The following is a 57,671-nucleotide window of genomic DNA, read 5'->3' on the forward strand; positions in this document are numbered from 1 at the left end:
GAACAGAGGGGTTCTTGGCTACCCTGCCCCCCCCCCCCCCCCCCGACCCCCCCCCCCCCCCCCCCCCCCCCCTGCCCCCCCCCGCCGCACGCGTCCGATCGGCGCCGTACCGGCCGCGATCGGCGCCGTACCGGCCGCGCGAACCGAAGGAGTGAGAACCATGACCGCCTCCGTCCTGGAAAGCGAGATCCCCGGCGCCTCCAGCGCGGGCTCCCTGCCCAGTCTCGCGACCGGCATCTGCACGACACCACTGCTCGACGAGACCATCGGCGCGAACTTCGACCGGGCCGTGGCGGCCCACGGCGACCGCGACGCGCTGGTCGACCGGCCGACCGGCCGCCGCTGGAGCTACGCGGCCCTGGCCGAGGAGGTCGACGCGCTCGCCCTCGGCCTCCTCGGCCTCGGCCTGGTCAAGGGCGACCGCATCGGCATCTGGGCGCCGAACTGCGCCGAATGGACGATGACCCAGTTCGCCGCCGCCAAGATCGGCCTGATCCTGGTCAACGTGAACCCGGCCTACCGCGCCCACGAGGTCGAGTACGTGCTCCAACAGGCCGGGGTACGCGCCCTGGTGGCCGCGGAGCGGTTCAAGACCTCCGACTACGCCGGCATGATCGCCGAGGTGCGGCCGCGCTGCCCGGAGCTGGAGCACGTCGTGCTGATCGGCCGGGACGGCTGGCGGTCGCTCATGGCGGCGGGCCGGCGGGGCGACCGGCGGGCGCTCGCGGAGGCCGCGGCGGCGCTCACGCCCGACGACCCCATCAACATCCAGTACACCTCGGGCACGACCGGCTTCCCGAAGGGCGCGACGCTGTCGCACCGCAACATCCTCAACAACGGCTTCTTCGTCGGCGAGCTGTGCCGCTACACCGACGCCGACCGCGTGTGCGTGCCGGTGCCGTTCTACCACTGCTTCGGCATGACGATGGGGACGCTCGCGGCGATCAGCCACGGCGCCTGCGTCGTCATCCCCTCACCCGTCTTCGACGCCCGTGCCACGCTGGAGGCCGTGCGGGACGAGCGCTGCACGTCGCTGTACGGCGTCCCGACGATGTTCATCTCCGAGCTGGCCGACCCCGACTTCGCGTCCTTCGACCTGTCGTCGCTGCGCACCGGCATCATGTCCGGCTCGCCGTGCCCAGTGGAGATCATGCGGCAGGTCGTCGAGCGCATGGGCATGGCCGAGGTCACCATCTGCTACGGGATGACCGAGACCTCCCCGGTGGCCACCCAGACCCGTCCGGACGACTCACTCGAACGCCGCGTGTCCACCGTCGGCCGGGTCGGCCCGCACCTGGAGGTCAAGGTCGCCGACCCCGAGACGGGCGCGCTCGTCGCGCGCGGCGTCCCCGGCGAGGTGTGCACCCGCGGGTACTCGGTGATGCTCGGCTACTGGCGGCAGCCGGACAAGACGGCCGAGGCCGTCGACGCCGAGGGCTGGATGCACACCGGGGACATCGGGATCATGGACGAGGACGGCTACCTCAGCATCACCGGGCGGATCAAGGACATGGTGATCAGGGGCGGGGAGAACGTCTACCCCCGCGAGGTGGAGGAGTTCCTGTACACCCACCCCGACATCCTGGACGCCCAGGTCATCGGGGTGCCGGACGAGCGGTACGGCGAGGAGCTGATGGCGTGCCTGCGCATGCGGCCGGGCGCCGAGCCGCTGACCGCCGAGTCGGTGCGGGCGTTCTGCGCCGGCAAGCTGGCCCATTTCAAGATCCCCCGCTACGTGCAGGTCGTGGACTCCTACCCGATGACGATCAGCGGCAAGGTGCGCAAGGTCGAGATGCGCGAACGCGCCATCGACATGCTCGGCCTACGCCACCTCCTCACCACCGAACACGCCTGACCCCTCCCCCGGACTGCGGCTATCGCCCGGCCGGTGAGCGGTGTGCGGAGAAGTAGTGGTGGAGGTGGCTGGAGCCTTCCAGCATGGCCGCCGCGCGCCGGGTCAGTTCCTCGTCGCGCCGGGCGACGGCCGCGCGGAGCGCGTCGATGCTGCCCGTGCGGCGCAGGCCGTCGATGATCTCTTTGATCTGGGGCAGCGGATAGCGGCCCTGCCGCAGCAGGTGGACCATGCGCGCGTCCCTGAGGTCGGCCGGGCCGAAAGTGCGATACCGGTTGCCGGGCCGGCGCGCCGGGGTCAGCAGGCCGGCCGACTCCCACAGGCGCAGCGCGGAGGTGCGCACGCCCAGGAGCGCGGCCACCTCGCCGACGCGCATGCCCGTCCGCGACCGCCCGGACGTCTCCGGAACCTGACGCGGGTGCTGGTCGGGGGTCTGGTCCGGGGGCTGTCCGGCGACCGCTTCCAGGGCCTGCGCCGTCGCGCGCAGTGAGAGGCGCTGTTCGTACAGGGCCGCGTGGCAGGCGTCCACGAGCGCGAGCGCACCGGCGCGGTCCCCGGCGTGCTCGGCCTGCATGATCTCCCGCGCGGAATTCCAGCCGTACCCGGGGGCCAGCGCCCGGTAGGTGAGCAGGGCCGCCCGATGCTCCTCGCCGAACCTGCGATAGCCGGCGGGCGAGCGCGGCGCAGGCGGCAGGATGCCGTGGTCGGCGTAGTTGCGCACCTGCTGGGGGGAGATGCCCGCCAGCCGTGCGAGGTCGACGGGCCGCAGCCCCGCCTCTCTCGCTCCGCCCACCGGTCGTCCTTCCTCGACAGGGTTCACCGTGGAGTTGAAGGTTATCCGCCCTGACTCCCAGCAAGTCCGCCGAGGCCTGCGGCAAAGTCTCAAGAGGGTACTTCAATGAGAAAATTGAAGGTATGAATCCGGGTGACAACGACGAAGAAAGGCCGGAAGAGCCGGCGATAGAGACGCGTGATCTCAGGATGCGGTACGGCTCCACCGACGTGCTGCGCGGGGTGGATCTGCGTGTGCGGCGCGGCGAGGTCGTGGCCCTGCTCGGGCCGAACGGCGCCGGGAAGACGACGACCATCGAGATCCTGGAAGGGTTCCGCCGGCGGTCCGCGGGCGAGGTGCGCGTCCTCGGCACCGATCCAGGCGACGGGGACGAGGCGTGGCGGGCGCGGCTCGGCATCGTGCTGCAGTCCTGGCGCGACCACGGCCGGTGGCGGGTGCGCGAGCTGCTCGACCAGCTCGGCCGCTACTACGTCCCCTACGGCACGGCGGAGCGCCGGCGGCCGTACGACCCGGACGAGCTGATCGGCCTGGTGGGGCTGGCAGGGCAGGCGGACGCGGCCGTCGGCCGGCTCTCCGGCGGGCAGCGGCGCAGGCTCGACGTGGCGATCGGCCTGGTCGGACGGCCGGAGCTGCTGTTCCTCGACGAGCCCACCGTCGGCTTCGACCCGCAGGCGCGGCAGGACTTCCACGAGCTGGTGCGGCGGCTGGCCGACCTGGAGGACACGACGATCCTGCTCACGACACACGACCTGGACGAGGCCGAGAGGCTCGCCGACCGCATTCTGATCCTCGTGGGCGGCGTGATCATCGCCGACGGCGGCCCCGCCGAGCTGTCCCGGCGCGTCTCCGGCAGGGCCGAGGTGCGCTACAGCCTGGACGGCGAGTGGCACACGACCTCGGCAGAGGACGCCGCGGGGTGCGTGCGCGGGCTGTTCGAACGGCACGGCGACGCGATCGTCGATCTGGAGGTGCGCAGGACGCGCCTGGAGGAGGTGTACCTGGCGATGGTGCGCGACTTCGAGTCCGCCGGTCACGCCGAGGTGCCGGACCGGCTGGCGGAGGTGCCCGCGTGACCACTCCTGACTCCTCCCGCGACGCCACTCCCCCGGCCTCCGCCACCACCCCCGATCCCACGGCCCCGCCGGCGTCCTCCCGCCCGGAACCCGGCCGCGCCGCTTCCCCGCCTTCCGCCTCCGCTGCCACCGCCTCCCCTGCCTCGTCTCCTCCGGAGCCGGGTCGCGACGGCCGCTCGCCCGGCGGCCGTGGCGGCGCGCGGATGGCCGCGTTCCGAGCCGGCCTGCACCGTGCCCGCGTCGAGTTCCGGCAGAGCGCGACGAGCGCGCAGGACGTGTGGGGGGCGCTGTTCCTGCCCGCCATCGCCCTGGTCGTGATGTACCTGCTGCGGCACAGCACGGTGCCCGGCACCGGCTTCTCCCTCGGATCGCAGTCCATCCCCGGCGTCCTCGGCCTGAACGTCGTGCTCAACGGGATGATGGCGCTGGCCATGACGCTCACCATGGACCGCGAGGACGGCACCCTGCTGCGCGCGAAGGCCACGCCGAACGGCATGATCGGCTACCTGACCGGCAAGGTGCTCAGCCGGGCCGGCATGGCGGTGGCGGGCGCGCTCGTCCCGCTGGTCCCCGCGGCGTTCCTGTTCGACGGGCTGCGGCTGGGCGACGCGTCGTCCTGGCTGACGCTGACCTGGGTGCTGGCGATCGGCCTGGTGGCGGTGCTGCCGATCGGCGCGGTGCTCGGCTCGCTGTTCGAGAGCGCGCAGGCCATGGGCGTCATCACGCTTCCGCTGATGGCGCTGATGGCGGTCTCGGGGGTGTTCTACCCGCTCACCGCGTTGCCCGGGTGGCTGCAACTGGTGGCCCAGGTCTTCCCCGTCTACTGGCTCGGGCTCGGCCTGCGCTCGGCGCTGCTGCCGGACGCGCTGGCCGCCGCCGAGGTGGGCGAGTCCTGGCGGCACCTGGAGACGGCGGGCGTCCTCGGCGCCTGGGCGCTGCTCGGTTTCGTCGTCGCGCCGGCGGTGCTGCGCCGGATGGCCCGCCGCGAGTCCGGGTCGGCGGTCGCCGCCCGCCGCGCCAAGGCCATGCAACGCCCCCTGTGACCACGTCCCCCTTCGCGCTCCGTACGTTGTACGCTATTAACTGTCCCGTCCCGTCGTGCCTCTCCGTCCGTCCGGGGACCGGCGGGACGAGCGGACCGGTTCTGTCGGTCCCCATCCCCATCCTCGGCCCCCTCCCTCCCTCACCTCTCCGTCGACCATGGAAGGTCCCGTTGATCTCCAGCCAGCAGGCAGACCACGTCCGGAACGACGAACCGCTCCGCGAAGGCGACCACGCCGCGGCGGACGGTCACGACCTCATCCAGGTGCGCGGCGCCCGCGAGAACAACCTCAAGGGCGTCTCCCTCGACATCCCCAAGCGGCGGCTCACCGTCTTCACCGGAGTCTCCGGCTCCGGCAAGTCCTCACTGGTGTTCGACACCATCGCCGCCGAGTCCCGGCGGCTGATCGACGAGACCTACACGGCGTTCGTGCAGAACTTCATGCCGAGCCGCGCCCGTCCGGACGTCGACGCGCTGCGCAACCTGAGCGCGTCGATCATCGTCGACCAGGAGCGCATGGGCGGCAACGCCCGCTCGACGGTGGGCACGGCCACCGACGCCCACACCATGCTGCGCGTCCTGTTCAGCCGCCTGGGCACCCCGCACGTCGGCCCGCCGTCGGCGTTCAGCTTCAACCGCGCCGAGGGCATGTGCCCCGAGTGCGAGGGCCTCGGCAAGGTGTCCGACATCGACGTCGCCGAACTGGTGGACGTCGAGCTGTCGCTGGACGACGGCGCGGTGAAGGTGCCCGGCTTCGGGGTGGGCACCTGGTACTGGCAGCTCATGGCCCAGTCCGGCCTGTTCGACCCGGCCGTCAGGCTGAAGGACTACACCTCCGCCCAGTGGGAGGACTTCCTGCACAAGCCCGCCACCAAGGTGAAGATGGGCACGCACAACGTCACCTTCGAGGGCCTGATCCCCAAGGTCAGGCGGCTCTATCTGTCGAAGGACCGCGAGTCGATGCAGGCGCAGGCGCGCGCGTTCGCCGACCGCGCGGTCAAGCTGGTCGGCTGCCCGGCCTGCGGCGGCGCCCGGCTGAACGAGGCCGCCCGCTCGGCGGTCGTCGACGGCCGCACCATCACCGAGTGCTCGGCGATGCAGATCAGCGACCTGGCCGAGTTCGTGCGGGCCATCGGCGACCGGTCGGTGGGCCCAATGCTCGACACCCTCGCCGAGACCCTCGACTCCCTGGTCGAGATCGGCCTGGGGTATCTCAGCCTCGACCGCGAGTCCTCCACCCTGTCCGGCGGCGAGGCCCAGCGGGTGAAGATGGTGCGCCATCTGAGCTCCAGCCTGAGCGACGTCACCTACGTCTTCGACGAGCCGACGGCGGGGCTGCACCCGCACGACATCCAGCGGATGAACGACCTGCTGGTGCGGCTGCGCGACAAGGGCAACACCGTGCTGGTGGTCGAGCACAAGCCCGAGACCATCGCGGTCGCCGACCACGTGGTCGACCTCGGGCCCGGGGCCGGGTCGGCGGGCGGCGAGGTGTGCTACGCGGGCGACCTGCCCGGGCTGCGCGCGTCCGGCACGCTCACCGGCCGCTACCTCGACCACAAGGTCGAGCTGCGCGAGAAGGTCCGCACCCCCGCCGGGTGGCTGCCGGTCAGCGGCGCCCGCCTGCACAACCTGCGCGACGTCAGCGTCGACATCCCCCTCGGCGTGCTCACCGTCGTCACCGGCGTCGCCGGGTCGGGCAAGAGCTCGCTCATCCACGGGTACGTCGCCGGGCGCGAGGGCGTCGTGGTCGCCGACCAGTCGCCGATCCGCGGCTCGCGCCGCAGCAACCCGGCCACCTACACCGGGGTGCTCGACCCGATCAGGACGGCGTTCGCCAAGGCCAACGGCGTCAAGCCCGGCCTGTTCAGCGCCAACTCCGAGGGCGCCTGCCCGGCGTGCAAGGGCATCGGCCTGATCTACACCGACCTGATGATGATGGCCGAGGTCGCCTCGGTGTGCGAGCGGTGCGAGGGCAAGCGCTTCACCCCCGAGGTGCTGTCGTACCACCTGCGCGGCAAGGACATCAGCGAGGTCCTGGCCATGACGGTCGCCGAGGCCCGCGAGTTCTTCCCCTCCGGGCAGGCGCGGGTGGTGCTCGACCGCCTGGCGGCCGTGGGCCTCGGCTACCTCGGCCTCGGCCAGCCGCTCACCACCCTGTCCGGCGGCGAGCGCCAGCGGCTCAAACTCGCCATCCACATGGCGAAGAACGGCACGACCTACGTCCTGGACGAACCCACCACCGGCCTGCACCTGGCCGACGTCGACCAGCTCCTCGCCCTGCTCGACCGCCTGGTCGACGACGGCAACACCGTCATCGTCATCGAGCACCACCAGGCCGTCATGGCCCACGCCGACTGGATCATCGACCTCGGCCCCGGCGCCGGCCACGACGGCGGCCAGGTCGTCTTCTCCGGCCCGCCCGCCGACCTGCTGGCCAAGGCCCACACCCTCACCGCCGTCCACCTCCGCGAGTACACCGGCGACCGGCCATAGACCCCCGGCCCAGCCGGCACGCCCACCACGTGGGTCGGGGCGGCCAGGTCCGGAACGCGGCAGACGCGGGACCGGCCTGGTCACAGGCGATCTGTCGACGGACGTTACGGTAATATCGGCTCTCCGATCCGCTCCCCCAGAGGCCGCGTTCGCTGGACGGGATCCCGAGAGCAAGCGACCATAGCTGTAGATGCCGGAAAACCAGCCAGTGAGAGAACTATTCGGACGAGAGTCCGAACAGCGGCGTCTCGGCGAGTTCGTGGCGGGCGTCCGCGGGGGCGGCGGGGCGATGCTGGTCCGCGGCGAGGCGGGCATCGGGAAGTCCGCCCTGTTGCTGGACACGGCGGCGGTCGCGGCCGCCCGAGGCATGCGCGTCCTGCGGACCGCCGGTGTGGAGTCAGAGACGCACATGCCCTTCGCCGGTCTGCATCAGGTGCTGCTTCCGCTTCGTGCCGAGATCGGGGAACTGCCCGCCCCGCAGCGCGACGCGCTGGGAGCGGCGTTCGGCCTGACCGACGCCCGGGTGCCCGACCCGTTCCTCATCGCCCTGGCGGCGCTGAACCTGCTGGGCGAAGCCGCGGCCCGCTCCCCCGTCCTGCTCCTGCTCGAGGACGCCCACTGGCTGGACCGCGCCAGCGCCGACGTGCTCGCGTTCGTCGCGCGGCGGCTGGACTTCGAGCCGATCGTGCTGCTGGCCGCGCTGCGCGACGGTTTCCCGAGTCCCCTCGACGGAGCCGGGCTGCAGGAGTTGCTCCTCGATCGGCTCGACGACACCGCCGCGACCGCCCTGCTGGACGCCTGCAGCCCCGCCCTGACGCCGGCGGTGCGCACACGGTTGCTGCGGGAGGCCGCGGGAAACCCCCTGGCCCTCGTGGAGCTGCCGATCGCCACGGACACCCGGGAGGGGAAGGGGCCCCTGCCACCGGGGTGGCTCCCGCTGACCACCCGGCTGGAACAGACCTTCACCGCCCGCATCTCGGGGCTGCCGTCGGCCCTCCGCACCACGCTGCTGGTGGCCGCGCTCAACGACAGCACCGACCTTGCCGAGATCCTCGAAGCCACCGCGCTGATCACCGGTGTACCGGTCACGGCGGACGATCTGGCGCCCGCCGTCACCGTACGGCTGGTCGACGTGCGCGAGGCCGGAGTGTCGTTCCGGCACCCGCTCATGCGCTCGGCGATCTACCAGGGGGCCAGCATCTCCCAGAGGCACGCGGTGCACGCCGCCCTGGCCGACGTCCTCACCGGCCGGCCGGACCGCCGCCTCTGGCACCGCGCGGCGGCCACCTCCAGGCCGGACGAGGGCATCGCCGCCGAGCTGGAGGCCACGGCCCAGAGCGCGCGGCGCCGGGGCGACCTGCTGTCGGCCGTCGCGGCGCTGGAGCACGCGGTCAGGCTCAGCGAGAACCCCGTCCACCGGTGTGAGCGGCTGGTGCGGGCCGCCGAGTACGCGGCCGAGATGGGACGGCGCGACATCGTCGTCCGGCTGCTGGGCGAAGGCGAGCGGCTGCGGCTGTCGGCCAGCCAGCGGGCCCGCATCGTGTGGATCCGCGAGAACTTCGAGGACGGCATCCGGGACGACAGCGCGGCGGCGCACTCACTGGCCGATCTCGCCGAGAGCATGGCGGCGCAGGGGGACGTCGACCTCGCGCTGAAACTGCTGTCCAGCGCGTCCTTGCGCTGTTTCTGGGCTCATGCCGACGAACGGTCGCGGCAGCGCGTCGTCGCCGTGGCCGAGGGCCTGCCCGTCGACGACCTGGACGGGCGGCTGCTGACGATCCTGGCGTTCGCGGCTCCGATCGAGCGCGGCAAGGTCGTGATCGAGCGGTTGCGCCATCTGGCCGCCCACCCGGCCGGCGGCGGGGTGGCGGCTCGCCTGCTCGGCAGTTCGGCGTTGATGGTGGGGGCGTTCGACCTGGCGGCGGAATTCTGCGCCGCGTCCCTGCCCGCCCTGCGCGCGCAGGGCAGGCTCAGCCTCCTGGCGCGGGACCTCGGGGCACAGGCGTGGAGCGCGGCCCGGCTGGCGGACCTGAGCGTGGCCATCCCCGCGGCGGAGGAGGCCGTTCGTCTGGCGCACGAGACATCCCAGCCGCTGATGCACGCCATCGGCCAGGCGTCGGGCGCGGTGCTCGCCGCGCTCCGCGGCGAACAGGACCGTGTGGAGGTCCTCGCCGTGGCGGCCGAGCAGGTGGCCCTGCCCATCGGGGGCCGCCCCGTGCTGGCCACGGTGCAGCTCGCGCGTGGGCTGGCCGCGCTGGGCGAGGGACGTTACGCCGACGCCTTCGACCATCTGCGGCGCATGCACGACCCCGCCGATCCGGCCTTCCACCTGGCGTTGCGCTGCTTCTCCATCGCCGAACTCGCGGACGCCGCGGCGCACAGCGGGCAGAGCCGCGCGATCGCCGGCATCGTCGGGGAACTGGAGGCGGTGGCGCTCATCACGCCGTCGCCGTCCTTGCACGCCGACCTGCGCTACGCCCGTGCCGTCCTGGCCGACGGGGCGGCGGCGGAGCCGCTCTTCGATGCCGCGCTCCAGGCCGACCTGCGGCGGTGGCCCTTCGTCCGGGCTCGGGCGCAGCTCGCGTACGGTGAATGGCTGCGCCGCCAGCGGCGTACGGCCGAGTCGAGGGCGCCGCTGCGCATGGCACGGGAGACGTTCGACGCCCTGGGGGCGATCCCCTGGAGCGAGCGAGCGCGCCAGGAGCTGCGGGCCTCCGGCGAGAGCAGCTCCATGCGCAGCAGTGAGGCACGCGACGTGCTGACCGCGCAGGAACTCCAGATCGCCCAGATGGCGGCCGACGGCCTGACGAACCGGGAGATCGGCGAGAAGCTCTATCTGTCTCACCGGACCGTCAGCTCCCACCTCTACCGGATCTTCCCCAAGCTGGGCATCACCTCGCGCTCGGCGTTGAGCGCGGCCCTGCGCGTGTCAGCCTGACTCGACCGCGTCGCCCGGGTGACGCTCGGTGACACAGTCATGTGACGCTCGCGGGGCACGCGGAAGGCGTCCTACGGTCAGGCCATGACCACAGCAAGCTCCTTCAAGAACGGCAGCACGCCGACGGTAGTGCTGGTCCACGGCGCCTTCGCGGACGCGTCGAGCTGGGCGGGCGTGATCGCCGAGCTGCAGGATTTCGGGATCCCCGTGATCGCGGTGGCCAACCCGCTGCGCGGACCGGCCGTCGACGCCGCCTATCTCGCCGGCGTCGTCGCCGCGATCGACGGTCCGGTCCTGCTGGTGGGCCACTCCTACGGCGGCGTGGTCATCACCCGGGCCGCGGACCAGCCGGGCAACGTGGTCGGGCTGGTCTACGTGACCGCTTTCGCCCTGGAGGCCGGGGAGAGCGTGCTGGACATCACGACCCGCTTCTCCGACAGCCTGCTGGGCCCGGCGCTGCGGCCGGCCGTCTTCCGCACAGGCGACGGACAGGAGGCCGTGGAGCTGTACCTCAAGGACGACCGGTTCCCCGCCGTGTTCGCCGCCGACCTGCCCAGGCGCGTCACCTCGGTGGCGGCCGTCGCGCAGCGCCCCATCGCGGCGGTGGCGTTCGAGGAGACCTCTCCCACCGCGAGCTGGAGGACGCTGCCGTCCTGGTACGTCGTGGCGACCGCCGACCGGGCGATCGATCCCGCCGCACAGCGCTTCATGGCCCAGCGCGCCGGGGCCGACACCATCGAGGTCGACGCCTCCCACGCGATCGCGCTGTCGCAGCCGGCGGCCGTGGCCGCCCACATCCGCACCGCCGCCGCCGCGACCCAGGCGGTCAAGCACACCCTTTCGCAATGACAGCCGTGTTCCCAAGGAGCGACCGATGACCCCACCGCCCATTCCCGTCATCTTCATCCACGGCCTGTGGCTGCACGCCACTTCTTGGTCCTCCTGGACCGAGCTGTTCACGGCCGCCGGCTACGAGGCGACGGCCCCCGGCTGGCCGGGCGACAGCGAGAGCGTCGAACTGTCCAGGCAGAACCCCGACAGCATCGCCGACCACGGCATCGACGACGTCGTCGCCCACTACACGAAGATCATCGAGGCTCTGGAGGTCAAGCCGATCCTGATCGGCCACTCCTTCGGCGGCATGATCGCCGAGAAGCTGCTCGGGCAGGACCTGGCCAGGGCCGCCATCGCGATCGACGCCGCACAGATCAAGGGGGTGCTGCCGCTGCCGCTGTCGGCGCTGCGCACGGCCCTGCCGGTGTTCAGGAACCCGGCCAACAAGCACCGGGCCGTCTCCCTCACCCTCGACCAGTTCACCTACTCGTTCGGCAACGCCATCCCGGCTGAGGAGGCCGCCGAACTGTACGAACGCTGGACCATCCCCGGGCCGGGCAAGCCGTTGTTCGAGGCCGCCGCCGCCAACTTCTCCCCCCACTCGCCCGCCAAGGTCGACACCGGCAACAACGCCCGGGGACCGCTGCTCCTCATCGCCGGCGGCAAGGATCACACCGTCCCCGAGACCGTCACCAAGGCGACCCTCAAGCAGTACCGGGGCTCCACCGCGATCACCGACTTCCAGGAGTTCCCCGACCGCGGCCACTCCCTGACCATCGATCACGGCTGGCGTGAGGTCGCCGACGCCTGCCTGGCCTGGCTCGCCAAGAACGACCTTCAGACGAACTGAGAGCCGTCCGCGGCGTCGACCGCCCACCGGTCAACGCCGCGGACCGTGCCGCAGAAAGGGATGCCATGGACTTGGGACTGCAGGGCAAGGTCGCGGTGGTGACCGGCGCCAGCAAGGGAATCGGACTGGCCATCACCCGGGCCCTGGTCGAGGAGGGAGCCCACGTCGTCGCCGGATCACGCCGAAGCACCCCCGAGCTGAAAGAACTGGGTGGAAAGGGAAGCGTGCGGGCGGTCGAGGTCGATCTCGCCACCGCCGCGGGCCCGGCCCGCCTCATCACCACCGCGCTGGAGCACGGACGCCTCGACATCCTGGTCAACAACGTCGGCGCGGTCGCACCGCGCCTTACCGGGTTCCTCGACATCACCGACGAGCAGTGGCTGCACAGCCTGACGCTCAACCTGATGGCGGCGATCCGCACCACCCGCGCGGCGCTGCCGGCCATGATCGCGGCCGGGCACGGCAACATCGTCACGATCAGTTCCGTCAACGCCTTCCTGCCCGACCATACCGTGATCGACTACAGCGCCGCCAAAGCCGCTCTCACCAACTTCTCCAAAGCCCTGTCGAAGGAGGTCGGGGCGCACGGCATCCGGGTCAACACCGTCAGCCCCGGCCCGGTCACCACAGACCTGTGGCTGGGAGACGAAGGCGTCGCCGCGACCGTCGCCCGCGCGAACGGGACCGACCCGCAAGCGGTGGCCGAGCAGGCCGCCGCCCAGGCCGAGACGGGCAGGTTCACCCATCCGCACGAGATCGCCGACCTGGTACTGCTTCTGTCCAGCGACCGGGCGGGCAACGTCACCGGCACCGACTTCGTCATCGACGGAGGACTCACCAAAACCCTCTGAACCTCCCGCCCTCGGCGCCGGCTGGGACGCTCGGGTGGAATGACATAAGGGCCGGGGGTGCGCCCGGCCCTTATGTCACTGCTGATGAACTGAATACAGCAGCCCCCGTCCATGTGATCGCAGGTTCTCCGTTGAACCAGTTGGATGGATTCTGCGGGCTGTAGTCCACCGACTACAAAGTGGGCGAGTCGGCGGCGGCCTCCTGGCCACGTCCACACGTAATCAGCGCGCCCCCTTGATGGCGCTGACACGTGTTCCAGGCCTCGAAGCTGTAGTAGTTCCAGGTGGACCGATCCGTTTATTCGCGTGTGCCCCCTTCGTCAGGTCGTCAGCGATCTTCTCGCCTACTACGCTCGGCGGGGACCGCTTGGTGCCGATGTCGCGTCGATTGACGCAGAGGCGCTGGGCCGGTGCGGCTCGGCCGAATGCCGGTCTGAGCGTTTTCGCTGGTGAGAGCTTTGGCACAGGTTTTTCGGACCGGTTCGGTCCGAAAGGCGGGGCCTATGTTCGGGGGCGAGGATGGGTGAGGCGGAGCTGACGCCGAGGCGGTTGTTCGCCGTGCGGCTGACCGAGCTGCTGGAGTTGACCGCCGATGTGCCGGTGAAGAGCCTGGTCGGTGAGGTGAACCGGCGGCGGCCCGCCGGGCGGGGACGGCCGGTGAGCGGGCCGCGCATCAGCGACTGGAAACGCGGTCGCCATCTGCCTGAGTCGGAGGCGGCGTTCCTGGTGATGGTCCGGGTGCTCGTGGAGCACTGCCGGGGCCGGCGGGTGCCGCCTGGGCAGGTGAGCGCGGGGCTGCTCGACGAGGAGCAGTGGCGGCGGTGGCTGCGCGAGGCCCGGTCGTCCCCGCCTGATCCGGTGGCGGTCGTATCGGCCGGGGCGAAGGGGGCCGCCGCTGAGCCCGCTGAGGTGATCGAGGCCGTCGCCGAGGCCGACCGGGAAGCCGCTGAGGCCGCCGAGGCGGTCCACCAGTGGGCCGGGGGGTGTCCTTACCCGGGGCTGGCGGCGTTCGAGCAGGATCAGGCGCAGGTGTTCTTCGGGCGAGAGAGGCTGACCGCGCAGCTCGTCGACGCGCTGGCCGCCCGGCTGGACCGCCCGGGGATCCTCGTGGTGGCCGGAGCGTCGGGGGCGGGCAAGTCCTCGCTGGTACACGCGGGGCTGTTACCGGCCCTGGCCGGCGGGGAGCTGAGCGCCGAGTCGGCCGGGTGGCCGGTGGCGGTGGTGCATCCGACCGCGACGCCGTGTGACGAGCTGGCGCGGGTGCTGGCCGCCCTGGCCGGCACCGACCCGGCCGCGATCCGCCAGGAGCTGCGGACCGCGCCGCAGCAGGCGCACACCGTGGTGCGTGATGTGGTGGTCACCCGTGCCCGGGCCTCGGCGGGTGTGCCGGCCACCAGCAGTGGCGACCGGCTGGTGCTGGTGGTGGACCCGTTCGAGCGTGTCTTCACCCTGCCCGAGGAGGCCGAGGCCGGCGGCGCGGGCTGGGCCGAGGGGCAGCGGGCGGATTTCATCGCGGCGCTGCACGCGGCGGCGACGCGGCCGTGCGGGCCGGACGGCGAGCCGGCCGCCTTGGTGATCGTGGTGGTGCGCAGCGACTTCTTGGCCGAGTGCGCGAGCTACCCGCAGCTCGCCGACGCGGTGCGGGACGGGTTGTTCCTGGTCGGCCCGATGAGCGAACCGGAGCTGCGCCTGGCTCTCACCGGTCCCGCCGAGCGGGCGGGGGTGCTGATCTCCCCGGCGCTGGTGGACACCATCCTGGGGGATCTGCCGGCCTGCTCGGCCGAGGGCCGATACGAGGTGGGCGCGCTGCCGTTGCTTTCGGAGGCGATGCGGGTCACCTGGAAGCATCGCGAAGGGGACAAGCTGACCAGCCGCAGCTACGGGCTGTCGGGCGGGGTCGCACACGCCGTCCAGACCAGTGCGGAGACCGTCTACGCCGCGCTGCCCGCCCGCCTGCAGCCCGTCGCCCGGCAGGTGTTCCACCGGCTGACCAAGCTCACCGCCGACGGACGGGCCGTCCGCCGTCCCATGCCCTACCAGCGTCAGCCCGCCACCCATCCTGGGGCCCTTCCGCCGGCCGCCGCCGGTCGCCCGGCCGAGCGGCACGGTGGCGTCGACCCGGCGGACATCGAGCAGGTGGTGGAGGCGTTCGCCGCGCAACGCCTCATCGTGGTGGGCGAACAGACCGCTGAGATCACCCATGACTCCCTGCTGCACGCCTGGCCGCGGCTGCAAGGGTGGCTCCAGCAGGACCCCGCCGACCAGGCCCTGTACCACCGGTTGCTGGAGGACGCCGATGACTGGGCGCGCAACCAGCGCCGCGCGTCGTTCCTGTACCGCGGTGAGCGTCTGACCGCGGTCCTGGACGCCCGGCCGCATTGGCAGGCCAACCCCGACCGCTACCCCGGCCTGCCGGACAGCGTGCGAGGGTTCCTCGACGCCGCCGTCACCGCGAGCAGGCGCGCCACCGTGCTGCGCCGCACCGTGACGGCCGCCCTGGCCGTGCTGCTCGTCATAGCGCTGACCGCGGCGGGCATCGCCATCAAGGCTCAGCGCGACATCAGCGCCCAGCGCGATGTGGCGCTGTCGCGCCGGCTGGCCGCCCGAAGCGAACTGCTCACCGGCGGCGACCCGGCACTGCCCGCGCTGATGGCGGCGACGGCCTGGCGGATCAGCCCCACGCCCGAGGCCCGCGCCGCCATGCTCAACGTCCTCAGCCGCCCGCAACGCGCCGTGCTCGCCGCCCCGTCCGGCCCGATCACCGCGGTGGCCTACGGCCCCGACGGGCGGACCCTGGCCACCATCGGCGACGGCCTGGCGCGACTGTGGGACACCAAGACGCGACGGCCGATCGACACCCCTCTCCCCGGCTACACCGGCTGGGTCTCCTCGGCCGCCTTCAGCCCCGACCGGCGCACGCTGGCCATCGGAGACGACCGCACCGTCCGGCTGTGGGACGTCACCACGCGCGCTCCCCTCAGCGGCCCGCTCACCGCTCACCAGAGTGCCGTCACCGCCCTCGCCTTCAGCCCCGACGGACGGATCTTGGCCACCGCCGGCCACGACGGCACCGTGCGGTTATGGAACGCCGCGACACGCACTCCCCTCGGTGACCCGCTCACCGCGCACCGAAACGCCGTCACGGCCCTCGCCTTCAGCCCCGACGGACGGACCCTGACCACCGGCGGCCACGACGGCGCCGTGCGGTTGTGGGACATCGCGGCGCGGACTCCCCTCGGCGCTCCGCTCACCGGTCACACCAAGGCCGTCTCCGGTCTGTCCTACAGCCCTGACGGGCAGATGCTGGCCGCCGGCGGCCCGGACGGTGTGGTGCGATTGTGGCACGTCGCGACTCGCGCGCCGATCGAGATCGCTCTCCCCGACCATCCCGGTGGCGATCTCTCAGCCGTCTTCAGCCCCAAAGGGCCGGCGATCCTCGCCATCGGGGGCGGCGACGGCACCGTGCGGTTATGGGACGCGGCGACCCGCACACTCATGGGCACGCCACTCTCCCGCCACACCTCCCCGATCACCTCGGTGGCCTTCAGCCCCGACGGACAGGCCCTGGCCACCACCGACGCGGACGACACCGTGCGGTTGTGGGACATCAGACTCCGCACCTCCGTCGGGACCGCCGGCGCCGGCCACCCCGGCCGGGTCACCTCTGCCGGGTTCAGCCCCGACGGACAGATCCTGGCCACCGGTGACCTGAACGGCGTCGTGCGGTTGTGGGACGCGGTGACCCGCGCACCCATCGGTACGCCGCTCACCGGCCACACCGACCAGATCACCTCGACCGTCTTCAGTCCCGACGGCCGGACCCTGGCCACCAGCAGTGCCGATGGCACGGCACGACTATGGGTCACAAGGACCGGCGAGCTCATCGGCGCGCCACTCAGCGGGCACACCTTCCTGGCCACCTCGGTCGCCTTCAGCTCCGACGGGCGGATCGTGGCCACCGGCGGCAAGGACGGCAGCGCACAGTGGTGGGACACCCGGACCGCCGAACCCCTCGGCGCCCCGCTCGTCGACCTCCACGAACGGAACAACTGGGCCGTCCTGAGTTTGGACGGCCGGATCCTGGCCAGCGTCAGCAAGGCGGGCACTGTGCGGCTATGGCGGGTCAAGGCTCGCACGCCCATCGGCGCCCCGTTCGCGGGCCGCACCGGCCGGATCATCTCCGTCGCCTTCCACCCTGACGGACGGACCTTGGCCACCGGCAGCGACGACGGCACCGTGCGGTTATGGAGCATCGAGCAGCACGCCGTCATCGGCGCGCCTTTCGTCGGCCACACCGACGCGATCACCTCACTCGTCTTCAGCCGCGACGGACGGACCCTCGCCACCAGCGGCGACGACGGCACTGTGCGCCTGTGGGACACCGTGACCAGCGCCCCCATCGGCGTCCCCCTTCCCGGCCACGCCGACACGATGGCCTCGCTCGCCTTCAGCCCGGACGGACAGCTGCTCGCCAGCAGCGGCGAAGACGGCACGGCACGACTGTGGGAGGTCGGCATGCCCGACGACCTGTTCGCAGCCGTGTGCGCGATTCCCGCCCGCTCCTTCACCCGCGCCGAATGGTCCCAGTACGTATCAGAAGCGGAGTACCGACCGGTGTGCCCCTGACGCCGTGAACAGGCGGAGCACGTCGCCGGCCCGGCCGTTCTGAGGCCGTGCCAACCCGGTTCGCGGACCGGTTCATCGTCGCGGGCCGCCGGCGCGGCTAGGGCTGCGTCCGGCCGGCGGTCAGAGGGAGACCGGCCGGGCGTGAAGGCGGGCCGTTCATGACAACCGCTGCTGAAGGCGCTCGGCCTCCGGATACCGCCCCTGCGTTCGATAGCGCCGCTGTGCCTGATCCCACGCGGCGACGGCCTGTCGCTCGTCGCCGAGCGCCGCGTGGGCGTCGCCCAGATGTTCCAGAATGCCCGCCTCGTCGTTGACGTTGCCGATCTCGCGCATCAGCGTCAGAGCCTCGTGGTAATAGCTCAGGGCTTCACCGTGACGACCGGTGCTGTGCGCGATGTAGCCCAGACTGTCGAGCGTGTTGGCCTCCGCCTCGTGATGCCCTTGACCGCGGAAGATGGCGAGCGCGGCCTCGCAGTGGCGGCGTGCCTCCTCGAACTGGCCGTCCAGGGCCGCGTACCAGCCGACGTCGTTCAGCGCGTCGGCCGTCCTCAGCGGGTCATCGAGGGTCTCGTAGTGGCGCAGTGCGTGCGTCGCGTGCTCCAGAGCTTTGCGGTGTTCCCGCTGCCGTGCCCAGAGCAGTGCCAGGTTCTGGTCGATGAAGGCCTGGGCGTCCAGGTCTTCGGCGGTCTCCGCGAGGTGAAGCGCGCGATGGAGGTGGTCCAGGGCCTCCTCCGTCCGGCCCATGCGGTCCTGGGCCTGCCCGATGATGCGATGGGCCATCACTTCGACCCCCGGGTCACCGAGACGGCGGGCGGCGTCGAACCCCAGCGTCCAGACGGCGATCTGATCGTGAAACGCACCCCCGCGGAAGTGGAACGTGTCCAGGCTCCATGCCATCCGCCACACCATGTCGTGCCAGCCGTACTCGGCCGCGAGACGCTGCGCGGCGAGAAGACAGCCGTGCTCCGCGGTGAACCACTGCCTGGCCGAGCTCTGCTCGATCTCGCCGGACCGCCGCTCGTCGCAGGGGGCGTCGCCGAGTGCGATCGGCGCGCGGTGCGGCGCCAGGCATCGTTCCCCTTCGTAGGCGGAGCGCAGATAGCAGCCGGCCAGTCGCCGGAGCGCCGTTTCGCGGCGGGACGCGGCGATGTCGCGCCGGGCTCGTTCTGCTGCGTGCAGACGGACCAGGTCGTGCATCCGCCAGCGGCCGGGAGCGTGCTGGTGGACCAGGAACGACTCCTCGAGCCTGCGCAGCAGTCCGCGGACCTTCGGCGGCGGTGCGGCCACGAGGGCGGCCGCGGCCTCGAGCCCGATGTCCGGTCCCGGCGCCAGGGCCATCAGCGACAGCGTCTCGGCCACCTCGGCGGTGAGAGCCCGGAAGGAGGTGGCGAAGACGGTGCGCACGCTGGCGGACAGCTCTCCGGCGTCCAGCATGTCCAGCCGGACGGTGACGTCGTGCAACTCGGCGGTCAGCGCGGTCAGCGACAACTGCGGGTTGAGCCTGGCCCGGGCGGCGAGGATGGCCAGCGCCAGAGGCATGCCTCCGCAGTAGGCCACCATGTCGGGGACCGTCTCGGGTTCGGCGTCCAGCCGGGCGGTGCCGAGGTGGCGGGCCAGGAGCCGGCGCGCCTCGTCGTCGTCCAGCGCGTCGAGGCCGACGGGCACGGCTCCGTGGTTGGCCGCCATGCTGACGAGTGTCCGGCGACTGGTCAGCACCACGGTGCACGTGGGGCTCCCGGGGAGCAACGGCTCGGCCTGCGAGGCGTCGCGGACGTCGTCCAGGACGACCAGGATCCGTCGCCCGGCCAGCAGGCTGCGGTACAGGCCGACCTGCGCGTCGGGGTCGGCGGGCATGTCGTCGGAGGCGACGCCGAGCGCGTTCAGGAAGCCCGTCACCACGGTGAAGGGTGAGACCGGCGGTTCGGCCGGATCGAAACCCCGCATGTTCGCGAACAGCTGCCCGTCGGGGTAACGGTCGATGTTCTGGTGCGCCCACTGCAGGGCCAGCCATGTCTTTCCTATGCCGCCGTAACCGCCGATCGTGACGACCGGCATGTCGCCGACCGCCCCGCTGGGTTCGTGCGCGGCTCTCGTGAGCTGCGCGAGCTGCGCCGTACGGCCGGTGAAACGTGAGGGAGGCGACGGGAGCTGACGGGGAACCGGGACAGCCGGGCCGGCGGCCGGCCGGGAAGCGGGGGGTGGCGTCACCGAGGGATGACCGGTGAGCATGCGGTGGTGCAGTTCCCGCAATGGCCGACCCGGGTCGGTGCCGAGTTCCTCGGTGAGGCGGCGCCGGACCCGCTGATAGTGCTCCAGGGCATCCGCCTGGCGCCCGCTGCGGTACAGGGCGAGCATCAACTGGGCGGCCAGGCGTTCGTCGAGGGGATGCCGCTCGGCGCGTGCCGTCAGGGCCGCGACCGACTCGACATGGCGGCCGGAGCGTAATCGGAGGTCGAAGAGCTCGGACTCGGCGGCGTGCCGCTGCTGCTCCAGTTGCTGGCGCTGGGCGTTGAACCAGGGCGTGTCGAGACCGGCGAAGGGGTCTCCCCGCCACAGGTCGAGTGCCTGCTCGAGCAATCTCTGAGCAGCGGCGTCCTCTGCCGCCCGGGCTTCGGCGACCCACTGCCGGAACCGGTGGAGATCGACCGTCGAAGGGTCGACCTCGATGGCGTACCCGCTGGATCGGCGCACGATCTGGGCGCCTGCCCCGTTCGCCAGAACCTTCCGGAGCCGGGAGAGATAGCTGTAGAGCGTCTCACGACCCCGTTCGGGCGAGCGACCCGCCCATACGCGGTCCATCAACTCGTCGGGGGGGACGTACCGCCCGGCCTCGGCCAGCAGCGCGGCCAGCACAGAACTCTGACGCGCGTGCCCGATCTCGACGGCGCGGCCGTCGAGGAGCACCCGGACGTCACCCAGCAGCCCGAACTCCGCCAGCATGGCATATCCCCGTTGATCGTGATCGTTTCCTGTTGTCTAAACGACCTGGCGTGCGGATTCAAGGGATCTCGCAAGGATCACGCATGGTCGGTCACGAATCATCGGCTGTCACAAGGTCCGCACCCGACGAGACCGGCATCATGGGGACAGGCAGCATGGAGTTCACCGTTCTCGGCCCGCTGGACGTGCGGCCAGGCGGGGCGAGCATCGGCACGGGCCCGCACGAACAGCGCTCGCTCCTCGCCATGCCGTTGTGCCAGGCGAACACGGCGGTGTCCACGACCACGCCGGCGGCCGATCTCTGGGACGAGCCGCCCGCCCATGCCCGCAAGACATCCAGACCTACGTCTCCATGCTCAGGAAAGCGGCCAGGGAGTCCGAGCGCATCGAGCGGAGGTTCCTGGCGACCACGCCCACAACCGCCGCTTTTCGGAACGGATCGGTCCGAAAAGCCTCCGCGCCGTCCTCACCAGTGGAAACGTGCCGAGCGACGCTCAAACAGGTTGCGTCGCCACAGCCACCATGCGTCAATCGGCGCGACATCGACACCGACACCGACACCGACACCGACTCGTCGTCGCCCGGCGTGGCAGGCGAGACCATCGCCGGCGGGACGGCGAGAAGGGCCGGCGCGAGTGATGGACCAGTCGATTCATTATCGGAATTCGCCCATGGTCTCCGTATACGTCAGACAGAAAGCGGGATCGCGATGAACGGGTCTGCCGCACACCCCCACACGGAACTGGACGCAGTCATACACCCACCTATTCGATTCTCGATCATCGCCGTCCTTTCCAGGACGAGGAAGTCGGAGTTCGGCAAGATACGCGAGGCGGTGGGCATCAGCGCGGCCGTGCTGTCGAAGCACATGACATCGCTGGAAGCCGCCGGATACATCGAGATCCAGAAGGGGTACGTGGGCAGGCGGCCGCGCACCTGGCTCGCCATAACAGCGCGAGGATCGGACGTGTTCGAACGGCACGCGGCCGCGCTGCTGGCGATCTCGCAAGGCCGGTTCACCCTGGCGCGGCCGGAGCCGGCCGTCCCGGCCGAGAACGAGGGCGGCGTTCCGAGGATGCCGCCCGCTACATCCTCGCAGCGGGCGCAGGCGGCTCTCCCGTCCACCCGCCCGCCGTTCCCCAAGGACTGACCGCCGGATCGGACATGGGGAACCCGCAGGCGAAGGCCAGGAGGGGGCTTCGGGCGCCGCCCGGCCGGAAGTCGGGCAACGGCACACCCCATGGGATCAACCCGCCGAAGATGGAACCGGCGAGCCCGCGCTCACCCGCGGCCAGCCACATGCTGTGCGCGGCCACCCCCGCCTGGTGCATGGCCAGTCGGTGGGCATGGGCGCCGGCCGTCGCGACGGCGGGAAGATCGCAGGTGACGACGGTCATCAGGGCCGCGTCGGCGAACTCGTCCTGGAGCAGCCACTCGCGGGCGGGCGGGAGATCCGCCAGGAAGGCGATCCGCCTGCCGTCGGGGTCCACGTCGTACAGTCCAGGTCGCAGTCCCTCCACCCGGTAGGCGGCGGCCATGATCCGCACGTGCGGAACGGCCGCCCCCGTGTCGAGGGCCGCCCGCGCCGAACGGGGCGCCTGCAGGACGCCGGCCATCGTGGCCTGGTCGATGCCGGCCGGGCGGTAGAAGCGCGTGGCCTGGCGCAGGGCCAGTACGGTCATCGGGTCGACCGTGGGCGTGCTCGCCGGCGGAAGGAGCCGTCCCGCGCCCTGCCCGGCGGGCGGGTCCCACACCCGTGCCGGATCGGCTCCGCGCGGGGAGTGCGATCGTGTGATGAGATTCCGCACGATCTCCATCGGCCGGTGACCGGGAGTCCAGCTAGTCATTCGCCACGCCTCCTTGTTCGGAACCGGTGCGCGTTCGGCGGAGCGTGAGCACGGCGGTGACGGGCGTCTGCCGGACGTCGATGTCGAGCAGTTCGGTCAGCCGGCCGTCGTCCCACTCGGCGAGCGCGGTGACCGTCCATCCGAGGTGCACGGCCGTGAAAGCCAGCTGCCAGGTGGCGACGCCCGCGTCCAGGTTGACGATCCGATATCCGAAGCTCTGGTACTTGTCCGTGAGCTTCAGGCAGTCGCCCACCAGGACCAGCACGGCGTCCGCCCCGGTCCCGGCCCGCGGGACGACCTCGGCCAGGCGCCGCCCGGGGACCTCGTTCCCGCTTCGCAACAGAGTGCCGGCGACCGGGTCGTACACGTGCACCGCTGGTTCGAGGCGCATCCGGTTGCCCGCCACGGGGATCAGATAGGCCGTCTGGGAGCCCATGTTGCCGCCCGTGGGAGCCCAGCGGCGACGGGTCGACGCCCGCGACGTCGTCGCCGGGATGACCTCGCGGATCCCGAACGAGAACGCCAGCAGGGACCCGAGCTCCGATCCGGCCTCGCCGGCGGCGGTGACCGGCTCCCAGTCACGTGGGCGGTCGAAGAAGTGCAGCTCGATGTTGGAGGTGCTGTAGTGGCCCTGGTGCGCGCTCGCCGGGATGTAGCGGCGGGGCGGCTGTGTCACCTCCTGTTCGAAGGCGACCACGATCAGGTCGTCCTTGCCGATCGGCTCGGTGCCCGGCAGGCAGGAGGCACAGCCGGGCAGCTGGACGAAGGTCTCGACCTCGCACGTCCAGGCGTCGACGTCGACGACGGTGACGGCCGACTCGTCGTACAGCGACTGCACTCCTGTCGCCAGGCGGCACACCTCGTTGCCCAGCAGTCCGGCCAGGACGTCCACCTGCCAGGCGGGGATCTCCGCGGCCTCCGCCGATCGCGGCAGCGGACGCTGGGCGCGATAGCACGACAGACAACCGGACCAGCCGTCCTCGAACAGCGGGCTGACCACGACGCCCGAGCCGGTCGGCGAGGCGAGGAACCAGCGTCCGCCGCCCGCCCGCACGGAGGCGTCGAAGACGTGCAACCAGTCCAGGTCCAGCGTGCCGTCGTCGACCACGACGGCGATGGCGGCGGCCGGCAGCGAGCCGGGACCGAGGGGCGGCTCCTCCTCCCGCGTCGACGTCACGCCGCACTCGACGAGCGTCTCTGCCAGCGTCGACCGCAGCGGGGACGCGGGACCCACGACCACGACGGTCTGCCGCGCGAGCTTCAGGGCCGCGTGTACGCCCGAGGGGTTGTCGCGGGTGGAGTCCACGTTCCGGCTCAGGTAGCCGACCACGGCGGGCGGCACGGCGGCGTCCTGCAGCGCGCGCAGTTCCTCGGGCGCCGGGCCCGACTCCAGCATGCCGCAGGAGTAGAGCAGCGACAGAGCCGTCCTGACCACGTCGGCGGACGGAAGGCCGAGCATGCCGGCCAGTTCCGCCGCCGAGCGGCGGCCGTCCAGCAGGGGAAGCAGGCGCCGGACGAACTCGACGTGCCGGCCGGAGAAGAGCTGAGGTTTGGCGATGCCCTCGACGAGGAGCTCGCCCTTGCGGACCTCCGCGATCACGAGCCCGTCCACGACCTTGAGCCGGTCCGGAAGCGACAGCTGCGGGTCGCGCGCGATGGCGGCGGCGATGTGCCGCGAGTCCATGGTGCCTTCGGTGTTCACGCGTCCCCCTTCGATCCGGCGCGCGCGACGGTGAGGTGATCGGCGAGACCGCGCCACGAGCGGTCCCGGTAAAAGGCCGGATCCGAGGGGGGATAGCAGCGGGGACACCCGTGCACTCCCAGCGTCCGCCCCTGCAGGAACTGGGGCTTCGTCAGGTTCACCGCCCGGTAGGCGCCGTGCGTCCGCGAGTCGCCGCCGCGCAGCGCCCCCAGTCCCCACTGCGCCAGCCCGGCGGCCGTCAGCACATGGGTGGGAAGGTGGCCACCGGGTCCCGCGGGATCCCGTGCGTAGAAGGCGTGCAGGTCGGACAGGGCCGCGCCGATCGTCGAATGCTGTATGGACCGGCGTTCGAAGCATTCGGCGCACGAGCCGGTCCCGCCGGGCCGGGACAGCGGACCGGCCCTGAGCCAGCGCGTCTCGTGCACCACGGGGACCAAGGAAGCGCCCCACTTCCCGACCAGATCCGCGACCTCCGCCACCAGCTTCGAGTCGTGCCGCGAGGTGAGCAGGACGTAGGCGTCCGCTCGGGGCAGAAGGCTGGTCACCACGCCGTGCCCCTGGGCGAAAAGGCTCGGCTCGTCGTCCACGCCCCGCCGCTGGAGTACCGCGGCCACGTCGGCCGCGAACGGCCCGACGGCGATGACATGTGTGTGGTTCATCTCTGTCTCCGGACTGGTCAGGCGAAGGGCTGCGGCCACGGGTTCAGGTCGGGCTCGGCGTGCACCGGCAGGCCCATGCGCGCGGGGGCCTCATAGAGCCTGGCGGTGCCCAGGAAGCGGGCACGGTAGGCGAAGCTCAGCGGGACGAGCTCGGGGACGATCACCCGGACCACGCGCAGTCCCGTGGCCCTGGCCTCGTCGGAGCTGATGTCCACCGCGTAGACGGTGCACCCGGCGTCTCGAAGCCTGCCCACCACCCACGACAGGCGCTCGGCCGGGGAGTCCGGTATCGCGGGGATCATGTCCGAGAGCCATCGCCTGTGGGGCGAGTCGAGGAGGAAGCCGAACGCGTGCGCGCGCTCCGCCGCCGCCATGTGCACCGCCCCGTCGAACACGTCGATGTAGTCGTCCAGCGGTTTGCCGTCCGCCTGCCGGTACTGCATGGCCACCCGTCCGGAGGACGACTCCCGCATCACCTTGACCACGGCCCGGCGGGGATCGAGCTCCGTGGCGCACATCACGTAGGTGCGCACCTTCCGCGCCCGCGGGTCCACGTCCACGCTGTAGACCGTCGGAATGCCCAGGTCGGTCGTCCCGTCGAAGAAGCAGGTCCGCAGACCGGACCTGGCGGAGAGCTCCAGCGCCTCGTCCAGGACCGGGTCGGAGACGTCGATCTCGATCTTCGGCAGTGCCAGCCGCTGCAACCACGTCAGCGCGATGGTGTCCCGCTCGACGCACTCCAGCACGGCGTTCAGCAGAGCGCTGTCGTAGTCGAAGTGCGCCGCCGTACCGGTGGAGATGGGCAGCCAGAACCGCTCACCGCGGCTCACGACGGGAATGTGCAGGTAGACCATGACCGCGGGCAGCCATCGAGGTTCCCCGCCGGCGAGGTCGACACCGCGCACCCAGCGCATCGGCGCGTCCAGGTCGGGGGCCACGAGCGGGCAGGCGGGGTTGGCCAGCTCCGGCTCCGAACATCGCGGAACGCGGTTCAGGTCCAGCGCCTCGTCACCGAGGGAACGCGCGCTGGCCCAGATGAACTGCTCGGAGTCCCACAGGCAACTGGAGTAGCGTTCGATCGCCTCGACCGTGGCGGTCAGCCTGGCGTTGTCCTCGGCGAGCCCGCTTCCCGCGCCGTCGAGGGCGGCCCATGCCATGCGCTCGGGTGCCCCCGACGTGCCGGGCAGGATCCGCCCGGGGTTGCCCATGGCCGCGGTGAACACCGGGAACCGCTGCCGTCCGGTGGTCATCGGGATCTGGGTGACGAGGTTGATCAGGGCGCCTCTGGCGTCGACGAGCGGATCCAGCCGCCGCAGCGCGGCCTCAGCGCCGGACGCCGGCGAGCCGGTCATCGGAGCGGTGCTCATTGGCGTTCTCCTTATGTGCTCCGCCCAGCAGGGCGGCGAGTACGGCTTCGTCCGCCGGCGTGATCCCCAGCCGGTTGTTGTGCAGGTGGAGGAGGTGGAACACCCACTGCCAGGTGGTGAGCGGCACTCCCGCGGCGATGGCCTCGGACGCGGTGGCGCGTACGGCGACGGCGCAGGTTTCGGCGTCGTGCACGAGGTGCGGCGGGAGGGCGTCCTCGGCGGCGCTGACCGAGGGCGTCAGACGGGCGGCCGCCACGGCCGCGTCCGCGCGGCCGGCGGGCGCGAAGGGCTCGTCCCTGCCCGTCCAGTACCAGAGGTACCTGGACCAGAACTGCTCCTCCGCGCCGGGCAGGCAGTGCCGCAGGACGTTCCTCATCGTCAGCGCCGCGAGGGCCTGGCGGCTTGGATGGTCGAGGCCCTCGCTCACCGCCCGCAGCGCGATCTCACTGGACGACATGAAACCGCCCTCGGCCGCGCGGACTCCTTCGGCACCTCCGTACCGGCGCAGCTCTGGCTCGTAGAGCCGGACGTCGACGGCCTCCCAGTAATCCGCGGGAGGTATCCCCGGCATGGACAGGACGGGAGCGCCCGGATCGGCGCCGGCCTCCCGCAGCCAGCCGGGAAAGCGGCCGGTGAGGCCGTCGTAGACGTCGTCCAGGAGACTGCCCGGCCCCTGCACGCGCAGTCTGATGTGCGGGCCGCCACGATCGAAGAACCGGAGGAAGAACCAGCTGCCCCGCTCGTTCGCGGTCTCGATCTGGCGGTGCGCCCCTGCCACGAGATCATTGACCACCCCGTCCAGCCGCTCGAAGGCGCCGGGATAGATGGCGCAGTAGAGCCAGGAATACATGATCAACACCCGGCCCAGCTCAGGTGGGCGACATATTCGGCGGTGCGAGGATGTCCGTCGATCACGGGCGAGTCCTCCCCGGCGCGCGGGAGGGCTTCCTCCATGATGAGGATCTCTCCCGGAGAGAGGGTGTCCAGCAGGCCCAGGACCGAGAGAGGCACGTCGGCGGACAGCCAGAGCGGTTTGCGTGACTTGGCGAACAGGTCGGGCTCCGTCGTCCCCCGGCGTACGAAAAGCTCGTCCGCGAGCCCGTGAGCCCGAGCCCACTCACGGTAGGCCGCGAAGGCCAGATCTGGAGTGGACGCTTTCGACTCGGACGACAGTTCGTCCGCGTCCACCACCCAGCGCGCTCTACGGGTGATGACGGAGCCGACGCGTTCGCGAGGCGTGTGCGCGACTCCGGCGGGCCGCTCGAGCTCGAGTAACAGCGAGGCGGTCCCCGGCGCTTCGGGGGCCGAGCAGTACCACGGGCCGGCGATGGTGGACAGCACGTGGGCGGGCCCGTTCAGGATGCGGCGCGGGATGAGACCGGAGTAGAAGGGGACGACGGGGCCGTGCTCGTCCTGCACGACCAGCGTTCCCGACACTTCGTCCAGCCGGATCCGCAGCCGGTCCAGCCGCACCGGCCCTCCTGCCGGGACCAGCCCGCCGCCCATGTCGAGCGCGGGGGCGAGGCCGGCGCACCGCGCCTGGACGGGGTTCCAGTCCGAGGCCACGGTCAGCTCCAGGGGCCGTGACCCCTCCGGCACCAGCCGGTCGAGCCATGCCCGGAGCGGATCCTCGAGGAGTTCGGGCGCCAGCAGCTTGCGGAACCGGGCCGCCACGCCTCCGACGCCGTCCATGAGCTGGTTCAGGACGACCACCTGTTCCCCGTCTTCCAGGGTGGCGAGCTGGAACAGGACCGCGAAGGCGGGCCGGAGCGTCGAGGGACCCGGGCCGATGTCGGGGGCCGGCCCCTCGGACAGTTTGACGTCGATGTTGCGCCGCAGGTGAGGGCCCGGTGTGGTCATGTAGAGGGAGAGGAACGCCGGCAGCGCGAGAGAGTCGTGCGCGGGGGCGACGTGCCGCCGCCAGAACTCCAGCATGCTCACGTACTGCGGCAGGACCCGCATGGAGGGTGAGAGATGCCGGCCATAGCCGGAGAGGGCGTCCTCGGCCCAGGCCGGCAACGCGGGAAGAGGCTCGTTCCTGACGACGTCCTCCCGCACCGCCACGTCGGGGACCCGTGGCGCCGTGGCCGTGGCCGTGGCCTCGTCGAGCTCGGCGGCCCGCCGCCTGATCCGCGACGCGAGAGCGGCGCGCTGCCGGGGTGCGGTCCCGGACAGCCGCGACAGGTCCCGCCGGATGTCACCGAGCGCGCCCGCCACCTCCGCACCCACGGCATCCGTCACCCCGGGGGACTCGGCCAGCGCCGTCATCGAGTGATGCGAATCGTAGTCGCCCGGAGCCCAGGCCGACTCCAGGCGGAGAAGTCCCGAGTCGGTCAGCCGGGCCACCCGGGACCAGGCCGCTCCCGGCTCGTCCCCGCGAACCGCGGCGATCACCTGTGAACCCGGCATGTCATGGGACACCATGGCCGCCTGTCCGTGGTGGACGGTCATGTCCGTCAGCAGATCTTCGCGCCAGAAGAAGCTGTTGGTCCGCGTATGGGAGTACACGGCTCGCAGCGTGCGCGTGCCGTCGAGCCGCACGGCGGGGTGGAAGCGCAGGTGGCGGCCGGCGCTCTCGTACGCGGAGAAGCGCTGGAGGAGCCGGACGTAGAGAGGCTGGGGCAGCGTCGCGACCGCTCGGTAGGAACCTCCGTCGGCGTCCCCTTCCGGGCCCCCGCCGCCGATCGACGCAATCGCCACCGGGCTGAACCAGCCGAGTGGGCTGGTCTTGACCGTCGCCCGCACGAGGTAGTTGAACAGCGTGCGCACCGGCTTCCGCCTCATCTTGGCCCCCGCGCGGTCCGGATCCCCCCGCAGGACGGCGGCCGTGACCTCAGGCGAGACGAGGGAAAGGGCCTTGACCATCTCATCGGTGCCGGCCTGCTCGAACAACCGGCTCTCCGCCTCGGCGAGTTCCGTCTCGAAGATCTTCGCGTAGGCCGTTCCGGCCGCCTCCGACCGCTCCAGGCAGACCAGCCAGCGTGTCAGCGCGTGCCGTGCGTCCGGGGCGAGCCGGGCGGCCACCCGGTCACACGCCTCCTCGGTGATCCGGGGGAAGCGGCCGTTGTGCACGTCCCTCCGGAGGCTCACCGCGGCGCGACGCTCTTCGGCGGGCAGGGTGGGCACGAGTTCGTACAGCGCGTCGGCCAACGGGCCGGCGAGCTTCTCCAGCTCGGACCTGAGCCCGCGCATCTCATCGAGCGCGGCCACGGAACGGCTCGCGCGGAGCCTGCGCGGCTCCGTCGCCGCGTATCCGGAGAAGCGGACGAGGACGAAGGGCGCGATGGCGGCCGATTCCCGGAATGTCATGTCGAGCCCCCGACAGAAACGACGAAACGAGCGACCAACAAGGCCACGACCCCTAGGTAGGCGAGTGCCAGCACGCCGTATCCGAGGTACAGCAGACGAAGCCGGCGACCGGCACTCTTGAGGTGATGGGAGGAGGGGATGCGGAGGACGACGGTCAGCAGGTACCGGATCGCCTTGCGACGGAACGAGAGATGGCCGGTCGCCGCCTCGATCGCGTGCAGGCCGTCGCTCGGCGACAACGGGTTGACGTCGTTCGCCAGGGCCACCAGCAGGGTGTACGCGACCGCCGCGGCGAGCGCGCGAAGCGTCGGGTCGTCCGTGGCGAAGGCCAGCGTTCCCGCCATGCCGGCGTTCAGGGCGTCGACCACGATTCCCGACGCGGTGATGACGACCAGCGGCACCCGGCGGTCGAGCCGGTAGGCATGTGACCGGTCGACGTAGGGCCTGGGCAGGACCCAGAACCAGAAGGCGATCCCGGCCTCGGGAACGGTCACACCGTAATACCGGCAGGCCAGCCAGTGACTCGCCTCGTGCACCATCAGGTGGAGCAGCAGGACGAACGGGATCGCGATCGACGCGGCGCCGAGGGCCCTGACGTCGAGCAGCCGGATCGCCGCCATCGCCGCCACGCCGGCCGCCGCCATGGCGACCGCGCAGACGATGACGCCAACGGCGATTCGGGCACGGCTCCGGGGCCTCGCCCGCTCACCGGACGCGGCCGGCGGAGAGGAGTCACGGACCAGGACCAGTCGCCACATGGGAATGTCCGCCAGCCCGCGGGCGGCCCGGTCGCGCAGCCCGGTCGCCGGTCGCGGGACGTTCAGCAGCCCCATGGCACGGATCTCCGCCAGGAATCTCGTGACCGTGCTCGCCGCGGTGGATTCCTCGACCTGGAAAACGCGGGAAACCTGCTCCACCAGAAATCGGACGGTGACGCCCTGCTGTAAATGCGGGACGAACATCCGCGAACTGCGGCCGAGCTGGAAATAGCGGCCGGTGTCCCTCCCGTAGAGCAGCACACCCGCTTTGTTCTCGGCGACGACCTCCACGGACGACGCGAAGGCGACCGGGAGATCCCAGGACAACCGCGAGTCATCCGCCGGAACAGACATGGAACCCAAGCGCATTGCCCTGGGACCTCCCTTCGACCGATCTTTCAGACTCAGCCGGTGACGGACGATCCGGCCGTGGAGACGCTGCTCGCGCTGCTGCACGTGCCGGTGGAGAAGGTGAAGGCGCTGCTCAGGCTGGAGCCGAACGAGCGGCCCGCCTCCATCTCCTCACCGGAGAGTTCACGGGCGAAGAGTTCGAAATCCGCGGCGAAATCGGGCGCGAGGCCGTGATCCTGCACGATGAATCCTTTCTTTTCGATTGCCATTCCGTGGACATGGTCATCTTGACACGCGGGAATCGCGCGGGTGAAGTGTGACCTGAATCACAAACGCGACGCAGAGAAACCGGTTTCCACCGGGTAACTGAACGCACCGGAGAAACAAGTGCGCCATCGGCAATTAATTCGGATGTCCTATCGCGCATTCCCGCCCGAAATCGACGCGCGACTCCCCGCCGCCGCCCAGAGCGATCGCCGGCCGCCTGGTATCGTCCGGCGCACCTGAACCGATCAGCGGGCACTCCAGGGCACGCGCCGAGCACGAACGGAGAGGCGATACTCGATGACCGGACTGCCGGGAGATCTGCCCATCGTGGAACGCGACGTCGTGCGGCTGGTCGTGCGGGACGCTCTCGACCGGATCCTGCTGTTCCACACCCGCGAGATCACCGCTCCGGAACTCGGCCAGTGGTGGGAGCTGCCTGGTGGCGGCATCGAACCCGGCGAGGACCACCGCCAGGCCGCCCGGCGCGAACTACGCGAAGAGACGGGCATCGCGATCGAGGACGAGCAGATCGGGATGCCGACCTGGACCCGCGACGGCTCGTTCCGCCACCGCGACGTCCGCCATCTCCAGCACGAGGTCGTCGTCGAGATCCGGCTGCCCGGCCCGGGCTCCGACATCGACGACCGCGACCGGCTGGACTACGAGAAAGAGGACTACGTCGACTTCCGCTGGTGGCCGATCACCGAGGTGGCGGCCGGCACCGCCCAGTTCTACCCCCGCGCACTCCCCCGCCTGCTGACCCGCTTCCTCAACGGCGAGACCATCAACGAAGCACCGGAAATCTGGCCGTGACCCGCAGCAGAATCTATGAGCCAACCCCTACGTGGGCCATGTCCCATTCCGGTGCTGGATCATGCGGACGTTCGCGGGGTGCGCGGAACGGCGAGCCCAAGGAGAGGACACATCGGTCACACGAGCCGCGCAACCGGCGATCGCGACGTAGGCGGCGAGGTGGGCCCACCGCGGCGAGGGGTCGGTGCGCCGCTCCGGCGAACGGCCGTGGACTCGGGCGCAGTGGGCGCGAGCCCTCCGGACCCTGCGCTGCTCCGCGACGGCACACGACAGCGTCAGCGCGCCCGCCGTCGCTCCGGCCGCGCGGGTCAGCAGAGCCCCCCAATGGTCGACCTGGTCGAACAGCATGGCGGCGAAACTGATCGCCAGCATGTACGAATAGACGATCAGCCCGGCTCAGGCCATCCATGCCGGCGCCACCAGCGTCCGCCCAAAGGACACTGTCCGAGCGTAGCGAGGGCCATCGTGGGGCGGGATCGAGGGGCGTTCGTTGGGCGGTACCACCGTCGTGGGCCGATCCCTGGCGGTGGTCTCATGTGTGCGCACCGCCGCCAGGGCGTTTTCCGGCATCCGCGGGTCCGTCCGGCCTGGTGTTCGGCATGTTCGTCACGCCCGCCCCGGTGTGAGCGTGACGAACCCTCCAGGTGGTGGCACCGCATTTTCACGTGGTTCCCTTCGTCGCTCGCCGGCAGGTGCTCTCGTCCGGGGCGGCATCCCCCGTGCGGCTCGATGATGACACCGGCCGCTACCGACGGGCTTCTCGGCGCCTACTGATCGGCTCTTGGTCGCCGTCGGCGCAGGTGAGGGCGGGATGACGGAGGTCCGCGACCAGGCGCCGCGCTCGACATCGCCGCCAGTGGGCGACCGGCGCCGTGAGGGGTCCCCGGTACGCCTCGGCCCTGACGCCGCCTCCGGCCGCCCCTTGGATGGCGACTGATATCGGTATTATTGTGCCCCTGTGGTGATCGACGCCTATGAGCGTTCGGCCGATGCCCCGCCCATCGACTTTCGGATACTCGGGCCCCTGACAGTCGAGGCCGCCGGTGTGGAACAGGTGATCGGCGGCCCGCGCGAACGCACCACCTTGGCGATGCTGCTGCTGGAGCGGAACCAGATCGTCTCGCGCGATCGGCTCATCGAGGCGGTGTGGGCCGACGACCCCCCGTCGACGTGCCACCAGCAGGTCCAGACGTGCATCTCGCTGCTGCGCCGATGTCTGGCGCGGGCCGGCGCCGGCGACGTCATCGAGACCCGGCGGCCGGGCTACCGCCTGTTCGCCGACGACCGGCAGGTCGATCAGAGCCGGTTCGAAGCGCTTGTCGCAGCCGGCCGGCAACACCTGCCCGGCGATCCGGCCAGGGCGGAGCGGTTCCTGCGTGAGGCGTTGGGGTTGTGGCGTGGACGGCCGCTCGCCGACGTCGACAGCGCGCTCGTCCAGAAGATGACGTTCGGTCTCGCCGAGGCGGAGTGCGCCGCGGCGGAGGACTGGTTCGACGCGCTGTTGGCGCTCGGCCGGGTCGACGAGGTCTGCCGGGAGGCGGCGGCGCTCCTCGTCCGGCATCCGCTGCGGGAGCGGCTGCTGCGCCAGCACATCACCGCGCTGTACCGCGCCGGACGTACGGCTGACGCGCTCGCCGCCTACCGCCGGGCCCGGGATCTGTTCGTCGAGGAGCTGGGTGTGGAGCCGGGTCCACAGCTGCAGGATATGCAGCGTGCGATCCTGGAGCACGACGCCGGCCGGCGGACCGCGCCGTCGGCGGAGCCGCCGTCCCCCTCACCCGCCACGTCACCCGTCGCGTCGGCGGTGCCGAGGCAGTTGCCCCGGTTCGCCGGCGGCCTCACCGGGCGAGATCATGTCGTCGCGCGCGTGCGAGCGCATCTGTTGTCGGAGGCCACGAGCACACCCGTCGCCGCGCTGAACGGACCGGGAGGCGCCGGCAAGACCGCGTTGGCGATCCACGTGGCGCACCTGATCAGCGACCGGTTCCCGGACGGGCAGCTGTACGTGACATTCGGCGGGGGCGGCCGGCGCCGTCGATGGACGGACGTCGATGTGCTCGAACGCCTGCTGCGCGGTCTCGGTGTGCCGGGCGCGGACATCCCGGACGAGATCGACGACCGGTTGTCGCTGTACCGGACCGTCATCGCGGGCCGGCGGCTGCTGCTGGTCCTCGACGACGCCGCCGACGAGGGCGACGTCCGCGATCTGCTTCCCGCCACGCCCGGCTGCGCGGCCATCGTCACGAGCCGGCCGCGCCTGACCGGCCTCAACGATGTGCTGCACGTCGACGTCGGCGTCCTGGGGCCGCCTGAGAGCGTCGAGCTTCTCCTCCGTCTGACGGGTCGCCGCATCGGCGCGGACGAGGCCGACGCGACGCGGAACCTCGTCGACCTGTGCGGGGGCCTGCCGCTGGCGCTGCACATCGTCGGCGCCCGGCTCGCCGCCCGTCCGCACTGGACCTTCTCCGGCTTCGCGGCCCGGCTGGAGTCGGAGCGCCGCCGCCTCGACGAACTGGCTCACGGCGACCTCGCGGTCCGTCCAAGCATGGCGCTGTCCTACGACGGCCTGAGTGCGCCGGCCCGCCGGTTGTTCCGCCGGCTCGGCATCCTGGAAGTGGAGGACTTCGCGGCCTGGGTGGCGGCGCCGCTACTCGGCACGACCATGGACGACGCCGCCGAAGTGCTGGAGGATCTGGTCGCCGCGCGTCTGGTCGAGGTCAGCGGCGACGAGCAACGGGGCCCGCGCTACCGGATGCACGAGCTGCTGCGGGTGTTCAGCCGCGAGCGGCTGGCCGCCGACGAGTCGGCCGGCGACCGGCATGCCGCCCTGGTCCGGCTGCTCGGCTGCCTGCTGCATCTGGCCGAGGAGGCGCATCGGTGGTACTATGGCGGCCCCAACGACAGCATCATCCACAGCAACGCCACCCGGGTGCCGCTCGATTCGGCCTCGGTCGGCGCACTGCTGTCCGACGGGCTGCGGTGGATGGAAAGCGAACGCGCGCTGCTGGTGGCCGCGGTCGCGCAGGCCGCCCGGGCGGGGCTCATCGAGTTGTGCTGGGACATCGCCAACGCGAGTCTCACCCTGTTCGAGTTGGGGGCGCACTTCAACGACTGGCTCCACAGCGCGACGACCGCCCTGGAGGCGTCCCGCCGCTCCGGGGACCGGCGCGGGGAGGCCGTCATGGAGCTGGCGCTGGGCGAACTGGCCACCTTTCATGCCGACCCGCACACGACGTTGCGGCACATGGCCACCGCGACCCGGCTCTTCGAGGCGATCGGCGAGCGGCACGGCCAGGCGATGGCCGTCCGCGGCACGGCCGGCGCGATGCTCTCCCTCGGCCGGCTCAACGAAGCCGCGGACGGCTTCCGCACGGCACAACGTCTGATCGCTCCCATCGACGACCTGACCACCAAACTGCACATCCTCTACAAAATCGCCTTGATCGAGATCGGCCAGGGCCGGCTCGATCGCGCGGAGGCCCCGCTGTTGGAGGGACTCGCCATCGCGGGCGACCGCATCGACCGGCGTATGAAGCTCATGCTGTTGCAACGACTCGGCGAGGTTCATCTGGAGCGTGGCGAGTGGGCGCGGGCGATGGAGGCGCTCCGCCCCGCGCTGGCCGGAACCCAGGCCGTCGGCGACAGGATCGGTGAGATGCTCGTCCGGTTGACGCTGGGCCGCACGGCCGCGCGGATGGGCGACATGGCCGAGGCGGAGGCGCAGCTCACCACCGCGCTGGGCATCGCTCGCCCGCTGCGCATCACGGTGTTGCACGGTCGTCTGCTGCTGGCGCTCGGGCAGGTGTACGCGGCGAGCGACCGGCGGCACCTGGCCGGGCCGCCCATACTGCAGGCACTCACCGTGTTCCGCGACAACGGTTTCGTCCTGTGGCAGGTCTCGGCCTTGGAGGCGCTGGGACTGCTCCACTGGTCCGCCGGAGACCGGGACGGCGCCGAGGCGGCGTGGCAGGAGGCGCTCCACCTGGTCGGCACGCTGCGCGGCGGCGACGGCACCGACGTCAGCGCCCGGCTCGTCGAACGTCTGTCGACCCTGTCGAACGGCGCCCCGGTCGCCGGCGAAGACCGGCGGACCGTACTGGCGACCATATGAGGCAGCTCCCGGACTCGAACGTGTCGGCGGCGAGGTCGTCCAGAGAGCGGATCGGCTGGGTGTTCTTCGCAGCCGGCAGCTCCTCGACCGAAACGCGGGGCCGAGGGTGCGGGGCGGAGCCGCTTGCCTTGGGGTTGGGGCGGGAGCCCCGATGAGCGCTGTCCGAGCGCAGCGAGGGCGTTTCCCGGGACGGGCGGCGGCTCCCGGGGCGGCCGTGTGGGCGCGCCGGGAGCCGCTTCGTGTAGATGGGTCTGGCCGCGCTCAGCGGGCGGGGGCGGGGGTGGGCACCTTCTCCTCGGGGGCCGGGCCGGGGCCGGGGTCGGGGAGTTCGGGGAGCAGGGTGACGACGCTGGGCTCCTTGGGGGCCTTGCCGAGGCGTTCGCGCAGCCGCATGGCCGGCTTCTCGATGAGGTAGAAGCTCACCGTCGCACAGGCCACGCTGCCCACCAGGGTGACCAGCAGCAGCACCCCGAAGTTGCCGGCGCGGAACAGGTTGCCGTGCCAGAAGTAGATGATCGCGATGTGCCACAGGTACACGCCGTAGGAGATGCGGCCGAGGAACAGCATCACCTTGTTGGTCACCACGGCCTCGATGAACCGCGACCGCAGCTTCGGCAGGGTCAGCGGGGTCACGGCGAGGAACCCGAAGGCCAGGTAGGCGACGTGTTCGACGACGCCCTGCGCGAGTCCGGGGTAGTTGGCGCTGCCCGGGTCGCCGAACGGCGAGACGCAGGCGATCAGGTAGGCGACCAGCGCGCCGGCCCAGCACGCGAGCGGCCACTTGTAGGCGGCGCGGTAAGCGCCCGGCACGTGGTCCATGGACACCTGCGCGGCGGCCGAGAGGGTGGCCAGCATCATGCCGGTGGCGATGAAGTCGACCCAGCCGATCGGCCAGTTGCCCTCGATCGGCCAGGCGCCGAACGACGGCAGGTGCGTCCAGGCGGTCCAGGCGATGCTGATGGGGATCATCAGGGACAGCGAGATGAGGATGCGGCGCACACGGGCGGCGGGGGTGGCGGCCCGGCGCGCGATCTTGTGCAGGATCCAGGCGATCACCGGGAGGGCGAAGTAGAACGCGATCTCGGTCGCGAGGCTCCAGGTCTGCTCACCGCCGAGGACCCAGGCGTTCTCCTGGTAGATCTGCAGCAGCAGGAACGGCCGCACGACGTCCCAGACGCCGTGGATGTTGTCCCGGTTGAGCGTCACCAGGACGACCGCGATCAGCACCCAATAGGCCGGAAGGCATCGCAGCGCGCGCCGCCAGAGATAGGGCTTCACCCGGGGCGTCGGCGTGTCGGCGATGGTGGCCAGAGCGAAGGGGCGATATAGCAGCATGCCGGAAAGGGTGAAGAAAATGGGAAGGCTGACCTGCAGCTGGTTCAGCAGGACGCTCCATATCCCGTTGCCGGTCTCCTCCATGCCCGGGGCCTCGGTCCACCGCATCTGAGTGGCGCTGAAGGCGACGTGGAGAACGAGCACCCCCAGGGCCGCGAGCCCTCGCATTCCCTCCAGGTGCGGGAAATACCGGCGCACCGCGCTGGGGGCCGCTCCGGCGGGGTTACCCGCTTTCTCTGACACGACCATAGAGTGCTCCTTACGAATTGGTCGACGCCACCAGCTTCGGTCCGCCGAATCCCCGCCGCATCTCACCGATTGCGCAGTTTCCGCCGCATCCCGAATTGCGCGCGTCTTTTCCCTCGCGCCCGCGCCCGCGCGTCCGCGCCCGCGCATTCGTGCGTGCTTCCGCCGCGAGAGACGGGCGGCGGTTCCCGGGGCCGGGACGAGATGGCAGGCCTGTGGGTCAGGTCGGAGACCGTCGGTGGGTCAGGTCAGAGACGTACCGGTGATCTCGGCGGCCACGGCCTCGCGGTTGGGCTCGTCGAGGAGGTAGAAGTGACCGCCCGGGAACACCCGCATGCGGGCTCCGGCGTCCGCGCGTTCCTGCCAGGCCACCAGGTCCCGCACGGAGACGAGCTCGTCCCGGTCGCCGCCGAGCACGGTGAGCGGCATGGTGAGCCGGCCGCCGAGGTTGCGCCGCACCAGGCGGGCCGCCAGGGTGAGGTCCGAGCGCAGCAGGGCGAGCACGTACGTGCGCCAGAAGGGGCTGTCCAGGATCTCCGGCGGGGTGCCGCCGCCCAGCCTGACGACGTCGAGCAGGACGGCGTCGTTCCACGCCGCCTCCCGCTCGTACTTCACGCCGGCCGGCGGGTGGGCGCTCAGCACGAGCCTGGCGCACGCGTCCGGGGCGGCCAGCGCCACGGCGACCGCGATGGACACACCCATGCTGTGGCCGAAGTACACGGTGGGGCAGGACGGCAGGCCGGTCAGCTCGGCGAGGACGCCGTCCACCACGGCGCCGGGGTCGTCGGGGGTGGTCTCGTGGCTCTCGCCGAAGCGCCGTTCCCTGCCCGGAAGCGTGACGCCGAGCACGTCGTAGGTGTCGGGGAGGACGGAGAGCAGGGGCATCAGGGCGTTGGGCCCGGCGCCCGCGTGCGGGAAGACCACGATGCGACCCTCGGGCTCGCCGCCGGCCGCCCGCAGCGGGGCCGTCCACGTCCCCGCCTCCGCGCGGCGGACCTGTTGACGGACGCTCATCGGCGGTCCTCCCGCCTTCGGATGCCGGCGCTCATCGGCGGTCCTCCTCCCATCGGTCTCCCGGCGTTCGTCGGCCGTCCTCCCGCCATCGGATGCCCGCGCTCATCGGCCGTCCTCCCATCGGGTGTCCGCGCTCATCGCCTCGCCGCGCCCGCCGGGTGGTACAGGCGGCTCACGCAGGCGGAGGCGAGCGCGTCCAGGCTGGAGATCATCATGTCCGGGGGCAGGAACGCCGCGGCGTACGCCAGCGGCAGCTCGGTGCAGGCGGCCACCACCGGAACGTCCTCGCGGTGCCACAGACCCCGCACCACCGTGCCGAGCAGCGCTCCCGCCTGGTGGGCCCGCCCGGCCTTCACCAGCGTGGCGGCGTGGTGGATGGCCTGCTGGGTGCCGCTGCCGGGCAATAGCAGGCGGTAGCCGAGCTTCTCGGCGCGCCGCTGGTACAGGCCGCTGACCACCGTTCCGGTGGTCGCGGCGAGCCAGCCGCCGCGGGGGCTGCGGCGGCCGGCCTCCTCCAGCGTCGCGTCGACGATGTGCACCACCGGCGCGGGCAGCAGCCCGGCGAGCCGGTCGAGGTACACGTGCGCGGTGTTGCAGGGCACCGCCAGCAGGTCGGCGCCCCATTCCGCGAGCGTGGCCAGGCCGTCCCTGATGGGCGGCAGCGGCGCGTCGCTGCCCGCGAGCACCGACGCCGTCCGGTCGGGGATGGTCGGGTCGGACAGCATCAGGATCCTCGGGTGCTCCTGGTCGGTCGTCCCGGGGACCCGGGCGGCGAGCAGGCGCAGGAACTCGGCCGTCGCGGAGGGCCCCATCCCTCCGAGGACGCCGAGCGTCGGCCGCAGCGGGGGCAGGGGCGGCGGCGCCTGCGTCTCCATCCGGTCCTCGCCGTCCCGTCCGCCGGTTCTCATGTCACCTCGGTGCCGGCGCGCGACAGCAGCCCGGCGACCCGGCGGGGGATGTCCGCCTCGCGCAGCAGCGCGTACAGCTGGGGGCCGCACCACCAGTCCAGGCGCAGGCGCCCGTCCTGGACGGCTCCGTTCACCGACAGCACGTACGGGCGGGTGCTCGGCATGAGGGTGAAGTCGACCTCATCGCGCGCGGCGAGCGTCACCGGCGCCCCGGCGGGGAGCAGCCCGGACAGGTCGCCGAAGTGGTCGTACCTGATGCGCGCGGCGGCGCTGGACCGCGGCGCGATGCCGCAGGGCCCGTCGGCGGACACGATCGCCTTGGTGACGGGCGTGAGCGGCCCGACCTGGCGGACGCCCAGGTCGCGGTCGCCGCCGGCGGTGTGGTCCTGCACGTCGATGGTGATGAACTCGCCGCCGAGCCACTCGGTCAGCACGGTGGCGATGGCCGACAGCACCTTGCCCGCGTCCGGGGCGTCGGCGCCGGCCAGGTCGGCGACGGTGACACGGGTGCGGGTGGGGGTGTCGGCGGCGTCGGCGGAGCATCCGGGGAGGATGCAGTCGCCGGCGCTCGCGGTCCACCCGGCGGGCACCGCGGCCGGCGCGCCCTCGGGGAGGGTGGCGGCGGCGGCCAGGAAGGACGCGGCCGGGGGCAGCTCGACGGACGCCCCGGCCTCCGCCTGCGCCCACGCCGTGCACAGGTCGTCCAGGATCAGCCGCCACGACGGGGTGTCGGCGACCAGCTCGTGGACCACCAGCAGCAGCCAGGTGGGACGGGCGCCGCGGTCGATGAGGGCGATCTGCAGCACGGGCCCGTCGGTCAGGCTGAGCCGGGCGCGCATCCGGTCGACGGCGGCCCGCAGCAGTCCCGGCTCGGCGGCCTCGTCCAGCCTGGACAGGTCCAGGCCGATGACCGGCAGCCCGGCGCCGACGCCGCCGTCGCGCTGCCGCCGCTCGCCGCCACCGCCGTCACCGCCGCCGCCGACCAGGCGGGCGCGCAGCGCGTCGTGCTGCAGCAGCAGTTGCAGGGCCACCTTGCGGACGCGGGCGGCGTCGGGGCGTCCCGGCAGCTCCAGCAGCAGGGCGCGCGCCCGGCGTTCGGCGTCGGCGGGATGCCGGTCGAGGTAGTCGCGCTGGACCGGCGTCAGCGGGACGGTCAGGTCGCCGGCGACGACGGGCTTGGGCGGCTCGGGCTCCTCGCCGATGTCGGTGCCGAACCGGGTGGGCCGCGGCGGGGCCAGCGCCTCGCGTACGACGGCCCCCGCGGCGCGCGGGATCTCCTCCACGGCCACCCACTGCTCGGGCACCAGGATGTCGGGCACGACGGCCGCCACCGAGGCGCGCAGCTCGTCGCCGTCGATCGGCCCGCGCGGCACGTAGTAGGCGACCAGCCGGCTGCCCAGCCGGTCGCGGTCGGCGGGGTCAGCGTACCCGATCTTGGCGAGCATCCTCTTGACCCGCGCGGTGTTGACCGGGGCGCGCAGCTCCTCGTCGGCCTCGGCGACCTCCAGGTGGCCGACGCGCACCTCCCACCGGGTGGGGGCCTCGTAGTTGTGGTAGCCGCGCTCCTGGTTGTGCACGTACACGCCCACGTCGTTGATCATGCAGTTGGAGCTGCAGAACCCGGTGTCCTGAGGCTGGGACCAGAAGGACGAGCGGCGCTGCAGGAACTCGCGGATGCCGGTCTTGGTGACGTCGGAGTAGCGGAAGTAGTCGACCACCTCGACCGAGTCGACGGCCGCCGCCGCGATGGCGCTGCCGGTCTGGTGGTAGATCCGGCGGCCGATCGCGAGCTTCGGCTCGATCTCCACGGGGTCGAACACGCCCTGCTGGTAGAACCACGACAGCCGCTCGTCGATGATCTGCCCGCGCGAGAGCCCGGTGACGATGGTGGGGATGCCGCGCTGGTGGGCGAGCTCGGTGCTGAGGTCGAGCAGCGAGCGGAAGCAGCCGTTGCACACGCTCTTGTGCTGCTCCAGGCTCTGCAGGAAGATCTTGTTCTGGTCGGCGCGGGTCATGGTGACGTGCTCGATGCCGAGCTCGCCGGTGATCTCCTCGACGTTGTTCAGCGCCGTCTTGGAGATGAAGCCGTTGTCGAAGGTGAACGTCATCACCCGCAGGCCGAGGTCCACGAGCTGGTGCAGGACGTAGGTGCTGTCCTTGCCGCCGCTGAACAGCAGCAGGCAGTCGTAGTCGGAGCCGCGTTCCCGCGAGCGCGCCTTGATGTGGCCCACCATCTCCTCCGGCTCGCCGAAGAATTCGTGGATGCGCTCTTTGTTCTCGGCGTACATGGCGCACAGGCTGCACACGCCGGCCTCGTCGAACGCGATGCCGGGGTAGCGGTCGGTGATGCCGCACCGCACGCAGTTGCGGGCGCCGGCGCCGCCGTCCACGCCCTGGAACACCACCGCGCAGTCGGCGACGCCGTCCTGCCGCATGAGCGCGGCCTCGACCTCCTGCTCCAGCAGGCGTGCCTGCTCGGGGCCGAGCTCGGGCGCCTGGCCCGGCGGCGTGTCCTGGTCCGACGGCGTCTGCTCGACGGACGGCCGCAGGTGCGGCGCCGTCCATCGGATCGATCCGGCCATGTCAGCTCCCGCTCTCGCGCGCGAGCACCTCTGCGGTGTCCTGCGCGCCGATGTCGGTCAGTGAGACGAAGAAGTCGTCGAGCGGCGCGTCCCGGCTCAGGATGGCGTTCTCGATGAGCGCGGCCAGGGACTCGATGGTCGGCGAGGCGAGGAACTCCTGCAGCGGCACCTCGACGCCGAACTCGGCGCCCAGCCGGGACAGCAGCTCGAAGACGACCAGCGAGCTGCCGCCGACCTCGAAGACGCTCTCGCGGACGTCCAGGTCGTCGACGGGCAGGATGCTCTGCCACACCCGCGCGACGGCCAGCTCGGTGGGGGTGCGCGGCGGGAGGTGGTCCTCGCCGGGCATCTCGCGCCGCAGCACCGGGGTGGGCAGCGCCTTGCGGTCGATCTTGCCGCTGATCGTGCGCGGCAGCTCGGCCAGCGGCACCAGGACGGCGGGGACGGCGCTGTCGGGCAGCCGGCCGCGCACGTGGTCGCGCAGCTCCTGCGGCTCGGCGGGGCCGGACAGCTCGACGAACGCGCACAGGTACGGCACGCCGCCCTCCTCCTCGGCGGCCACCACGGCGGCGTCGGCCACGGCGGGGTGCTCGCGAAGGACGCTCTCGACGCCGCCGAGCTCGACCCGGACGCCGCCGATCTTGACCTGGTGGTCCTTCCTGCCGAGGAACTCGTAGACGCCCTCGGGCAGCAGCCGGGCGTAGTCGCCGGTGCGGTAGACGATGTCGCCCGGGTCGCCGGTGAGCGGGTTGGGCACGAACGCCTTGGCGGTGGCCTCGGGCTGCCGGTGGTAGCCGAGCGAGCGGTAGGGGGTGCGCAGGTAGATCTCGCCGACGCTGCCCGGCTCCGCGGGCCGGCCCATGCCGTTCAGCAGCAGCACCTCGGCGCCCGGCATGGGCCGGCCGATCGGGATGGAGGGCCGCTCGGCGTCGGAGGGGGTGACGAAGTGGTACGTCTTCGTCATCGTCGTCTCGGTCGGCCCGTACAGGTTGAGCAGCTTGATCCGCCGCCCGAAGCGGCCGAACAGCCGCGCGGCGTCGGCGGGCGGCAGCTTCTCCCCCGACATCGCGACGCAGCGCAGCGACGCGAGCTCGTACTCGCCGGCGGCGGCCTCGCGGATGACGCCGCGCAGCAGTGAGGGGACGCAGTGGACCAGGTCGACGCGCTCCTCGTCGATCCAGCGGGTCAGCGCCGAGGGGTCGAGCAGCGTGTCCTGCGACGGGACGCACACGGTGCCGCCGGTGGTGAGCGGGACGAACACGTCGCGCAGCATGGCGTCGAACGCGGGCGAGGTCAGGTGGCCGACCCGCCACCCGGGCCCGACCTCCAGCAGCTCGGTCTCCCAGCGGATGAAGTGGTCGATGCCGGACAGCCGGCCGACGATGCCCTTGGGCCGCCCGGTGGAGCCGGAGGTGAAGAAGACGTAGCAGGGGTCGTCGGGCCCCGGCTCGTACGGGGTCCCGGCCGGCTGCCCGCCGTCCGTCGCTCCCGCGGCGATCCGCTCGGCGCCGGGCGCCGCGGCGGTCAGCACCGCGTCGGCGAGCGCGTCCGCGCCCGTGCCGACGACGGCCCACGCGGGCGCGGTGTCCTCGATCATCTGGGTCAGGCGCGCGTGGGAGGCGGCGGTGTCCAGCGGGACGAAGACGCCGCCGATGCGGAGGATCCCGAGCAGCGCGGCGATGACCTCCCTGCGGTCCTCGGCGAGGACGGGGATCAGCGCCCCGGGGCCCGCTCCGGCCGCACGCAGCGCGCCGGCCAGATCGTCTGCCCGGGCGGAGAGCTCCGCGTACGTCAGCCGCCCCTGCGGGCACTCGACGGCCACCCGCTCGGGGAACCGCTCGATCGCGCGCCCTACGAGCGACTGGATCGCTTCGAAGGCCATCCTGCTTCCTTCCTCTCTGCCAGGGACGCTCGTCCGATCCGCCCCCCGGGGTCTATGCGTGGTCGGCCAGCCCGTAGGTGTCCAGGAGGATGCCGAACGTCAGGACGACCAGCAGCAGGTCGTCCCCCAGGTGGGGGTGGACGTCGAATCCCTCGCGCAGATAGCGGGCCTTGAGATGGTCCACGACGGCCGGGTCGAAGAAGCCCTGCCGCCTGACGCGCTCGTGGGAGAGCATGTCGTTGATCCACTCGACGTTCCGCCGCAGCAGGTGGGGGCTGCCCGGCGCCCGGAAGCCGAACTTCTCCCTGGAGATGATCTCCGGTGGCACGAGCCCCTGGGCGACCTGCTTGACGACGTACTTCTCGCCCGCCTCGTTGACCTTCAGGTGCGCGGGCACGGTGGTGGCGAACTCGATGACGTCGACGTCCAGGAACGGGTACCTGGCCTCGACCGAGTTGGCCAGCGACATGCGGTCGCCGTGGTCGGAGAGCAGGTGGTCCGACAACCGCAGCTTGAAGTCCAGGTACGAGCGCTGGTTGAGGCGGTCGCGACCGGCCAGCATGTCCTTGTCGACCAGCGGGTGGCGCAGGCAGTCGAACTCCTCGAACCGCTCGCGTACGCCCTCCGCGAAGATGTCCATCTTCGACTCGCGCCAGGCGTGGTAGGAGCGCTCGTAGAACAGGCCGGGGTCGCCCCACAGCTGCCTGCGGACGTCGTCCTCCAGCGCCTCGTCCAGGCCGTTGCCCGTGCCGCCGCCGCGGCCGAACCGGTCGAACCGGTAGCCGACGTACCCGCCGAACAGCTCGTCGGAGCCCTCGCCGGTCAGGATCACCTTGACGCCGTTGCGCCGGGCCAGCGCCGACAGCGCCAGCGAGCACGTGTTGTAGGTCTCCTTCACCGGGCATTCGGCGTGCCAGACCATGCGCTGGAGCTCGTCGGTGATGTCGGCGGCGTGGAACTCGGTCTCGTGGTGGCGGGAGGCCACCTTCTCGGCCATGAGCCGCTGGTAGGACGACTCGTCGATGGCGGCGTCGGGGAAGGTGATGGAGAACGAGTGCGAGGGCGGGGTGGTCCGCCCGACCAGCGCCGCGATCAGCGAGGAGTCCAGGCCTCCGCTGAGGTAGAACCCGACGGGGACGTCGGCCTGCAGGCGGCGGCGCACCGACGCGGTAAGCAGGTCGCGCAGCGTCTCGGTGTAGTGCTCGTCCGGCCGGGCCGGCGCGGCCTCTCCCGCGAGCGGGAAGTCAAGGTCCCAGTAGCGGACCTCGCGGACGTCGTCGTCCTCGACCAGCAGGTAGTGGCCGGCGCGCACGCTGCTGACGCCGCGGAACATCGTCCGCGGGCTGACCAGGCCGGGGAAGGTGAGCACCTGGTCCAGGCCGGTGAGGTCGACCTCGCGGCCGACGCCGGGGTGCCGCAGGACGGTCTTGGCCTCCGAGCCGAACACGAAGTGGCCGGCGGTGCGCGCGTAGTGCAGCGGGAGGATGCCGACGTGGTCCCTGGCGAGGAACAGCCGCCGCCGGCGCAGGTCGTAGATGGCGAAGGCGAACTGGCCGTTGAGCCGGCGCAGCAGCTCGGTGCCCTCCTCCTCGTACAGGTGGACCAGGACCTCGACGTCGCAGTCGGTGCGGAACCGGTGCCCCTTGGCGAGCAGCTCGGCGCGCAGCTCGCGGTGGTTGAAGATCTCGCCGTTGCACACGAGCGCGACCTGGCCGTCCTCGCTGAACATCGGCTGGTCGCCGCCGTGCAGGTCGATGATGCTGAGCCGGCGGAACCCCAGGGCGACGCCCTGGTGGAAGAAGCTGCCGCCGGCGTCGGGCCCCCGGTGCTCCAGCGTCTCGGTCATCCGCGCAAGCGCCGGCTCGTCGATGGCACGGCCGTCCCGGAGGGCCATCGACCCCGCGATCCCGCACATCTCTCGGGCGCTCCTTCCACGTAGGCAGCTACAGAACGGCAGGACCGGTCAGGCGTCGGCGACGGCCGGGACGACCTTCTTGCCGATGATCTCCACCTGGCGGACCGGCTCGGGGCCGCCGATGATGCCGATCGCGGTGTCCACGCCGAGTCCGGCGAGCCCGCGCAGGGTCTCGGCCAGCTCCCCGGCCTTGGCGCCGTCGTCGCCGACGTCGAACGGGAAGATCACCGTCTTCTCGATCGCGTCGTAGTCGCGTCCCTCGGCCTCGCAGTGGCCGCGCAGCACGTCCAGCTTGTGCGGCAGGTCGGGGCCCGGGTACAGGTTGCAGGCGTCGGCGTACTTGGCGACCAGGCGCAGCGTCTTCTTCTCCCCGCCGCCGCCGATGAGGATCGGCGGGTGCGGCCGGGTGATGCTCTGCGGCAGGTTCAGCGGCCGGGCCAGCCGGTAGTGCCCGCCCTCGTACGGCCGCTCGTCGCCGCGCTCGCCGTCCCACATGCGGTGACAGATCTGGATCGTCTCCTCCAGCATCTCGAACCGCTCCGCGAGGGAGGGGTAGGGGATGCCGAGGCCGAGCGCCTCGTCCTCGTACCAGCCGACGCCGAGGCCGAGCATCGCCCGCCCGCCGGACAGCACGTCCAGCGACGTCACCGTCTTGGCCAGCACGCCCGGGTGGCGGAAGTGGACGCCGGCCACGATCGGCGCCAGCCGGCAGCGCCGGGTGTGCGCGGCGAGCAGGGTGAGCGTCGTGAAGCATTCGAGCATGGGCGCCTCGGGGCCGCCCGCGTGCGGGCCCTGCCACACGTGGTCGCCCACGCCGATGAGCGAGAAGCCGGCGTCGTCGGCGGACTGCGCGATCTCGACGAGCGTGTCCGCCACCCGGGCCGGGCCGCCCTCCCAGGTGAAGTCCCCGATTTCCAAGCCAACCTTCACGCCGGCCTCCATCTGTTCTCGACAACGGTTCTCGGGCAGCGGTACCCGAGTGCGGGTTCTCGGCGGAGCGCTCCGCCGCGGTGCTCGCCCGGCCGCGGAGCGCGCCGCCGGAGGGGTCTGGTGGGGGCCGGCCGGCGGCCCGGTGGCTACGCCGGCCGGTAACGCAGGACGCAGACACCGGAGTCGAACACCCGGGTGTCCACGAGCTTCAGGTCGATCGGGTCCTTGACGTTCTCGAACAGCGGCTTGCCGTTGCCGAGGACGACGGGGTGGACCCACAGCCGGTACTCGTCGATCAGGCCGAGCCGCATGAGGCTCTGAGCGAGCTCGGCGCTGCCGTAGATCAGCATGTCCTTGCCGGGGCGTCGCTTGAGGCCGGCGATCTCCTCGGCGACGTCGCCCGCGACCACCCGGGTGTTGTTCCACCCGGCGGCCTGGAGGGTGTGGGAGAAGACGACCTTGGGCAGACCGTTGATCTTGTCGGCGAACTCGCCCGTCTGCTCCGGCCAGGCCGCCGCGAAGATCTCGTAGGTCCTGCGTCCCAGCAGCAGGGTGTCGACCTCGTCGATCTGCTCCTCGGCGTACTCCTCCATGTCGTCGCCGAAGATGTCGTTGCTCCAGTCCAGCTCGCCGGCCGGGCCCTCGATGAAGCCGTCGAGGGTCACGAACATGGCCAGGATCACCTTCCGCACGACGTCCTCCGTCCCGTCAGGCCTTGGTCCTGAGGTAGACCTCCAGGCAGTTGAAGAAGCTGCCCCAGCCCTCGACGGCCAGCGGCACCGTCTCGGCCGGCAGGTAGCCGACCTGGAGGAAGGACATCTCGGTGCCGCCGTCGCGCTCGGCGAAGGTCACGGTGATCAGCTCCTCGCCCTCCCCCTGCGCGCTGCGCTCCAGGAACTCGGGGTCCAGCGGGTCGCCGAGGGTGAAGGAGATCTTCTCCGGGCGCACCAGGTCGCGGTACACGCCGAAGAACGGCTGCTCGGCGCGCTCGGTCTCCTCGGTGGCCTCCATGACGATGGTGGCCTTCCAGTGGCCGCCCGGCCGGGCGTCGATGGCGATGTCCGCGAGCGGCGCCGTGGTGCCCTCCGGGCCCCACCAGTGCGTGAAGTGCTCGGCCACCGTCCACGCGTCGAACACCAGCTCGCGCGGCGCGTCGAAGACGCGGGTGATCGACACCTCCTGCAGCGTCGGCGTCGAGCTGGTCGTGGTCTCGGTCACGTGCTTTCCTTCCTGTCGCTGTGCGGAGGGTGGCCTGTCGCCGCGTGCGGTGGGCGCGGCCTTTCGCCCGCGGCCGGACGGCCGCGGGGTGCGGTCAGTGCGCCTCGGCCGGCACCCGGGCGTGCAGGCGGACCGGCAGGCTGCGGTGGCCGTTCATGATGAACGTGGGCAGCGGCTGGAGCTCCTCGGCCGGGACGGCGAGGCTGATGTCGGGGAAGCGCTCGAACAGCGTGGACAGGCCGATGGCGCCGACCAGGCGCGCGATGCCGGCGCCCAGGCAGTAGTGCGGGCCGTAGCCGAAGGAGATGTGCTCCTTGTCCGCGCGGGTGATGTCGAACTCGCAGGCGCTCTCGCCGTGCACCTTGGGGTCGCGGCCGGCGGCGAGGTAGTTGACCAGGATCGGGTCGCCCTTGCGGATCAGCACGCCGTCCAGGTCGACGTCGTCGGCGGCGAAGCGCAGCGGCAGGCTCGCCAGCGGGGCCTCGGCGCGCAGCACCTCCTCCATCACGTCGTCCCAGGTCTTCTCCCCCGACTTCACCAGTTCGAGCTGGTCGGGGTGGGTGAGCAGGTTCGTGACCGCGTTGCTGAGGAAGTTGATCGTGGTCTCCGACCCGGCGCCGAGGATGGCGAAGATGGTGTCGGTGAGCTCGCCCTCGGTCAGCTTGCCGCCGTCCTCGTCGTCCCGGGCGGCGATCAGGTCGCTGGTGATGTCCTCGGCCGGGTTGGCGCGCTTGGAGGCGATGAACTCCGACATGGCGTCCCGCCAGCCCATGAGGATGCCGTGCGCCACCTCGGGGCTGACCGTGGTGTCCACCATCATGTTGATGACGGGCGCGGTCTTGGCGAGCGCGGTCTCGTCCATGCCGATGATGTCGGCGACCAGGCGCGCGGGCAGCGGGTAGGCGAACTGCTGGCGCAGGTCGACGACCTCGCCGGGCGGGGTCGCGGCCAGGGCGTCGAGGATCTCGTTGGTCAGCTGCACGATGAGAGGCTTGATGGCCTCGATGCGGCGCGGGGTGAACGCCTTGCCGACCAGGCGGCGCAGCCGCTTGTGGTCACTGCCCCACGAGGTCGAGATGTTGTCCATGGCGACCCAGCTGATCAGCTCCCAGTCGGGCCGGATCTCGCCGTTGGTGAAGGCCGGCCAGTGGGCGCGGGCGCTCTTGGTGACGCGCGTGTCGGTCAGCACCCGGCGCAGCACCTCGTAGTCGGTGATCGCCCACGCCGTGACGCCGCCGGGCAGCTCGATCAGGGTCGCGGGGCCGAGCGAGCGCAGGTGCTCGGCCTCGGCGTGGATGTCCTTGCCGGTGATGTCCAGGGCGACGGGGCAGCGACTCTCCATGAATGACTCCAAGATCTTGTCGGTGGTGCTGATCAGGGTGCGCGGGCACCCGCGAGCGGGACGGGCGGGGCGACCCGGCCGCCGGAGACGGCCGGCCGGCCTCGCGTCCCACAGGAGAGCGCGGGCCCGGCCCGGGAGGGAGGAGGGCTATTCGGGGAGCCTGATGGACAGCGCGTGGCGGAACACGTTCCGCGGGTCGTAGCGCTTCTTGACCTGCTGGAGGCGGGGGTAGTTGTCCTTGTAGTACAAGGTGTGCCACGGGACGCCGGAGGTGTTCAGCTCCGGGTCGGCCAGGTCGGCGTCCGGGTAGTTGATGTAGGCGCCGTCGCTCAGCTCGTCCGGTCCCGGGACGCCGCCGCTGTGGGCGTAGATGTCGCGGAACAGGTCCCTGATCAGGCCCACGTTCCTGTCGTCGTCGGCCTCGCTCGCCCAGGCGCCCAGGTAGGCCGCCTTGAGGATCGAGTCGCGCTGCGCGGTGGCCGTGGCGTCGGGGGCGACGGTGTTGACCTGGCCGCCGTACCCGACGAGCAGCACCTGCGTCGGGTTGTACACCTCGCCGGTGAAGTGCTTGTGGACGGCGGCGATCTGCGCGTCGCTGTAGCCCTTCCGCAGGTACGCGGCCTTGATCTTGAAGCGGCGCACCCCCGGGTTGCCCGGGTCGCCGTAACCCGGGTAGGACGCCGCGTACAGCCAGGGCTGCACCTCCTGGAACCGCATCGCCGGCTCCACGCCGACCCCGGCGGCCATGTCGTCCAGGAAGGCCGTCATCAGGGCCTCGGCGCCGGGCACGCCGTCGTCGATGAGCGCGCCGACCATCAGCCCGGGCGGGGTGTCCTTGTGCGTGCCGTGGAAGTACGGGAACAGCTTGGCCTCCGGCGTGCCCGGGGCGCTGTTGTTCTCCATCCAGGTGCCGAAGTTGCGCAGCAGCGTGGTGAAGCCCTCCTCCGGCATGCCCTCCCACGACCAGATGGCGAGGCCGCTGCGGGTCGCCGCCGGCGCCTTGGGCAGCAGCTCGGCCGGATCGGAGGAGACGGCGTCCGGGCTGCGCATCCAGTAGCGGGTCACAACGCCGAAGTTGCCACCGCCGCCGCCGGTGTGCGCCCACCACAGGTCCCGGTGCGGGTCGCCCGGCTCACGGGTGGCCACGACCGCCCGCGCCCGGCCGTCCTCGCCGACCACCACGACCTCGACGGCGTACAGATAGTCGACCACCGCGCCGAGACTGCGCGACAGCGGGCCGAAGCCGCCGCCCGCGAAGTGCCCTCCGACGCCGACCTCGGGGCACATGCCGGCCGGGATCGTGACGCCCCACCCCTTGAACAGGACGCGGAAGACGTGCCCGAGAGTCGCGCCGGACTCGATGGCGAACGCGCGGCGGCCGCTGTCGTAGTAGACGGCCGTCATCTCCGAGATGTCCAGCAGGACCTTCACCTCGGAGTTCGCGACGAAGTTCTCCAGGCCGTGCCCGCCGCTGCGCACCGCGATGCGCTTGCCGGCCGCGACCGCCTCGTCGACGGCGGCGACCACCTGCTCGGTCGTCGTCACCACGCGCACGTAGTCAGGGCTGCCGACGAAGCGGTGGTTGGTGCCGCGCAGCATGCTGTCGTAGCGGGGGTCGTCCCGGGTGATGGTGGAGGCTCCGAGGACGGTCTGCTGCTGTCCTCCCGCCGTGGAGGTAACGGCGGCGACGGCCCCGTTGGGATGGCCGTGACTCTGCAGGTCGGTCATATTCGTTCCTCCAGTGGCGGCCGGGCCGCGTCGACGTCGCCGCCCGGCCGAGTCATGGTCGGCTCGGCTCCCCACAAGCCTGCAATCGGCAATAAACCGCCGCATCTTTCGATGTGCTGTGTTGCTTTTGCCTCGCTCCGCTCGGCGGGCCCGGGGCGCCTTTGAGGCGGCGCCCTTCGTCGTCATCCGGGCTCGTTCCTCACCCTCCTTCCTCCTCAGGACACCGCCGCGCCCCGAGCCGCGTTGCTTTCGGGGAAAGCGCAAGGGGCGAGATGCAGCGGGGTCGGGCGGGGGGCAGCATGGGCATTTGGACGCCGACGCACCGCCGTTTGAAGGAAATGGCCGTCCCACCTCTCGCACGACCCTGCCGCCGCACGGAAGGCGGCCGGGCCGTTACGGCTGCGCGGGTTTCACCGCCGTTAATTCGACGAAAGGACGAGCACGTGAGTGAGGCGGACCGCTCCGGGAAAATCGTCATCGACGCCTGGTTCTCCGGATACACGTTCCCGAACTTCCTGGACCCGATCAAACAGCGGGCACGGGAGTTCGAACGGCTCTACCCGCGCTATCGGATAAACGTGGGCAGCTCCTACTTCCAGAATCTGGCCGCGGACGTCGCCCAGGCCGCGCTGGAGGGCCGCCCGCCGACCATCGCCTCCTACTACAGCGGCGCCACGCAGCTCGCCCGCGACACTCTGACGAAGGACGGCAGGCCGCTGTTCACCTCGGTCGAGAAGGCGATCGCCGGCCGCACGGAGATCCTCGGCCAGCCCGTCGTGCTGGACGACATGGTCATCGCCGGCCGGAACTTCTACACCATCGACGGGACCTTCGCGGCGATGCCGATGACCCTGTCGACGATGCACATGTACACCAACCTCACGCTGCTGCGCGCCGCCGGGATCGAGGAGGTGCCGCGCACCTTCCAGGAGGTCGAGGCGGCCTGCGCGGCGATCGCCCGCATGGAGAACGCCCCGCCGCACCGGATCAGCTGGGCCAACGACGGCAAGTTCTTCCAGCAGATGCTCGCCCACCAGGGCGGCCTGCTGACCGACGGCAACAACGGCCGCGACGGACGCGCCACCTCCGTCGACCTGCTGTCCCCGCAGATGATGGCCTTCGTGCTGTGGTGGTCGCGCCTGCACCGGAACGGCCACTTCCTGCACAGCGGCAAGCTGGAGGACTGGGCCGGGTGCGCGCAGGCGTTCAGGGAGCAGCGGGTCGTCTTCCGGTTCAGCTCCTCCTTCGAGGCGCCGTACATGGTGAAGGCCGGGCAGGAGCACGGCTTCGAGGTCGCGGTCACCCCGACTCCGTACAACGCCGACCATCCGTTCGCCGGCAACTGGATCGGCGGCGACGGCATCTGGCTGCGCGACGGGCTGGACGAGGAGACCAGCGACGGCGCGCTGGCCTTCATGCAGTACCTCAACAACCCGCGCAACGCCGCCGAATGGCACAAGGTGTACGGCTCGGCGCCGGTCACGAACGCGGCGGCCGCGCTGCTCGAACGCGAAGGCTGGTACGACGAGCACCCCTACCACCGGGTGACCACCGAGCAGCTGAACTCGACGACGGGAGTGCCGGGCGCGGAGACGCCGATCGTGGGGCACTTCGCGCAGATCCAGCACGCCATGATGTACGCCCTGGAGGACATCATGGCGCTCGGCGCCGACCCGGTGGAGCGCTTCACCCAGGCGGCCAAGGAGGCCGAGGAGCTGCTGGCGGAGTACGGCCGGCGTTGCCTGGTGAACGGCCCCCGGCCGGCGCACTGCACGCTCATCGACAGCTGACGAAAGCCCGCCCTCCCGCGGCGTGAAGGGCCGGCGGTCCCATGCGGACCGCCGGCCCTTCGCCGTCCGCGCCCCCGCGCCGGTCGTCATACGCGCGCACGTCCCGCCGTGCGGCGCGTCCCGTCCGCCGTGCGGCGCGTCGGGGCGGTGACGCGGAGCGGTCCTCACATGCGAGAACGCCGGACGGCCGGCGGGGTCTCCCCCGCCGGCCGTCCGGCGGACGACGATCGCGGCTCAGGCGCCCAGGCGTCAGGAACGCCCGGCCGGGACGCCGATCTTGCGGCCCTCGGTGTGGTACAGCCACATCTGCACCAGGATCAGGTTGAACACCCAACCGGTCCAGCGCGCCGCCTCCAGCATGTAGGTGAACCCGACCTCGACCGGAAGCCGCATCAGGACGTTGACGATCAGCACGCCCCAGATGTTGTTCATGATGATCGCGAAGCTGTAGAGCATGAACCTGCGGTGCAGGTCGATGCGTCCCTTGCGCGCCCAGATCACCGCCGTCACGGTGAAGACGATCCACAGGCTCGTCGCGGCGGCGACGCCGATCTGGCCGACCGGCGGCGCGAACGGCACCAGGATGAGGCCGATGACGCCGCCGACGACCGCGCCCAGCACGTACAGCCGGCCGCTGGCGCGGTGGACGGCCGGGTGCTTCTTGCGAAGCCACGGCCACACCTGGAAGCACGCGGTCAGGATGGCCACGGTGCCGCAGATCATGTGCACCACGAGCAGCGGGTAGTAGGCCGGGAAGCCGTCGTGCGGCGGCGTCGGCGCCTTGCTCTCGGGCACGTACGGCGAGATCTGGTAGATCAGGTAGGCCACGACGACGACCAGCAGCGGAGCGATCCAGGGCCGGCGCCACCATGACTTGCTCGGGCGGGAAGCGGCGGCCGTCGGCTGCGGGCGGGCCGGCGGGTCGGCCAGGCCCGTGGGGACGCCGGCCTTGTCGGTATCCAGTGTCACGGTTGTTCTCCTCTTGCTGACGAGGCCCGGCATCGAGCCGCTGCGGTTCTCCCCCGAGGTGGCCGCGCCCGGGCCGCGGGGCCATCGCCGTGGCCCCGCCGGCCCGGTCCCGGCATCAGGGACGAAGGACGTAGCCGAGGTCCGGCGGCTGCTTGCCGGCGAGCACGTCGCCGAAGACCTCGACGATCGACTCGGGCCCCTGCGCGTGCTCGATGGTCAGCCACGACGTCGTGCTCGTGAGGAAGCGCGTCTCGGACGCGGCGTACCGGGCGTAGTAGTTCTCCGGGCCCTCCGCCTCGGCGACCGCCCACTCCACCGCCGGGGTGAAGAACACCTCCGCCGCGGGGCCGCGCAGGCCGGGCGGCGGCGGCACCTGGGCGCCGGGGTGGGTGAAGCCGATGAGCGTGGTGTTGACCAGGTCGTCCGCGAAACGGTCGGCGACGGCGAGCCGCAGTGCGGCCTCACCGGTGAGGTCGACGAACACGGCCGGGCCGTCGACCGTGACCGACGCCAGGTCCTCGTAGGAGGCGACCGTGTCGTACAGCCCGAGGCCGCCGACGAACGCGGCGTTGCGCTCCGAGGTGAACCCGACCGTCGTGAGGCCGAGGGCGCGCGCCGCCGCCTCCTCGACCAGCCCGACGGCCACCTTGCTGGAGGCGCTGGTCAGCACGACCGTGCGGGCGCCGGCCTGCGCCTGGCGCTGGAGCATGTCGGCCAGGTTGTAGGCCGCCGGGTAGACGGGGTGGATGAGCGTGCGCCGCTCGTCCAGCGCGTCGGGTTCCGCGGCCGACTCGAAGTGCCAGTACCAGGGGTGCAGGAAATGCCGCTGCGGCGTGGTGTCGGCGAACCCGCGCGGCGTGACCTGCGGCGCGACCACGTGGTGGGTGGACATCGGCAGGTAGCCGAAGTAGCGCGCGCCGACGGCGATCTCCGGGTGGCGGGACTCCTCGACCCTGGCGTGCCCCCAGACGGGGACGCGGCCGTATCCCTCCGGGCCGGGGAAGGCGTCGAAGAAGGGGATGTCGGACTCGCCGAAACGCGCGTAGGTGGCGTTGTTGGCGGTCAGGCCGAAGTTCTCGACCGCGAGCCGCACCTCGCCCGGCCGGAGGCCAGGAGAAGACGCGTCCCGGATCTCGCTCACCGTCAGATCGTCGCGTTTGTAGACCAGATCCCATCTGTCCGGGTGAGACACTGCCATCTCCTTACGTTCGTCGCGCGCGGGCCGGCGGTCGCCGACGGACCGGGGCACCGGAACACCGCGGAAGTGAGCACGCGGCCCACACCGCCACATCGTTCTCCGCCGCCTTTCCGCGCCGCATCTTCTGGATTGCGGCGTGCCGCTCCCGCCGTGATCCGCCGCCTTGCGACGCCGTCGCGCGGGCAACTGCGCAATACGGAATATGTGCGCCGCACCGCGAAACGCCACGCTTGTGCTACCGGCTCGTGGAAAGTGGCCGCCCGCCCGTGGCGAGGCCGCTCGGTGTCACCCGCTCGATCGAGTCCCAGTGAGCCCGAACGTCGAAAGGCACGTCACATGACGGATTCATCGTTGAGACCGGCCGAGGCTCGTCCCGCCGTCGTTCAGCCGCAGCTTCCCTCGCTCACGGGAATGCGGTTCCTGGCCGCCATATGCGTTTTCTCGTTCCACGCCCTGTGCACGACGGTGTTCGCCGCCAAGGACTGGCAGATGATGCCCGTTCCCGGCACCTACGCCTCCTATTTCTGGGAGGGCAACTGGGCGAGCGTCAGCTTCTTCTTCCTGCTGAGCGGTTTCGTCCTCACCTGGTCGATGCGGCCGGGTGACACCACCTCGAAGTTCTGGCGGCGCCGCATCTTCAAGATCTGGCCCAACCACCTGCTGACCTTCGTGGCCGCCGCCATCTTGTTCGCCACGGTGATGAAGATGACGTTCAGCGGCTGGAGCACCCTGCTGAACGTCACCCTGCTGCACGCGTTCGTCCCGGGGCTGGAGACCTGGACCGCCTACAACTCCGTCTCCTGGTCGCTGTCCAACGAGGCGTTCTTCTACTTCCTGTTCCCGTTCCTGGTCCGCTACATCGGCCGCATCCGGCCCGAACGGCTGTGGGCGTGGGCGGGGGTCGTCGTGGCCGCCATCTTCCTGGTCCCGCTCGTCGCCACCCTGCTGCCGGGCGCCGGCGGCATGTACCAGCCGTGGACGCAGTCGGCGCACCTGGAGTTCTGGTTCACCTCCAAGTTCCCGCCGGTGCGGCTGCTGGAGTTCGTCTTCGGCATCATCCTGGCCCGCATCGTCATCACCGGCAGGCGGGTGCCGTTCGGCCTCGGCGGCTCGGTCGCGCTGGCCGTCTTCGCCTATGTCGTCGCCCCGCACCTGCCGTTGACCTACCCCCAGGCGGCGGCCACGGTGATCCCGCTCGGCCTCATCATCGCCAACGCCGCCATCGGCGACGTCAACCGCAGGCCGAGCCGGCTGCGCAACCGGGTCCTGGTGTGGCTGGGCGAGGTGTCCTTCGCGTTCTACATGTGCCACCTGCTCGTGCTGATCTTCGGTTCGATGTGGCTGACCGGCGGCAAGAGCTACAGCACCCCGGCGGCGATCGGCATCATCGCGCTGCTGTTCCTGGTGTCGCTGGGCATCGCGGCGGCGATGTTCCACTTCGTGGAGACGCCCATCATGCGCCGCTTCGCCTCCTCCCGCACCCGGTCCCGCCACGCCATCCCGGCCACCCCCGCCAACGCGCCCGCGCAGGCCGCCACCCCCGAACCCCCCGCCCTCACAGGCGCTGGCGCCTCCAACCCCGAGTCCTGACCTCCCCTCACCGACCCGGCTCCCCCTCCCTCACAAGCCCGGCCCCACGCCCTCGTCCCCCGGCCCCGACGACCACCCGGGCGGACGAGGGCACCCCCATGCCCACCTCCATGTGGGTCCATGCGGCTGTTACGCGGGGTCTGGTGGGGATGCCACGTCGCAGGTTTCCACGATGGGGTCATGGTCGGCGGGGCCATGTTCGAGGTGGTCTTCGTACACCCTGACCTTGAAGTCGATGAGGTCCAGGCATCGGTTCAGCTCGTCGATCCGGCCGAGCACGCTTTCCCGGTGGCGGCGCAGCAGCGCGAGCCGCTCTTCCACTGTGCCGGCCCCTTGTCTGGCGAGGTCGGTGTACTGGCGGATCACGGGGAGGGGCATGCCGGAAGCGCGGAAGATGATGCAGAGCCGTAGCCACTCCACGTCGTCCTCGCTGTAGGAGCGATGCCCGCCGGCGCCACGGCTCACGGGGTTGGCGAGGATTCCCTCACGCTCGTAGAAGCGCAGCGTGTGCACGCTCAGGCCGGTGCGTTCTGCGACCTGTCCGATGCTCAGATCGCGTGTGATCTCTGGCATGCCCTCCACAGTAGGGGCTTGCCCTAGAGCCGACTCTAGAACCTAGAGTCGCGCCACGATCATCTCATCGCGACTACCAAGGGAGCCTGATCATGCGCTACCGCGTCCTCGGTGGCACCGGCATCGAAGTGAGCGTCCACTGCCTCGGCGCCATGATGTTCGGCGCCATAGGCAACCCCGACCATGACGAGTGTGCCCGCATCGTCCACGCCGCCCTCGATCAGGGGATCAACTTCGTCGACACCGCGGACATGTACTCGGCGGGCGAGTCGGAAGAGATCGTGGGCAAGGCTCTGAGAGGCCGCCGGGACGACGTCGTGCTCGCCACCAAGGTGCACTTCCCGATGGGAGAGGGCCCGAACCGCGGCGGCAACTCCCGGCGCTGGATCGTCAAGGAGGTCGAGGAGAGCCTCAGGCGCCTGCGGACCGACTGGATCGACCTCTACCAGATCCATCGCCCCGACCATACGACCGACATCGAGGAGACGCTCTCCACGCTGAGCGACCTCGTACGCCAAGGCAAGATCCGGGCCTTCGGCTGCTCCTCGTTCCCCGCCGAGGAGATCGTCGAGGCGCACCACGTCGCCGAGCGCCGCGGCCTGACGCGCTTCAGGACCGAGCAGCCGCCGTATTCGCTGCTGGCCCGGGGCGTCGAGACCTCCGTGCTGCCGGTCTGCCGGCGGCTGGGCATGGGCGTGCTGACCTGGAGCCCGCTGGCCTCGGGCTTCCTGACCGGCAGATACCGCAAGGGGCAGCCCATCGATCTGACCACCGGCCGCGCGGCGATGATGCCGGCGCGTTTCGATCCCTCGCTGCCGGTGAACGTCACCAAGCTGGAGATCGTGGAACAGCTCGTCGAAGTCGCGACCGACATCGGGTGCTCGCTGCCCGAGCTGGCCGTGGCCTTCACCGTGGCGCATCCCGCCGTCACCTCGGTGATCATAGGACCGCGGACGATGGACCAGCTGGAGG

Annotated in this window: 40 protein-coding genes (1 of these 40 running past the window's edge); 15 read left to right on the forward strand and 25 right to left on the reverse strand. The window is 71.4% G+C overall.

Annotated features, from left to right (window positions below):
- The first annotated feature begins 160 nt into the window (after window positions 1-160).
- Window positions 161-1,855, forward strand: a complete 1,695-nt coding sequence (locus ACZ6QO_RS34795) for an AMP-binding protein (protein ID WP_465857251.1) — start codon at window positions 161-163, stop codon at window positions 1,853-1,855.
- 19 nt (window positions 1,856-1,874) lie between these two features.
- On the opposite strand, the gene ACZ6QO_RS34800 is transcribed toward ACZ6QO_RS34795, so the two are convergent.
- Entirely contained in the window at window positions 1,875-2,645 is a 771-nt protein-coding gene (locus tag ACZ6QO_RS34800) for a MerR family transcriptional regulator (RefSeq protein WP_465857253.1), read from the reverse strand.
- A 122-nt stretch (window positions 2,646-2,767) separates the two neighbouring features.
- Here ACZ6QO_RS34800 and ACZ6QO_RS34805 point away from each other — a divergent pair, with 122 nt between their 5' ends.
- From ACZ6QO_RS34805 to ACZ6QO_RS34840, 8 genes are all read left to right on the forward strand, one after another.
- A complete protein-coding gene (locus ACZ6QO_RS34805) occupies window positions 2,768-3,718 on the forward strand; it encodes an ABC transporter ATP-binding protein (protein WP_465857255.1) in 951 nt (316 codons plus the stop codon).
- A gap of 203 nt (window positions 3,719-3,921) precedes the next feature.
- On the forward strand, window positions 3,922-4,761 hold the full coding sequence (locus ACZ6QO_RS34810; protein WP_465857257.1) for an ABC transporter permease: 840 nt from the start codon (window positions 3,922-3,924) through the stop codon (window positions 4,759-4,761).
- 263 nt (window positions 4,762-5,024) lie between these two features.
- On the forward strand, window positions 5,025-7,256 hold the full coding sequence (locus ACZ6QO_RS34815) for an ATP-binding cassette domain-containing protein (protein WP_465857427.1): 2,232 nt from the start codon (window positions 5,025-5,027) through the stop codon (window positions 7,254-7,256).
- A 208-nt stretch (window positions 7,257-7,464) separates the two neighbouring features.
- On the forward strand, window positions 7,465-10,194 hold the full coding sequence (locus ACZ6QO_RS34820) for an ATP-binding protein (RefSeq protein WP_465857259.1): 2,730 nt from the start codon (window positions 7,465-7,467) through the stop codon (window positions 10,192-10,194).
- 84 nt (window positions 10,195-10,278) lie between these two features.
- Window positions 10,279-11,043, forward strand: coding sequence for an alpha/beta fold hydrolase (locus tag ACZ6QO_RS34825; RefSeq protein WP_465857261.1), 765 nt, complete (start codon window positions 10,279-10,281; stop codon window positions 11,041-11,043).
- Window positions 11,044-11,068: 25 nt separating this feature from the next.
- Window positions 11,069-11,878: an alpha/beta fold hydrolase gene (locus ACZ6QO_RS34830; protein ID WP_465857263.1), complete on the forward strand. Its 810-nt coding sequence runs from the start codon at window positions 11,069-11,071 to the stop codon at window positions 11,876-11,878.
- A 65-nt stretch (window positions 11,879-11,943) separates the two neighbouring features.
- Window positions 11,944-12,729: an oxidoreductase gene (locus ACZ6QO_RS34835; protein WP_465857265.1), complete on the forward strand. Its 786-nt coding sequence runs from the start codon at window positions 11,944-11,946 to the stop codon at window positions 12,727-12,729.
- A 519-nt stretch (window positions 12,730-13,248) separates the two neighbouring features.
- Window positions 13,249-17,355, forward strand: coding sequence for an nSTAND1 domain-containing NTPase (locus ACZ6QO_RS34840; protein ID WP_465857267.1), 4,107 nt, complete (start codon window positions 13,249-13,251; stop codon window positions 17,353-17,355).
- Between the two features lie 156 nt (window positions 17,356-17,511).
- Here ACZ6QO_RS34840 and ACZ6QO_RS34845 read toward each other — a convergent pair whose 3' ends face one another.
- Window positions 17,512-20,295 (reverse strand): AfsR/SARP family transcriptional regulator, encoded by a 2,784-nt coding sequence (locus ACZ6QO_RS34845; RefSeq protein WP_465857269.1) that lies wholly within the window; start codon window positions 20,293-20,295, stop codon window positions 17,512-17,514.
- Between the two features lie 253 nt (window positions 20,296-20,548).
- Between ACZ6QO_RS34845 and ACZ6QO_RS34850 the strand changes: the two genes are divergently transcribed.
- A complete protein-coding gene (locus tag ACZ6QO_RS34850; RefSeq protein ID WP_465857271.1) occupies window positions 20,549-21,445 on the forward strand; it encodes a winged helix-turn-helix domain-containing protein in 897 nt (298 codons plus the stop codon).
- Here ACZ6QO_RS34850 and ACZ6QO_RS34855 read toward each other — a convergent pair.
- From ACZ6QO_RS34855 to ACZ6QO_RS34890, 8 genes are all read right to left on the reverse strand, one after another.
- Entirely contained in the window at window positions 21,381-22,142 is a 762-nt protein-coding gene (locus ACZ6QO_RS34855; protein ID WP_465857273.1) for a hypothetical protein, read from the reverse strand. The two genes, ACZ6QO_RS34850 and ACZ6QO_RS34855, sit on opposite strands and share 65 nt — an antisense overlap.
- Complete coding sequence (locus ACZ6QO_RS34860) at window positions 22,135-23,844, reverse strand: hypothetical protein (protein WP_465857275.1); 1,710 nt, start codon at window positions 23,842-23,844, stop codon at window positions 22,135-22,137. The genes ACZ6QO_RS34855 and ACZ6QO_RS34860 overlap by 8 nt, the downstream gene beginning before the upstream one ends.
- Complete coding sequence (locus ACZ6QO_RS34865; RefSeq protein ID WP_465857277.1) at window positions 23,841-24,503, reverse strand: hypothetical protein; 663 nt, start codon at window positions 24,501-24,503, stop codon at window positions 23,841-23,843. The genes ACZ6QO_RS34860 and ACZ6QO_RS34865 overlap by 4 nt, the downstream gene beginning before the upstream one ends.
- Window positions 24,504-24,520: 17 nt before the next feature.
- Window positions 24,521-25,870, reverse strand: a complete 1,350-nt coding sequence (locus tag ACZ6QO_RS34870; RefSeq protein WP_465857279.1) for a YcaO-like family protein — start codon at window positions 25,868-25,870, stop codon at window positions 24,521-24,523.
- Window positions 25,827-26,720: a thiopeptide-type bacteriocin biosynthesis protein gene (locus ACZ6QO_RS34875; protein ID WP_465857281.1), complete on the reverse strand. Its 894-nt coding sequence runs from the start codon at window positions 26,718-26,720 to the stop codon at window positions 25,827-25,829. Before ACZ6QO_RS34875 ends, ACZ6QO_RS34870 begins: the two co-directional genes overlap by 44 nt.
- Before the next feature lie 2 nt (window positions 26,721-26,722).
- Window positions 26,723-29,179: a lantibiotic dehydratase gene (locus ACZ6QO_RS34880; RefSeq protein WP_465857283.1), complete on the reverse strand. Its 2,457-nt coding sequence runs from the start codon at window positions 29,177-29,179 to the stop codon at window positions 26,723-26,725.
- Complete coding sequence (locus ACZ6QO_RS34885) at window positions 29,176-30,264, reverse strand: PqqD family peptide modification chaperone (RefSeq protein ID WP_465857285.1); 1,089 nt, start codon at window positions 30,262-30,264, stop codon at window positions 29,176-29,178. The genes ACZ6QO_RS34880 and ACZ6QO_RS34885 overlap by 4 nt, the downstream gene beginning before the upstream one ends.
- A gap of 77 nt (window positions 30,265-30,341) precedes the next feature.
- Window positions 30,342-30,557, reverse strand: coding sequence for a hypothetical protein (locus ACZ6QO_RS34890; RefSeq protein ID WP_465857287.1), 216 nt, complete (start codon window positions 30,555-30,557; stop codon window positions 30,342-30,344).
- A 295-nt stretch (window positions 30,558-30,852) separates the two neighbouring features.
- Here ACZ6QO_RS34890 and ACZ6QO_RS34895 point away from each other — a divergent pair, with 295 nt between their 5' ends.
- Window positions 30,853-31,368, forward strand: coding sequence for an NUDIX hydrolase (locus ACZ6QO_RS34895; protein WP_465857289.1), 516 nt, complete (start codon window positions 30,853-30,855; stop codon window positions 31,366-31,368).
- A 27-nt stretch (window positions 31,369-31,395) separates the two neighbouring features.
- Here ACZ6QO_RS34895 and ACZ6QO_RS34900 read toward each other — a convergent pair whose 3' ends face one another.
- Window positions 31,396-31,740 (reverse strand): hypothetical protein, encoded by a 345-nt coding sequence (locus tag ACZ6QO_RS34900; protein ID WP_465857291.1) that lies wholly within the window; start codon window positions 31,738-31,740, stop codon window positions 31,396-31,398.
- Window positions 31,741-32,326: 586 nt separating this feature from the next.
- Between ACZ6QO_RS34900 and ACZ6QO_RS34905 the strand changes: the two genes are divergently transcribed.
- Entirely contained in the window at window positions 32,327-35,479 is a 3,153-nt protein-coding gene (locus ACZ6QO_RS34905; RefSeq protein WP_465857293.1) for an AfsR/SARP family transcriptional regulator, read from the forward strand.
- A 261-nt stretch (window positions 35,480-35,740) separates the two neighbouring features.
- Here the strand turns inward: ACZ6QO_RS34905 and ACZ6QO_RS34910 are convergent, their stop codons facing one another.
- From ACZ6QO_RS34910 to ACZ6QO_RS34960, 11 genes are all read right to left on the reverse strand, one after another.
- On the reverse strand, window positions 35,741-37,063 hold the full coding sequence (locus ACZ6QO_RS34910) for an acyltransferase family protein (RefSeq protein ID WP_465857295.1): 1,323 nt from the start codon (window positions 37,061-37,063) through the stop codon (window positions 35,741-35,743).
- A gap of 240 nt (window positions 37,064-37,303) precedes the next feature.
- Window positions 37,304-38,074, reverse strand: coding sequence for a thioesterase II family protein (locus ACZ6QO_RS34915; protein WP_465857297.1), 771 nt, complete (start codon window positions 38,072-38,074; stop codon window positions 37,304-37,306).
- Window positions 38,075-38,208: 134 nt separating this feature from the next.
- Entirely contained in the window at window positions 38,209-38,982 is a 774-nt protein-coding gene (locus ACZ6QO_RS34920; RefSeq protein WP_465857298.1) for an aspartate/glutamate racemase family protein, read from the reverse strand.
- Entirely contained in the window at window positions 38,979-41,564 is a 2,586-nt protein-coding gene (locus ACZ6QO_RS34925; protein WP_465857300.1) for a condensation domain-containing protein, read from the reverse strand. The genes ACZ6QO_RS34920 and ACZ6QO_RS34925 overlap by 4 nt, the downstream gene beginning before the upstream one ends.
- Before the next feature lies 1 nt (window position 41,565).
- Window positions 41,566-43,446: a non-ribosomal peptide synthetase gene (locus tag ACZ6QO_RS34930; protein ID WP_465857302.1), complete on the reverse strand. Its 1,881-nt coding sequence runs from the start codon at window positions 43,444-43,446 to the stop codon at window positions 41,566-41,568.
- Between the two features lie 52 nt (window positions 43,447-43,498).
- Window positions 43,499-45,361: an asparagine synthase (glutamine-hydrolyzing) gene (gene asnB, locus ACZ6QO_RS34935; protein ID WP_465857304.1), complete on the reverse strand. Its 1,863-nt coding sequence runs from the start codon at window positions 45,359-45,361 to the stop codon at window positions 43,499-43,501.
- Window positions 45,362-45,409: 48 nt separating this feature from the next.
- The gene (locus tag ACZ6QO_RS34940; RefSeq protein ID WP_465857306.1) at window positions 45,410-46,291 is read right to left on the reverse strand and encodes an LLM class F420-dependent oxidoreductase; all 882 of its coding nucleotides are present in this window, start codon (window positions 46,289-46,291) and stop codon (window positions 45,410-45,412) included.
- Between the two features lie 146 nt (window positions 46,292-46,437).
- Window positions 46,438-46,983, reverse strand: a complete 546-nt coding sequence (locus ACZ6QO_RS34945; RefSeq protein WP_465857308.1) for a dihydrofolate reductase family protein — start codon at window positions 46,981-46,983, stop codon at window positions 46,438-46,440.
- A 16-nt stretch (window positions 46,984-46,999) separates the two neighbouring features.
- On the reverse strand, window positions 47,000-47,509 hold the full coding sequence (locus tag ACZ6QO_RS34950) for an SRPBCC family protein (RefSeq protein WP_465857310.1): 510 nt from the start codon (window positions 47,507-47,509) through the stop codon (window positions 47,000-47,002).
- Window positions 47,510-47,603: 94 nt separating this feature from the next.
- Window positions 47,604-48,851 (reverse strand): cytochrome P450 family protein, encoded by a 1,248-nt coding sequence (locus tag ACZ6QO_RS34955; protein ID WP_465857312.1) that lies wholly within the window; start codon window positions 48,849-48,851, stop codon window positions 47,604-47,606.
- Between the two features lie 147 nt (window positions 48,852-48,998).
- On the reverse strand, window positions 48,999-50,579 hold the full coding sequence (locus ACZ6QO_RS34960; protein ID WP_465857314.1) for an FAD-binding oxidoreductase: 1,581 nt from the start codon (window positions 50,577-50,579) through the stop codon (window positions 48,999-49,001).
- Window positions 50,580-51,022: 443 nt separating this feature from the next.
- On the opposite strand from ACZ6QO_RS34960, the gene ACZ6QO_RS34965 reads away from it, so the two are divergent.
- Window positions 51,023-52,369 carry an extracellular solute-binding protein gene (locus ACZ6QO_RS34965; protein ID WP_465857316.1) on the forward strand — a complete coding sequence of 449 codons (1,347 nt, stop codon included), beginning with the start codon at window positions 51,023-51,025 and terminating at the stop codon, window positions 52,367-52,369.
- 249 nt (window positions 52,370-52,618) lie between these two features.
- On the opposite strand, the gene ACZ6QO_RS34970 is transcribed toward ACZ6QO_RS34965, so the two are convergent.
- Entirely contained in the window at window positions 52,619-53,338 is a 720-nt protein-coding gene (locus tag ACZ6QO_RS34970; RefSeq protein WP_465857318.1) for a DUF2306 domain-containing protein, read from the reverse strand.
- Between the two features lie 115 nt (window positions 53,339-53,453).
- Window positions 53,454-54,530 carry a DUF2855 family protein gene (locus ACZ6QO_RS34975; RefSeq protein WP_465857320.1) on the reverse strand — a complete coding sequence of 359 codons (1,077 nt, stop codon included), beginning with the start codon at window positions 54,528-54,530 and terminating at the stop codon, window positions 53,454-53,456.
- A 342-nt stretch (window positions 54,531-54,872) separates the two neighbouring features.
- On the opposite strand from ACZ6QO_RS34975, the gene ACZ6QO_RS34980 reads away from it, so the two are divergent.
- On the forward strand, window positions 54,873-56,126 hold the full coding sequence (locus tag ACZ6QO_RS34980; protein WP_465857321.1) for an acyltransferase family protein: 1,254 nt from the start codon (window positions 54,873-54,875) through the stop codon (window positions 56,124-56,126).
- A gap of 129 nt (window positions 56,127-56,255) precedes the next feature.
- Here the strand turns inward: ACZ6QO_RS34980 and ACZ6QO_RS34985 are convergent, their stop codons facing one another.
- A complete protein-coding gene (locus tag ACZ6QO_RS34985) occupies window positions 56,256-56,699 on the reverse strand; it encodes a MerR family transcriptional regulator (protein ID WP_465857323.1) in 444 nt (147 codons plus the stop codon).
- Window positions 56,700-56,791: 92 nt separating this feature from the next.
- On the opposite strand from ACZ6QO_RS34985, the gene ACZ6QO_RS34990 reads away from it, so the two are divergent.
- Window positions 56,792-57,671: the 5' portion of an aldo/keto reductase gene (locus tag ACZ6QO_RS34990; RefSeq protein WP_465857325.1), read on the forward strand. Its footprint extends 170 nt past the window's final position; the window shows 880 of its 1,050 coding nt (coding positions 1-880); it begins with the start codon at window positions 56,792-56,794; its stop codon lies off the right edge, out of view.

This window comes from Sphaerisporangium sp. NPDC049457, assembly GCF_055586705.1.

Bases quoted from the DNA above. Each gene is read 5' to 3' on its own strand.
- ACZ6QO_RS34795 (WP_465857251.1), top strand. From the start codon at position 161: ATGACCGCCTCCGTCCTGGAAAGCGAGATCCCCGGCGCCTCCAGCGCG.
- ACZ6QO_RS34830 (WP_465857263.1), top strand. From the start codon at position 11,069: ATGACCCCACCGCCCATTCCCGTCATCTTCATCCACGGCCTGTGGCTG.
- ACZ6QO_RS34960 (WP_465857314.1), bottom strand. From the start codon at position 50,579: ATGACCGACCTGCAGAGTCACGGCCATCCCAACGGGGCCGTCGCCGCC.
- ACZ6QO_RS34890 (WP_465857287.1), bottom strand. From the start codon at position 30,557: ATGGCAATCGAAAAGAAAGGATTCATCGTGCAGGATCACGGCCTCGCG.
- ACZ6QO_RS34915 (WP_465857297.1), bottom strand. From the start codon at position 38,074: ATGAGCGTCCGTCAACAGGTCCGCCGCGCGGAGGCGGGGACGTGGACG.
- ACZ6QO_RS34920 (WP_465857298.1), bottom strand. From the start codon at position 38,982: ATGAGAACCGGCGGACGGGACGGCGAGGACCGGATGGAGACGCAGGCG.
- ACZ6QO_RS34910 (WP_465857295.1), bottom strand. From the start codon at position 37,063: ATGGTCGTGTCAGAGAAAGCGGGTAACCCCGCCGGAGCGGCCCCCAGC.
- ACZ6QO_RS34930 (WP_465857302.1), bottom strand. From the start codon at position 43,446: ATGGCCTTCGAAGCGATCCAGTCGCTCGTAGGGCGCGCGATCGAGCGG.
- ACZ6QO_RS34925 (WP_465857300.1), bottom strand. From the start codon at position 41,564: ATGGCCGGATCGATCCGATGGACGGCGCCGCACCTGCGGCCGTCCGTC.
- asnB (WP_465857304.1), bottom strand. From the start codon at position 45,361: ATGTGCGGGATCGCGGGGTCGATGGCCCTCCGGGACGGCCGTGCCATC.
- ACZ6QO_RS34835 (WP_465857265.1), top strand. From the start codon at position 11,944: ATGGACTTGGGACTGCAGGGCAAGGTCGCGGTGGTGACCGGCGCCAGC.
- ACZ6QO_RS34825 (WP_465857261.1), top strand. From the start codon at position 10,279: ATGACCACAGCAAGCTCCTTCAAGAACGGCAGCACGCCGACGGTAGTG.
- ACZ6QO_RS34880 (WP_465857283.1), bottom strand. From the start codon at position 29,179: ATGACATTCCGGGAATCGGCCGCCATCGCGCCCTTCGTCCTCGTCCGC.
- ACZ6QO_RS34845 (WP_465857269.1), bottom strand. From the start codon at position 20,295: ATGCTGGCGGAGTTCGGGCTGCTGGGTGACGTCCGGGTGCTCCTCGAC.
- ACZ6QO_RS34955 (WP_465857312.1), bottom strand. From the start codon at position 48,851: ATGGAGAGTCGCTGCCCCGTCGCCCTGGACATCACCGGCAAGGACATC.
- ACZ6QO_RS34810 (WP_465857257.1), top strand. From the start codon at position 3,922: ATGGCCGCGTTCCGAGCCGGCCTGCACCGTGCCCGCGTCGAGTTCCGG.
- ACZ6QO_RS34865 (WP_465857277.1), bottom strand. From the start codon at position 24,503: ATGAACCACACACATGTCATCGCCGTCGGGCCGTTCGCGGCCGACGTG.
- ACZ6QO_RS34875 (WP_465857281.1), bottom strand. From the start codon at position 26,720: ATGTATTCCTGGCTCTACTGCGCCATCTATCCCGGCGCCTTCGAGCGG.
- ACZ6QO_RS34985 (WP_465857323.1), bottom strand. From the start codon at position 56,699: ATGCCAGAGATCACACGCGATCTGAGCATCGGACAGGTCGCAGAACGC.
- ACZ6QO_RS34900 (WP_465857291.1), bottom strand. From the start codon at position 31,740: ATGCTGGCGATCAGTTTCGCCGCCATGCTGTTCGACCAGGTCGACCAT.
- ACZ6QO_RS34870 (WP_465857279.1), bottom strand. From the start codon at position 25,870: ATGAGCACCGCTCCGATGACCGGCTCGCCGGCGTCCGGCGCTGAGGCC.
- ACZ6QO_RS34855 (WP_465857273.1), bottom strand. From the start codon at position 22,142: ATGACTAGCTGGACTCCCGGTCACCGGCCGATGGAGATCGTGCGGAAT.
- ACZ6QO_RS34980 (WP_465857321.1), top strand. From the start codon at position 54,873: ATGACGGATTCATCGTTGAGACCGGCCGAGGCTCGTCCCGCCGTCGTT.
- ACZ6QO_RS34840 (WP_465857267.1), top strand. From the start codon at position 13,249: ATGGGTGAGGCGGAGCTGACGCCGAGGCGGTTGTTCGCCGTGCGGCTG.
- ACZ6QO_RS34895 (WP_465857289.1), top strand. From the start codon at position 30,853: ATGACCGGACTGCCGGGAGATCTGCCCATCGTGGAACGCGACGTCGTG.
- ACZ6QO_RS34805 (WP_465857255.1), top strand. From the start codon at position 2,768: ATGAATCCGGGTGACAACGACGAAGAAAGGCCGGAAGAGCCGGCGATA.